This is a genomic window from Microbacterium paraoxydans, from assembly GCF_020524545.1.
Taxonomy (GTDB): Bacteria; Actinomycetota; Actinomycetes; order Actinomycetales; family Microbacteriaceae; genus Microbacterium; species Microbacterium paraoxydans_C.
The window spans coordinates 169543-226053 of sequence record NZ_JAIVLG010000001.1 but is presented as its reverse complement, the minus strand read 5'-3'; the positions used below and the strand labels follow the sequence as shown (position 1 = coordinate 226053).

The window sequence follows — 56511 nt, the reverse complement described above, 5'->3', positions numbered from 1 at the left end:
TCGCTGCAGCCCTGGACACCGACCCCGCCGTGCGCGCGGCCTTCGACGCGCTGTCCTACTCCGCGCGCAAGGAACACGCGCGCAGCGTGGCCGAGGCCAAGCAGGAGGCGACCCGCGAACGTCGTATCGCGAAGATCCTCGACGCGCTCTCCGGCTGAACGCGTTCACAACTCCGCAGAGATCGTCGTCCGCGACCGCGACGAGCGCCGTTTCCCGCGTGACGCGCTCCTTCCTGAGGAGTTGCGAACGAGCACCTAGCGGTTCTGGAAGTCCGGCGACCGCTTCTCCCGGAACGCGGCCATCCCCTCCTTCTGGTCTGCGGTGTCGAACAACGCCGCGAAGGCGTGCTTCTCGTGCGCCAGGCCGTCGGCGAGGGTCGTCTCCATCGCCGCATCCAGCGCGGCCTTCGCGGCGTACACGGACGGCAGCGACTTCGACGCGATCGTGTCGGCCAGCGTCGTGGCCTCGGCGAGGAGATCGGACGCGGGGACGACACGCGACACGAGGCCGGCGCGCTCTGCTTCCTCGGCGCCCATGAAGCGTCCGGAGAGCACCAGCTCGGCCGCCTTGTAGTAGCCGACCGCGCGGATCAGGCGCTGGGTGCCACCCATTCCGGGGATGACGCCGAGATTGATCTCCGGCTGGCCGAACTTCGCCGTGTCGGCCGCCAGGATGATGTCGCACATCATCGCGAGCTCGCACCCACCGCCCAGAGCGAAGCCGGAGACCGCCGCGATCACAGGGGTGCGCACGGCAGCGAAGTCGTGCCAGATGCCGAAGTGGTCGGTCTCGAGCATCTCCGCCGCGGACATGCCCTCCATCTCCTTGATGTCGGCCCCGGCCGCGAAGGCCTTCTCGGATCCGGTCAGCACGATGGCACCGACGCCCTCGTCCGCGTCGAAGGCCACGGCCGCGGCGGTGACCTCTTCCGCGAGCAGGCTGTTCAACGCGTTCAGAGCCTCCGGTCGGTTCAGGGTGATCCACCCCACTCGTCCACGCTGCTCGACCAGGATCGTCTCGTACTCAGTCATGTCGCCCTCTCGTTCGGATCTCCTTCAGCATTCACCCTGACCTTCGAATCGCACAAATGGATCCATCCATGCCACGGACGGAACCATTTGCGCGATTCGAAACCCCCGGGGGTCACACACGATCGTCACGAATGTCGGTGATGATGCCGGAGAAGTCCCGAGTCGCTCCGTCACCGGCGGCGAAGGCGGCATAGAGCTCCTGCGCCAGCCGACCCATCTTGGCGTCGGTCGACGTCTGCTCGATCGCCTGCAGTGCGAGTCCGAGGTCCTTCGCCATGAGCGCTCCGGCGAAGCCCGGCTGATAGTCGCGGTTGGCAGGGCTCGTGGGAACCGGGCCGGGAACCGGGCAGTTCGTCGTGATCGACCAGCACTGCCCGGATGCCTGCGACACCACGTCGAACAGCGCCTGGTGCTCGAGCCCCAGCCGCTCCCCCAGCACGAACGCTTCGGCCACCGCGATCTGCGAGACCGCGAGCACCATGTTGTTGCAGACCTTCGCCGCCTGGCCGAGCCCGGGCCCACCGCAATGCACGATCCGTTTGCCCATGACCTCCAGCAGCGGGAGCGCCGCGGCGAAGTCCTCGTCCGATCCGCCGACCATGAAGGCCAGAGTTCCGTTCTCGGCACCCACCACACCTCCCGAGACCGGGGCATCGATGTTGCGATGTCCCGCTGCGATCGCGAGCGCGTGGGCAGCCCTCGCTTCATCGACGGCGATCGTGGACGACTCGATGAAGAGGGTGCCCGGTCGCGCAGCCGCGAGCAGTTCGGTGCGATACGCCTCGATCACGTGCTTTCCGGCAGGGAACATCGTGGTGACGACGTCCGCTTCGGCCACGGCATCCGCCCCACCATCCGCGATGGGGATCCCCACAGCCTGCGCGGCCTCGACGGCAGCGGGCACGAGGTCGAAGCCGTGCACCTCATGGCCAGCCGCGACGAGGTTCCTCGCCATCGGCAGCCCCATGTGCCCGAGGCCGAGGAAGGCCACGCGGGTCATGATGCGCTCCGCGTCTGGTCTCCGCCGCCGCGCTGGAGGGAGGCCGATCCGGCTGGTCGCAGCATCTCGCGGCCGACGATCAGCCTCATGATCTCGTTCGTCCCCTCCAGGATCTGATGCACCCGCAGGTCACGGACCACCTTCTCGATGCCGTAGTCCTGCAGATACCCGTAGCCGCCGTGGAGCTGCAGTGCCCGGTTCGCGACATCGAAGCCGGCATCGGTCGCGAAGCGCTTCGCCATGGCGCAGCGCATCGTCGCATCGGGCGCCCCCTCGTCGACCGCCTGCGCGCCGTCGCGCACCATGAGACGAGCAGCATGCAGGTCGGTGCGCATGTCGGCGATCGCAAACAGGATCGACTGCTTCTCGGCAAGCGGCTCTCCGAAGGCCACCCGCTCGTGCACGTACTGCACAGCCTGGTCGAGCGCCCACTGTGCGCCGCCCAGAGAACACGCCGCGATGTTGAGCCGGCCGCCGTTGAGGGCCGACATCGCGATGGCGAATCCACGACCTTCAGCGCCGAGCACGGCGGAGGCCGGAACCCGCACGCCGTCCAGGATCACCTGGCGGGTCGGCTGCGCATGCCAGCCCATCTTCTTCTCCGGCGCCCCGAAGCTCACCCCTTCGGCATCGCCGGCCACCAGGAACGCGCTGATCCCGCGCGCGCCCGGCTCTCCGGTGCGTGCCATCACCACGTAGACGGCGGCCTCGCCCGCACCCGAGATGAACTGCTTCACCCCGGTGAGGACGAAGTCGTCGCCGTCGCGCACCGCACTCGTCGCGATGTTCGCGGCGTCCGATCCCGCGCCCGGTTCCGTCAGGCAGTATCCGCCGAACACGGACATCGAGGTGAGCTGCGGCAACCACTGCCCGCGCTGCGCATCGTCGCCATAGGTGTCGATCATCCACACGACCATGTTGTGGATGGAGATGTAGGCCGCGACCGCCGGATCACCCTTCGCGAGCTCCTCGAAGATCGCGACGGTGTCGCGGCGGCTGAGGCCGGTGCCGCCGAACTCCTCGTCCGCGTAGATGCCGCCGAGGCCGAGTTCGCCGGCACGATGCAACGATTCGCGCGGGAACAAGTGCTTCTCGTCTCGTTCCGCGGCGTACGGGGCGAGCTCGGTCTCGGCGAACTCGCGGACGGCGCCGATGATCGCCTCGCGTTCCTCGGCGGTGGTGGTGACGGTGGTCATGGTCATCGTGGTTCCTTGTGGGAGTCTCGTGCCGGGCAGTGCGGATCAGTGCATGGTCGGGATGACGAAGCTGGCGCCGTCGCGGATGCCCGCCGCGGGCCAGCGGCTCGTCACCGTCTTGGTCTTCGTGTAGAAGCGGAAGGCGTCGGTACCGTGCTGGTTGAGGTCGCCGAAGCCGCTGCGCTTCCATCCGCCGAACGTGTAGTAGGCGATCGGCACCGGGATCGGCACGTTCACGCCGACCATCCCTACCTCGACGCGAGCGGCGAAGTCCCGGGCGGCGTCGCCGTCACGGGTGAAGATCGCGACGCCGTTCCCGTACTCGTGCTCGGAGGCCATGCGCAGCGCCTCTTCGTAGTCGGCGGCACGGGCGATCACGAGCACCGGGCCGAAGATCTCCTCCCGGTAGATCGCCATGTCGGTGGTGACATGGTCGAACAGCGTCGGTCCGAGGTAGAAGCCGTCTTCATATCCGGCGACGGTGAAGCCGCGGCCGTCGGCGAGCAGGGTCGCCCCTTCGTCGACGCCCTGCTGGATGTACCCCTCGACCCGCTCCACGGCCGCGCGAGTGACCAAGGGTCCGTAGTCGACATCGGCCGCGAGAGAGGGGCCGACCCGCAGTCGGGCGACACGGTCGGTGAGTTTGGCGGCGAGAGCATCGGCTGTCTCCTGTCCGACCGGCACGGCCACCGAGATCGCCATGCAGCGCTCGCCCGCCGACCCGTAGCCCGCCCCGATGAGCGCATCGACCGCCTGGTCGAGGTCGGCATCCGGCATCACGATCATGTGGTTCTTGGCGCCGCCGAAGCATTGCGCCCGCTTGCCGTGGGCGGTCGCGGTGCCGTAGATGTACTCGGCGATCGGCGTGGACCCGACGAACCCGACGGCGCGGATGCGGTCATCGGTGAGCAGCGCGTCGACCGCCTCCTTGTCACCGTGCACGACGTTGAGCACCCCGGCGGGAAGCCCCGCTTCGAGGAAGAGCTCGGCGAGGCGCACCGGCACCGAGGGATCGCGCTCGCTGGGCTTGAGCACGACGGCGTTCCCCGCGGCGAGCGCAGGCCCCGCTTTCCACAGCGGGATCATCGCCGGGAAGTTGAAAGGGGTGATCGCGGCGACCACGCCCAGGGGCTGCCGCATCGAGTAGACGTCGATCCCGGCCCCGGCACCCGTGGAGTACTCGCCCTTGAGCAGGTGCGGAGCCCCGGCCGAGAACTCGATCACCTCGAGCCCGCGCTGGATGTCGCCCTTGGCGTCGTCGACCGTCTTGCCGTGTTCGCTGGCGAGGAGCTCGGCGAGCGGTGTCATCTCGCGCTGCACCAGGTCGAGGAAACGCAACAGCACCCGCGCACGCTTCTGCGGGTTGGTCGCGGCCCACGCGACCTGGGCCTCCTCGGCGGTCGCGATCACCCGGCGAACCTCCTCGGCCGACGCGAGCGGCACCCGCGCCTGCACGGCACCGGTGCTCGGATCGAACACATCAGCGAAGCGACCGGAGTCGGGAGTGAGAAGCGATCCGCCTATGAAATGGGCGATGGTCCGAGTCATTGTGTGACATCCCTCCGTGCCGTCGTTGGCACATTGAGGAGTTTACTCCGGCGTCCGGATATTTACTAGGACGTCCTATCAGTTTGTTCCGCGTGGATCGCCGCATCCGTCGAGGTTGTTCGCGCCGCGTTCACCGGCCGGTCATCTCCCGCGGGTACAACTGCACTTGCGCGGACAGAGACTCAGACCGGATCGGGTGTCACGTCTACCGCGCGCACGGTGAGCACTCTCGCTCCCGTCGCGGTTCCCACACCGCGAGACCCCCGCCGAATCGGGTCGGCGGGGGTCCTCTTCGTCGCGGCACCGTTTGGGGGCCGTTCGAATCGCGCAACCTGTCGCATCCGGGTCTCGTATTGGACGAATTGCGCGATTCGAACGGGGAGCGAGCCTGTGGATGACGACCACGGGGGCCGGGGGCACTGCGCCACGGTGGTGTCCATGGGACGACGACATCCACTACCTGACGGCTTCGACGACACGTTCTCCGTACGCATCGCGCGACTGCACGGGGTATGTCGGGGTCGTCTGCGCGGGTCCGACCTGCGAGCACCTTTCCACGGAGTCCGTGCGCATCGCGACGCCGCGGACGCTCTGGACGACGACGTGACGGACATCGCGGACCCTTACGAAAGACAGCGGCGAGGTCGTGTCGCCCGCGCCCGGCTGTACGCGGCGAGACTGCATCCGGGCCATTTCTTCAGTCACCGGACGGCGGCATCGATCTGGGGTGCACCTCTGCCCCTCGAACTCGACATGCGGGGCGAGATCGCCGCCGGGGAGCACCTGGGCCTGCATGTGAGCGCATCCGGAGCGATACCTTTTCCTCGTGCGCGCGGCATCATCGGCCACCGCACGCTGGCCAGCCTCACCTCCACCGAGATCCACGACGGGCTGCGAGTGACCTCGCCTGCTGCGACCTGGGTGGCGCTGGGGGACCTGCCCGTGGTCGATCTCGTCGCGCTCGGGGACTACTTCTGTCGACAGTGGAGACCCGGTCATGGACGCCCCCACGCGGGACGTCCACCCCTGTCGACCGTGGAGGAGTTGAGGAACGCACTCGAGGCCGGCCGTCGACGGGGTGCCGACCGGCTGCGCACAGCACTCGCCTCCATTCGCGAGGACTCCTGGTCACCGCGGGAGACACACGTGCGCCATGTCCTCGTCTCGGCCGGGCTGCCGGAGCCGCAGCTCAATCTCGACGTGCTCGATGAGGACGGACGGTTCCTCGCCTGCGTCGATCTGGCCTACGTGCAAGAACGAGTGGCGATCGAGTACCTCGGGATGCTCCACGACCACCGCTGGGCGCAGGACGTCGAGCGCATCGCGGCGCTGCGGGCCGCCGGATGGACCGTCATCGAAGTCACCTCACCTCTCCTGCACAAGCCGGAAGAACTGGTCCGTCGGGTCGTGGCGGCACTGCACCACTGACACCGCTTTCGAATCGCGCAACTGGTCGATTCACACCGCAGAATCCGACCAGTTGCGCGATTCGAAGGCCGGGGAGACACCGCCTAGAATCGACCGTGCGCCGCCACCCTGGCGCATCCGCTTCGACGCCCCGACCCCGAGCGTCCGTGTCCCGAGGACCGCATCATGTCCGAGCCCGTCACCGTGTCCATCCGCCGCGAAGTCGACCCCGGCCGCATCACCGAGGCGACCGCCTGGGTGCAGACGGGGGTGAACCTCGCGACGAAGTATCCGGGCTTCCTGGGGTCGGGCTGGGTGCGCGCCGGCGAGGACTCTCAGGTCTGGCACATGCTGTACCGCTTCGCGAGCGAGGAGTCGCTCGTCCAGTGGGAGCAGTCGGCCGAGCGCACGTGGTGGCTGTCGATGGGCGAGGGCTTCGTCCGAAGCGAGCGCTCCAAACGGCGCACCGGCATCGAGGGCTGGTTCGACGAGCCGACCACCGGGACGATCACGCTCCCGTCCTCCGACGGGGGCACCGCCACGGTCGCCATCGCACCCGCGCCTCCGCGGTGGAAGCAGGCGACCTCGATCTGGCTGGGCTTCTTCCCGGTGAACCTGGCCTTCACCTACGCGCTGAGTCCCGTGCCCGGATGGGAGAGCCTCCCGATCTGGCTGCGGGTACTCCTCACGACACTGGTCCTGACCCCGATCATGGCCTACTGGGTGCTGCCCTTCGTGACCCGGTCGTTGCGGAGCTGGCTCACCCGCTGACGAGTCCCCCGCTGCGCCCGCTCGAATCGCGCAAATGGTCCCGTCTCGGCATGAAACAGGACCATTTGCGCGATTCGAAGCTGGTGCGGGCGGAAGGTCAGCCCTCGACGTGCCGCTCGTCCGGGCCGTCGTAGTGCGAGAGCGGACGGATCAGCGCGTTCGAGCCGGCCTGCTCGATGACGTGCGCGGTCCACCCGGTCACCCGCGCCGCCACGAAGAGCGGCGTGAAGGTGAGGGTGTCGAAGCCGATGAGGTTGTAGGCAGGACCCGACGGATAGTCGAGGTTCGGGTAGATACCCTTGCGCGTCACGAACTCCGACTCGAGCGTGTCGTACAACTCGGCCACATCACGGCGGTCGTAGTGCTCGACGAGGGTGTCGAGGGCGGCCTTCATGGTCGGCACCCGGGAGTCGCCCTTCTTGTAGACCCGGTGCCCGAAGCCCATGATCTTGCGCTTCTCGGCGAGTGCCTTGTCGAGCCACGGCACCACGTTGTCGGCAGTGCCGATGTCGTCGAAGATGTGCAGCACGGCCTCGTTCGCCCCACCGTGCAACGGCCCCTTGAGCGCGCCGATGGCCCCGACGACGGCGGAGTAGATGTCGCTCAGGGTCGAGGTGATCACCCGGGCGGTGAACGTCGAGGCGTTGAACGAGTGCTCCGCATACAGGATCATCGAGCGGTTGAAGGCGTCCACCACGACGTCGTGCGCCTCTTCGCCGAAGGTCATCCACAGGAAGTTCGCGGAGTAGTCGAGGTCGTCCCGGGGAGCGATGAGCTCCTGCCCGCGGCGGCGACGCTGACCGTAGGCGACGATGGCCGGAAGCGCGGCGAACAGGCGGATGCTGCGCTCGAGGTTCTGCTCGGGGCTGCCGCCCGCATCGAGCACCGAGCCGCCCGCACCGGGGTCGGAGGCGCCGATCAGGCTCACCGCCGTGCGCACCTCGTCCATCGGGTGCGCGTCGAGCGGGACCAGGTCGATCGCGGCCTTGACGTTGTCGGCGAGTGCGCGGTGTCTGCGCTCCTCCACCCGGAACGCCGCCAGCTCCTCGGGCGTCGGCAGCTCGCCGTGCCAGAGCAGATACGCGACCGCTTCGAACGGCTGCGTGTCCGCCAGCTCCTGCACCGGATAGCCGCGGTACAGCAGGCTGTTCGTCTCGGGATTGACCTTCGAGATCGCGGTCGTGTCGACGACGACTCCTGCGAGGCCCTTCTTGATGTCCGGCTCGGTCATGGTCACTCCTTCGTGATGGTGAAGTTGAAGACACCGGAGTCGAAATGGTTGTACGACTCGTAGTCGATCAGGTCGTAGAGGTCGGCGCGGTGCTGCATCTCGCTGAGCTTCGAGGTCAGGTGCCCCTCTTCGTTCAGCGTATCGAGCGCACGGCCCGCGGCCCCCATCGAGATGCGCAGCAGCGACACCGGCCAGATGACGAGGTTGACCCCGGCATCGCGCAGCTGGTCCACGGAGAAGAGCTCGCTCTTGCCGAACTCCGTCATGTTCGCCAGGATCGGCACGTCGAGCGCCTCGGCCATGGCCTCGAACTCCGCGAGCGTGCGCATCGCCTCGGGGAACACGGCGTCGGCGCCCGCGTCCGCCAGAGCCTTAGCGCGGTCGATCGCCGCATCCAACCCCTCGACAGCCCGGATGTCGGTGCGGGCCATGATGAGGAAGTTCTCGTCGCGACGGGCGTCGGCGGCGGCGCGGATGCGCTTGATCGCCGTGTCCTCGTCGACCACGCTCTTGCCGTCGAGGTGACCGCAGCGCTTCGGGTTGATCTGGTCCTCGATGTGCGTGCCGGCGAGACCCGCATCCTCGAGCTCCTGGATGGTGCGGGCGACGTTCATCGGTTCGCCGAAGCCGGTGTCGGCATCGACGATCGCGGGCAGGTCGGTCATGCGAGCGATCTGCTTCGCACGAACGGCGACCTCGGTGAGCGTGGTGAGGCCGATGTCGGGGAGGCCCAGATCGGCCGAGAGCACGGCACCCGAGATGTAGACGCCGTCGAAGCCCTTCTGCTCGATCAGACGTGCACTCAGCGGGTTGAACGCGCCGGGGAAGCGCAGCAGCTCCCCGCTCGCGAGCCGCTCGCGGAACAGACGGCGCTTCTCGGACGGGGTGATGGTGGAGTACAGCATCAGAAGAGTCCCGCTGGCGCCGGAGCGTTCTCGAGCACTCCGGGCTTCGCGACGATCGACAGCTCGCCGACCTCGGCCGCGGTCAGCTCGGGCAGGCGCTGGACGAGGTTCAGGAACCGCTCGATCTCGGCGGGTTCGAGCACGGGCTCCGCCAGCAGGCGGAACTTCGCGATGTAGTTCTCGCGAGCGAATGGACGCGCCCCGAGGGGGTGGGCATCCGCGACGGCGATCTCGTCCACCACGGTCGACCCGTCGGTGAGGAGGATCTCGACGCGACCGCCGAACGCCTTCTCATCGGGGTCCTCCGAGTGGTAGCGGCGGGTCCACTCAGCGTCCTCGGCCGTGGTGATCTTGTGCCACAGCGCGACGGTGTTCGCACGGCCGGCCCGCTCCGGCGCGTAGGAGTCGACGTGGTGCCAGCCGCCATCCTGCAGCGCGACCGCGAAGATGTAGGGCACCGAGTGGTCGAGCGTCTCGCGCGAGGCGGTCGGGTCGTACTTCTGCGGGTCGTTCGCCCCGGAGCCGATCACGTTGTGGGTGTGGTGGCTGGTGTGGATGACGATCCGCTCGATGTTCGCGGGGTCACGCAGCGCCGGGTTCTCGATCCCGAGCTTGCGGGCGAGATCGATGAGCGCCTGCGCCTGGTACTCGGCCGAGTGCTCCTTCGTGTACGAGTCGAGGATCGCACGCTTCGGCTCGCCCGCAGCGGGCAGCGGCACGTCGTAGGAGGCGTCCTTGCCGTCGAGCATCCACGCGATCACCCCGTCCTCACCCTCGTAGATCGGGGCGGGGCTGGTCTGCCCGCGCATCGCCCGGTCGACCGCTTCGACGGCCATCTTGCCCGCGAAGGCCGGAGCGTGCGCCTTCCAGGTCGAGATCTCGCCCTTGCGGCTCTGGCGGGTGGCGGTCGTGGTGTGCAGGCCCTGGCCGATGGCCTGATAGATGGTTTCGACGTCGAGACCGAGCAGGGTGCCGATGCCGGCGGCTGCCGAGGGGCCGAGGTGGGCCACGTGGTCGATCTTGTGCTTGTGCAGGCAGATCGCGCGCACCAGGTCCATCTGGATCTCGTAGCCGGTGGCGATGCCGCGCACGAGAGCCCGCCCGTCCTTGCCCGCGTGCTGGGCGACCGCGAGGATCGGCGGGATGTTGTCGCCGGGGTGCGAGTACTCCGCGGCGAGGAACGTGTCGTGGTAGTCGAGCTCACGCACGGCCACGCCGTTCGCCCACGCCGCCCACTCGGGGCTGGTGTGGTGATCGAGTGCGGCGCCGAAGAGGTTCGCGCCGACACCGCCGGTCGAGACGGGATGGCTGAACGCCTGGGCCCTCGCCGCATTGATGGGCGCCCGGGTCAGGGAGGCTGCGGCGACGGAGGCGTTGTCGATGATGCGGTTGATGATCATGTCGACGACGTCCTGCTCGACCTCGACCGGGTCGGCGGCGACCTCGGCGATCCTCCAGGCGAGCTGATCCTCACGTGCGAGGTTCTCGTCGCTGCGATGCACGCGGACGTGGTGGGTGACGGTCATGAGAGTCCTTCGGTCGTGGGAGGAGACGAGACGTCTTCGGGGAGGGAGTCGAGGATGCCGGTGAGCGCGTTGTGCAGGTGCACGTGCGTGGCGTGGGCGGCGAGGTCGCCGTCGCGGGCGGCGAGGGCCTCGGCGATGGTGCGGTGCTCGCCGGCGGAAGCGGCGAGTCGAGCGGGGTTGTCCCGCGCCATCCGGCGGACCCGCACGAGGTGCGTGCGCACCGTGCGCAGCGCAGAGGCGATGTAGTCGTTCGCCACGGCCGCGTCGAGGGCGGCGTCGAAGCGGGCGATCAGCGCGTAATAGGCGTCACGGCCGGCGACGGCGTCGAGGTCGACATGGGCGAACTCGTCGGCGAGCGCGGCGAACAGGGAAGCATCTCCCCTGGCGGCGGCGAGGCGCGCCGAGCTCTCCTCGAGGGCGCGGCGGATCTCGAAGAGCGAGCGGATGTCGTCGGCGTCGAGGTCGGCGACCACCGTGACCCGCGGCGACTGCTGGACGACGAGTCCGTCGGCGGCGAGCCTGCGCAGTGCTTCGCGCATCGGCGTGCGGCTCACCCCCAGGCGCTCGGCCTGCTCGACCTCGCCGAGCACGACACCTGCGGCGAGCGTGCCCGACTGGATGTCGTCGAGAAGCGCCGCGTACGCGCGATCACCGGCCGAGGTGCGCTCCACGGGAAGGGTCATGCCCTCAGTGTATACATAAACGGGGCACCGAGGGGACCGAAGGGACAGCTGACTGCAGCGCCGTATACATTCCCGTCCAGGAAGCTCTCGGTTACGGCACCGGCTCGACGAACTCCCGAGTGACCGGCTCGCCCAACTTGACCACGATGACGCCGACGAGCACGAGCACCCCGCCAAGGACCTGCAGCAGATCGGGGAGCTGCCCGAGCAGCAACCAGCCGAACAGGAGCGCCGCAACGACCTCGGCGAGCGCGACGAAGGAGGCGAGCCGCGAACCCAGCATCCGCGTGGACGCGATGCCGAGCACATACGCGAGTGCCGTCGCGACGACACCCATCGCCAGCACGGGGACGATCCACGGCACGCTGCCGAACCGGTAGGCGACGTCATCGGTCGTCCAGGTGATCGGCAAGACCCCGATCGCCCCGGCGACGGTGAGTCCGAGCGCGCCGAGCAGCAGACCGCTTCCGGCGAGCGCAAGCGGCGGCAGCCCCGTGTCGGCCTTGGCGGACAGCACGAAGTACGCCGCCGCCCCCACCATGGCTCCGAGCGCCCACAGGATACCGCCCACATTCACCTCGGCTCCGGTGAGGATGTCGAGCATCAGCACGAGTCCGACGAAGGCGACGACCGCGCCCACGACGCTTCGACGCGTCGGTCGCTCCCCTCTGCGCAGCCAGAGCCACAGCAGCACCGCGACCGGGGCGGTGTACTCGATGAGCAGGGCGATCCCCACATCCATCACGGCGACCGCCTGGAAGTAGAACAGCTGCGTCGCGGTGACGGCGAGGAGACCGTAGGCGAGGATCATGCCGACGTTGCGCCGCAGGAGTCCCCACCGGCCCCGCATCGCGATCACCGTCGGCACGAGCAGCAGCAAGGCCGCCACCCAGATGCGCGCGGTGACCGCGGCCCCCGGGGTCCACCCGGCGTCGATGAGCCCGCGCGCCCAGGCGCCGGACATGCCGAACGAGAAAGCGGCGGCGATGGCCACGGGCAGACCGAGGCGGACGCCTCCCCGCGCCAGGCCGATCGCGTCATCTGCCACCTTGCTCATGATCGATGACGGTAGTCGCCGGCGATGTAAGGTGTCAACATGATCTTCACGGATGACACGGAAGACGCGCTGCGTGCAGCCGTCTGGCTCGTGAACTCCGCGGAGGATCCAGACACCCTGAGCGAGCTCGCCGACGAGGAGACGTTCTTCCGCGCGTTCCCCTACACGGGCCGGATCGACCGCGACGAGGACGAGCTCGCCTCGTTGAGACGCCTTCGCCGACGGCTGCGACACATGCTCCTCGCCCCGCGCGACGACATGGCCGCGCACGTGAACGACGCCCTCGCCGAAGCCCTCCTCACCCCCATGCTCGTGCGCCACGACGGCGCCGACTGGCACCTGCACGCCGTCGCCGACGAGCGTCCCCTCGCCGAGCGCATCCTGATCGAGACGGCCATGGCGCTCATCGACGTCATCCGCGCCGACGAAGGCTCGCGCCTCACCGTGTGCGACGACGACACCTGCCGGTCGATCGCCCTCGACCTCTCGCGCAACCGCTCGAAGCGGTACTGCTCCACGACCTGCGCGAACCGGAACGCGGTCGCCGCATACCGCGCGCGCCTCGCCGCCGGCTGACTCTCCGCCGCTGCTCCTGACGGTCCGTCTCGTGCCGCGCTTCACAAACGATTATCGATTAGTGTAAAGTCGCCAGCGGCCCTCCCTCATGCATCAGGAAAGGATCAACGATGATCAAGGCCCGAATCCTCCCCCTCGCCGGTGTCGCCACAGCCTCAGCGCTCGTGCTCGCCGGCTGCTCCACCGCTCCCGCCGACGGCGGCTCCTCTGAGGAGACCACCGTCCGGATGCTCGTCAACGTCACCCCCAATCTCACCGAGGAGTTCTGGAACGACCTCGTCGCCCCCTTCGAGGAGGCGAACCCCGAGATCGACGTCGTGATCCAGAACCCCGGCGCCGAGGGCGTCGAGGCCGCCGTTCCGCGTCTGCTGGCCGCGGGCGACGCCCCCGACGTGGTGCAGTCGATCGCCCCGACTACCAAGCTCGCCCCCGAGCTCGTCGACCTCTCGGAGTACGACTGGGCATCCTCCGGCCCGCTCGCCGACCAGTACTCGATCGACGGCAAGAACTACATGGCCGGCATCGGCGTGCAGCTGCAGAGCCTGTTCTTCTACAACAAGACCGCGTTCGAGGAAGCCGGCATCACCGAGCTGCCCGCCACCGTCGACGAGCTGACCGACGCGCTCGGAGCTCTGAAGGACGCCGGCTGGACTCCGATCCAGACCGGCGGCGACTGGATGACCAGCCACGCCCTCCAGGCACTCGGGCTGCCGACCATCATCAGCGACGACCCCGACTGGTTCCACCACATCTCGGCCGGCGACGTGACCTTCAGCGAGACCTACGGCGACGCGGTGAACACCTACGCCGACTGGGTCGCGGAGGGCTACATCCCCACCGACTCCCTGGGCATCAAGTACCCCGACGCCGAGCAGGCCTTCCTCTCGGGCAAGACGGCCGTCTACCCGATGGGCAGCTGGTTCGCCGGCACCCAGGCCAAGGCGGAGGCTTCGGCTGACATCGGCGTGTTCCGCGCTCCGGCCGTCGACGCCGACCAGCAGCCGGCCATGGGTGCCAACATCGCGAGCCCCTACTCGATCCTCAAGGCGAGTAAGAACCAGGATGCCGCGGCCATGCTCATCGAGTTCCTCACCACCGATCAGAAAGCGGTGAGCGACCAGCTCGCCGTCGACGGCAACTTCCGCGACGGCTACGAGTACGAGATGACCGCGCTCGGCGAGGAGCTCCTGCAGATCGTGGCCGACACGCCCGCTGCCGCCTACACGCCCACCGGCGGCGGCTACGGCGAGCGCACACTCCCCGACGGCTACCCGGGCGAGATCAACACGCAGACGCAGGCCCTGATCGGCGGCGCACCCGCAGACCAGGTGCTGCAGTCGATGGACGACTGGTTCGCCGCGAACGCCGGCTGACCTGCCGAGGTGTCCGGGACCGGCATCGTCCCGGACACCTCCCCGGCGCCGCAGCGCCACCCCCTCCCCCGCGCCACGAGAACGAGAGTGCCGCCAGCCATGACACCGCCGACCACGACAGCGCCGCCCCCGACGGCGCCCTCCGCATCGACAGGAGCATCGACCCCGATGCAGCCGCACACCGACCGCCGCCGGACCGCACTGCGGGAATGGCGCAACCGCATCCCCGGCATCCTCATGGGAGGGCCCGCCGTGGTCGTCTTCCTGGCGATGTTCGTGATCCCGATGATCCTCGCGGCCGTACTCAGCTTCACGGACTGGAACGGCTACAGCCTCGACTTCACCTTCGTCGGCTGGGAGAACTACGCCAAGGCGTTCCGCAGCCCGCGGTCGATCCAGGCGGCGATCTTCACCGGCATCATCGCCGTGGTCGGCACGATCCTGTGCAACGCGATCGGTCTCGCGATCGCCGCACTCATCTCGGGCCCCGGGCGCTCGAACACGATCCTGCGCACGATCTTCTTCTACCCCTATGTGATCAGCGCGCTCATCATCGGCTTCCTGTGGTCCGCGATGCTGTCCCCTACCGGGGCAGTCAACGGCTTCCTGTCGACGATCGGCCTGCCGTCGATGCCGTTCCTCACCGACCCGACCTTCGCGAAGGCGAGCGTGATCTTCACGATCGTGTGGTCGCATTTCGGATTCAACATGATCCTGTTCCTCGCCGGTATCAAGTCGGTTCCCGCCGAGTACTACGAGGCGGCGACCGTCGACGGCGCGTCGCGCTGGCAGCAGTTCCGCTCGATCACGCTGCCGCTGATCGCCCCGGTCTTCACCGTGAACCTGGTGCTCACCCTCGTCGGGCTGCTCAAGGCCTATGACGTGGTGCTGTCGCTGACGGACGGCGGACCGGCGGGGTCGACGCAGACGATCGTCTACCAGATCCTCAAAGACTCGTTCGCGAACTCGGCGCTCGGCTTCGGCGCAGCACAATCCATGATCCTCCTCATCGTCACCGCAGTCGTCGGCCTCGCCGTCACGCTGGTGCGACGCCGGGCAGAGCAGAAGGCGACCGACTGATGAAGCAGACCCGCGACCGCCCAGCCGTCGTCGTGAGCGCGATCCGCTGGATCGTCCTCGCCGTCGTCGCGATCACGATGCTGATCCCGATGTACACGATGCTGATCAACGCCTTCAAGCCGCAGGCCGACATCATCGAGAACCCGCTGCTGATCACACCGCAGATGTTCACGTTCGACTATCTGTGGGCGGCGATCACCAGCAGCAAGTTCAACGTGATCGCGGCCTACGGCATCACCCTGCTCTTCGTCGTGCTGGTGAACCTGTGCTGCATCGCCCTCGCCGCGCCCGTCGCGTACGTGATCGCCCGCGGACGGTCGAAGTGGCACCTCGGGCTCCTGCTGCTGTTCGTGTCGGGGCTGTTCATCCCCGGCCAGGTGACGCTCATCCCTGTGGTGTTCGTGCTCCGGGTGCTGGGATTGATCAACACGATCCCCGGGTTCATCCTGTTCGAGACAGCGGCCACCCTGCCGGTCACGATCTTCCTGTTCACCGCATACCTGCGCAGCGTTCCTCGCGACATCGACGAGGCCGCGGCCCTGGACGGCGCCGGCCCCATCCGCGCATTCTGGGCCTGCATCTTCCCTATCATGAAGCCCGTCGTCGCGACGGTCGTGGTGCTGAACTCGATCGGCGTGTGGAACGACTTCGTGAGCCCGCAGATCATCCTCGGCCCGAGCTCCGGCATCTACACCGTGACCACCGGGGTGTACGCGGCCGTCGGGCAGTTCTCCACCGACTACACGCAGGTGTTCCCGACTCTTCTGCTCGCGGTCCTTCCCGCGATGGTGTTCTTCATCATCATGCAGCGTCACATCATCGGCGGCCTCGTCGCCGGAGCCACGAAAGGATGACCGTGTCCGAGCACCCGATCACGACCCCGCTGCGGAGCATCCCGGCCTGGGCCGTGCTCCAGCGGCGACTGTTCGCCGAGATCGAGGGGGCGCGACGCGTCTTCCGCGACCGGTACACGCTCCCCGACGGACGCCTGCGCGGAGTGGCCGAGTTCGTCGACCGCGACGGCGTCGACGACCTGTACGAGCCCTTCTTCAACTGGCCGGCGTTCTATGCGCTGGGCGGACCGGACGAGGCGCTCGCCGACGCCAAACGGCACTGGGAGGGCGTCACCGTGCAGCTCACCGAGGCCGGGATGCTGACCGACGAGTACGACAACGGCTACGACTGGTTCCACCAGGGTGAATCCCTGCTGCTGCTCGCCGGCATCTGCGCGGCCGATCCGACCGACGCGGCCTTCGCCGAGAGGGCGTCACGTTTCGCGGCCCTGTTCGTCGACCCCGCGAAAGGCAACTACGACGCCGAGCGCAACATCCTGCGCGCCCCGCACAACGGCGCCCTCGGCGCGCGCATCGGCCTCGACGACCAGGTCGCTCCGTACTCGGCCGACCGCGCCGAGATGCGGCCCTACGGCCTGCCGCTGCACGGACTCGACGGCATCCGCACCTGGGACGACCTCGCGGATGACGGCAACGCCACACGGATGGCGGACGAGATGCAGCGCCGTGCCGACGGCGACATCGCCGTGAACCTCGCCGCGACCTCGCTCGCCGCGAACCGCTGGCTGTACGACGGAGACTCCGCATCGAGCGCCTGGATCGAACGCTACGTCGACGGCTGGCGCGAGCGTGCCGCCGGAGGGCTGCTGCCCGACAACGTCGGTCCTGACGGCGCGGTCGGCTCGCTGCAGGACGGCCGCTGGTGGGGCGGACACTACGGCTGGGCGTGGCCGCACGGCCTGCACTCGGTCGGCATGAGCGCGCTGATCGGAGCACTCAACAGGGCGCTCGTCACGAACGACGATGCCGCGCTCGACCTCGTGCGCACGATGCTCGACACCGTTCTCGCCGAGGGGCGGACCGCGAGCGTCGCCGACTCGACCTACAGCCTGCGCGGCGGATGGATGGCACGACTCGGCGCCGCGGCGGCCGAGCCCGGACGCCTCGTGCCGTATCGCTACGGCGCGGACGGCTGGTTCGATTTCGGCCCCCTGCAGCTCGACCTGCCGATGTGGCTGTGGTGGTGGACGCGATCTCCCGGCGATGCAGCACGGCTGGAGGACGCGATCGCCGGACTCCCGGCATCCGCCGACCTCATTGCTCCGTTCCGCGACAAGGAGGAAGCCGGACACGAGGCCGGATGGTATTCGTATCTCAGCGGCAACCTGCCCGAGTACCCGGTCGAGGCGCTGGAGATGGCACTCGGGCAGGTCGCCAGACGCACCGCCATGATGCTCGGCGACGACCGTGACCCCGACTCGGCGCACCTGCACTTCTGGCAGCGGGTGAACCCCGTCGTGACCGAGGTGCTCACGCAGCTGATCGCCGGGGCACCCCAGGTGCTCTACAACGGCGGCCTCGGCTTCACCGCTCTGCGCTACGAAGACGTCGACCGTGCGCGACCGGGGCTCCCCCCTGACGTCGCCGCGCTCGTGCACCACCTCGACGCGGACGGCATCGGCGTGCAACTCGTGAACACTTCGGCTGTGCACACGCGGACCGTGCGGCTGCGCGGCGGACGCTTCGGGCTCGATCGGATCGTCCGCGTCGCCGCCACAGCGGAAGAGGACAGCGGATGGCCCGGAGCCAGTGGCACCTACGCGGCACCGGAAGGGCCCCGCGTCACGCGGTCCTTCGAGACCGACGACGACCTCGTCGTGACGCTGCCACCCGCCCACATCGCCGACCTCGACCTGACCATCGCGTGCGCGACCGGCTCGCCGCGCCACCACATCCCCGGAGGAGCCGCATGAGCGCCGACCTGATCCGACCCGACTTCGCCCTTCCCGTGCGCGGTCCCGCCTACGACCGGCCCACGCGCGACACACTCGACTCCTTCGACGCGATCTCCTCCGCGACGGCCTGCGCGAAACTCCACGAGTTCGGTATCCGTCGCAGCTACGTCGACGGCCCGCAGCCGCTGAGCGCCGGCCAGCGCGTCGTGGGATCGGCGCTCACCCTGCAGTTCATGCCGCAGCGCGAAGACATGGCTTCGGGGGTCGGGCAGGAGTACGCCGAGCGGCACACCGCGCTCTGGCATGTGCTCGAGGCCGTGCAGCCCGGCGACGTGCTCGTGATCCAAGCGTACGGCAGTCGCTTCTCCGGCTGCATCGGCGACATCCTCGCTCGGTACTTCGCCCGCAAGGGCGGTGCCGGCATCGTGGTCGACGGGCGCATCCGCGACGCAGGGCGCATCCGCGAGCTCGGCATCCCCGTCTGGTCCACCGGCACCACGCCCCACTACGCGTCGCAGTCGGAGCTCGTGCCCTGGGCGTACGACGTGCCGGTGGCGGTCGGCGGAGCACTGTGCATGCCGGGCGACCTGGTCGTCGCCGACGACGACGGCCCGGTCGTGGTGCCGCGCGCCATGGCACCGAAAGTCGTCGAATCGGCCCGCGATCACGAAGACTGGGAGGTCTTCAGCCGTACCCGCCTCGACGAGGGCGCACGGCTGAGCGACTACTACCCCCTCACCCCCGACAGCCGCGAGGAGTACGAGGCATGGCGTTCCGTCCAGAGCTCCGTCCGCTGAGTCCCTCGGTCGTCGCGCGGGCGGACGCCGGCCTCGGATGCGCGCCGATCGGCAACCTGTTCACTCCGGTGAGCGACGCCGACGCGGTCGCGACCGTGCAGGCCGCCCTGGCGCGTGACGTGCGTTTCTTCGACACGGCGCCCCTGTACGGGTCGGGCGAGAGCGAGCGCAAGCTCGGCCTCGCCCTGCGCGGCCTCTCCCGCGACGAGTACGTCATCGCGACGAAGGTGGGTCGCGTGGTCGTCGACGCCGACGGGATACCGGTGCGCGGCGCGGCACGGGGCCACGACTCCGTGGCGGACCTGTCCCGCGACGGAGTGCTGCGCAGCCTGGAGGGGAGCCTCGCACGGCTCGACGTCGACCGGGTGGACGTGCTGCACCTCCACGACCCGCTCGACGTCGCCACCGCCCTCGACATCTCGATCCCCGCTCTCGTCGAGCTCCGGGAGCAGGGCGTGGTGCGGGCCATCAGCGTGGGCCTCGGACGCCTCGATCCGCTTGAGCGCTACGTCGCCGAAGCCCCGCTCGACGTGGTGATGGAGGCCGGAAGACTCACGCTCCTCGACCGGACGGCGCTCGACCGTCTGATGCCGACCGCCAGGACGCGCGGCATCGGCGTGCTCGCCGCCGCGGTGTTCAACTCCGGCATCCTGGTGGATCCGACAGGCTCCCCGTTCTTCGAGTACAGGCCCGCACCAGACGAGGTACGCGAGCATGCTCTGCGACTGCAGCGGATCTGCGCCGACCACGGGGTGCGGCTCGCGGATGCCGCCGTGCAGTTCCCGCTCCGCCACGGCGCCGACGCCGTGGTGGTCGGGGCCCGCACCCCGGCGGAGGTCGACGCCTTCGTCGACGGCCTCGACGCCCGGCTGCCCGCGGGGCTGTGGGACGACCTCGACGCGGAGACGCTCGGAAGGTGAGGATCGTCGACGCGCACGTGCATCTGTGGGATGTGGATGCCGTGCCGCTGCCGTGGTTCCGCGACGACCTCGGGCTGCCGCGGCGCGCCGGTACGGACGACCTGGGGATCGAGCTCGCCGCTGCCGGAGTCACGTCGGCCATCGCGGTGCAGGCCGCGGACTCCGTCGCGGAAGCACGGATGCTCGTGGCCACCGCTGCCTCCGACCCGCGCGTGCGGCGCGCGGTGCTGCAGTATGCGCCCGCACCGGGATACGCGGGCGGGGCGACCTCGGTCGCCTTCACTCCCGCGGTCGTCGGAGTGCGTGCCGCGGTGCCGCAGTTCGCCGCGGATCTGTCGGATGTGGACGGCCTCGACGCCCTCGCCGATCACCTGGGCACGACTTCGCGCACCCTGGAACTGCTGATCCGCCCGGAGCAGCTCCCCGCGGCCGCGACGCTGTCACGACGGCATCCGCACACCGCGATCGTCGTCTGCCACCTCGGGCTGGGAGCGCGGGCGGCCGATGCCGCGTGGCTGGACGCTCTCGCCGAGGCCGCATCGGCGCCCGGAGTCTCGGCAAAGGTCTCCGGTCTCGACCTCGGTGCACGACCGTCCGATGTCGCGCGGGGCGTGCTGCGTGCCGCGTTCGACGTGTTCGGCGCCGAACGACTGATGTTCGGCAGCGACTGGCCGATGTCGACGAAGTCGTCGACCTACGCCGCCGTGCTGGCCGCGACCCGCACGGCGGTGCCTGCGCTGTCGGATGCCGCCGCCCGCGCGTTCTGGTCCGCCACGGCCGACCGCCTCTACGCCTTCGCGGGCTGAGTGCTCAGCCAGACCCCTCAGTCGAGGAGAGTGCCGGCGGCGTGGCGTCGGAACAGCGCGGATGCCGCCTCCGCATCACCGGCGTCGAGCACATCGAGGAGCCCCTCATGCCAGTCGGCGACCTCGTGCCAGTCACCGGTGAACGTGGGGTCACCCAGCACGTGCATGACCCGCAGGCTCGGCTCGAGCAGATCCCACATGCGCGGGAGGTACGTGTTGCCGCTCGCCTCGATCACGGCGCGGTGGAAGGCGAAGTCGAGCTCGCGGAACCGCGCGAGATCCGCGACCTCCGCTGCCTCGTGCATCTGCGCGATCATCGTCACGAGCTCCGCGCGACGATAGGCCGGAAGCGCCCCGCACGCGAGGCGCCCGGCCAGGCCTTCGAGTTCGACCCGGGCGACCTTGGCCTGCTCCGCCTCCTCGGCCGAGTAACTCGCCACGAAGTTGCCCTGATGACGCACGTGCGACACGAGCCCCTCGTGCGCGAGACGCTTGAGGGCATCACGTACGGGAGCCTGACTGACCTGCAGCTGCCTGGCGAGCTGCGACTCGACCAGCTGCTCGCCGGGGGCGAGCGTCGAGTCCTTGATCATCGCCTTGATCATCGCGTAGATCTGATCCGAGAGCAGTCCTCGCTGCAGCCCGGCCGTGCCCAGAGCATCCGTCATGACCACTAGTCTACGTCCATTATCGACTATCGCTAATGGACGCGGCGGCGCGCCAGGCATCCGCGATCAGACGGGAGCCGAGCGGTGTCGGGTGCACGCCGTCCGGAGCCAGATCGGCGACCGGATGCTCGGCGGCAGCCGCCGTGAACACCTCGTGCAGCGGCACCAACGCGGCCCCGTGCGCTGAGGCGAGCGCCCGCACCGCACGGCGCTTGCCGTCGAGGTCGTCGAGCCACCCGTGCTGCTCCTCGTCGACGGGCAGGAAGAACGGCTCCATCAGGATCAGACGCGGCCCGTGCTCCTCGACCACCCGGTCGATCAGGGGGCCGAGGGTCGCGGCGAACTCCCCGGCACTCGTGGGGTCGTCGCTGTCGAACCGGCGCCACATGTCGTTGACGCCCACGTACACCGTGAGCAGCTCGGGCTCGGTCGGCAGCAGCTCCGACTCCCACCGCGCGGCGAGGTCTCTCGCCCTGTCGCCCGCGATACCGAGGTTGCGCACGGTGGCACCGCCGGCGATCAGCTCCGGCGCGAGCAGCGACACGTATCCGTCTCCGTACGAACCTGCGTCGGCGCGGTCGCGACCGGCATCCGTGATCGAGTCCCCGATGAACGTCACGCGCATCTCGGCACCTCCACTTCATCGTCTTTGATCTTGGGCCGCACAGAGATCTGCAGTTCGACGCTCGCCCCGTCGTGGGTGACGGTCAGCGTCTGATGCGGGTGCACCTTGCTGCTGTCGAACCCGCTCACCATATCGGCCATGACCTGCTGGGTGGTCGTGGTGCCGTCGCTCCACTGCACCCCGAGGATCATGCCGGTCACGTCGAGCTCCTCGCCGCGCACGTACCGGGTCTTCGGGTCGGCCTCCTGCGCCCAGCAGATACCGGTCACGGATGCCGTCGGCGGTGTCGGGCGCACGGCCAGGGTGTTCGTCTTGCCGTAGTGGTACACGTTGAAGAATCCGTCGGCGCCGATCGGCAGCCCGCGCCTGGCGTCGACCGTGCTCCACACGGTCACGTCGTCGACGCGCAGCACCACACGCGTGGCGTCGCCTTCCGCCACGGCACCGAACTCGATGCGGTGCGTGGAGTTCGGCGCGATCACGGTGTTGGGGATCGTGTCGAGCATGGTCTGCCCCGGCGTCCAGCTCTGGAACTCGATGACGTCTTCCTTGATCACCGCGAGGTAGCCGGTGTTGGAGTTCTGCCACGCGGGGAGTCCGGTCTGGTCGGAGCGCGCCTGGAAGCCGTACCAGCCGCCGTCGAACGCCCCGAAGTCGGCGTCGAACTGCAGCAGCGCGTCGCCGAATCTCTCGGCCTCATAGCCGTGCACACCCTGTCCGCTGATCACGACGCCCGAGTCGTCGACGGCGATCACGCTCGACTGGCTCCAGTTCGCGGCGTCCTTCAACTGCGCATCCAGACGCACGACCGGGTACTCGGCGTCGGCGACCGTGACGGTCACGGTATCGCTGAGACCGGGGTCGGCGACCGAGGTCGCGGTGATCGTGGCGGTGCCCTCCCCCACCCCGGTGATCCGACCGCCCGACACGGTCGCGACGCTCGGAGTGTCACTGTTCCAGGTGAGCCTGGCGTCGCTCGCATCCTCGGGGGCTACGGTCGCCGCCACCGGGCGCCGCTCGCCCACGTTCAGCGACACGGTCTCCGCGTCGATGCTGACGCCTTCGACCGGTACCCCCGACAGCGAGAAGCCGATGTCGTCGAGGTCGAGCGACGGATAGTTCTCGACGTAGAAGCCGACGCGGCCTGCGGCACCGGGGGCGGGGTCGTCGCCCTCGAGGGCGACGACGCCGTTGACCGAGATGCGGATCAGCCCGTCCTGCACGGCGATGCGCACGTGCGAGGTCGCACCGGGCACCAGGGCCTGCTCCGCGGGGACGACCTGCTCGGCGACGACCTGCCAGCCGTCGTCGAAGATGGTCCAGGTGGGGCCGGCCGCGGCCTGACGGAAGCGGATGTAGCCACCGCCGTTGCCGTTGCGGTCGTAGACGATCAGCCCCGCATCGGTCGGGGTGCTCGCCGGTGCCGTCACGTCGACGTCCAGGATGAACTCGGTGAAATCGCGCGGCAGGAGGCTGTTCGCGCCCTTGAGGATGCGGTACACCCGGTCGCCCGTCCCGTCGATCTGGATGCTGCGGTTGGGGTCGGTGGGCCAGCCGTTCGCTCCCGACTCGAAGTCGGTGAAGTGCAGCACCCCGTCGCCCTCTTCGACCACGACCTCGATGGTCGCCGTCTTGGTGGCGTCGGCCGTTGCCGTCGCGGTGATCGTTGTCTCCCCCGGCCCCATGCCGAGCACCACACCGGCAGACGAGACCGTGGCGACGGCGGCATCCGCCGAGGCGTAGGTCACCGCGGCGTCGTCGGCATTCCAGGGCAGCGGCACCGCCCGAACGCGCACCTCGTCACCGGCATCCATCGTCAGGATCGAGCTCTCGAAGGCGATGTCCTCCAGCGGCACGTTCTGCGGCTGCTGCGTCTGGCCGATCGCCCCGTCCACGCCGATCTCGTCGAACGCGATGTCCTCGAATCCGGGGATCTCGTCGAACACGGCCGCGTCGGTCGTGAGCGTATAGTCGCCGTTCGCGGCATCGACGAAGCCGGGATCGGCGTCGGCGACCCAATTGTCCTCGTAGTTCAGCAGGTTCTTGCCGTCCTTCGCTCCGTGCTCGTTGATGCCGGCGATCGGGGTGCGATTCGGGTTCCACACGACGTTCTGGGCAAACGTGCTGTTGTTGGGGAAGTGGTGGTCGTCCTCGAAGAAGTGCGCGAGCTCGGGGTACTTGGTCAGATACGGGGTTCCCACGAAGTCGTCGTTGTCGGCGAACACCTGCTGCCAGGCCGGCATGTAGTCGCGGTCGACCACGTTGCCCTCCTGGTCGCCCATCCACTGCTCGTAATTGTCGTAGGGCGCGAACGAGTCGACGAAGATGTTGTTCCGCGCCTCGATGTAGTCGGCCGACCCGCTCTTGATGGCGGCGTTGCCCATGTCGACGAAGATGTTCTTCTCGATCTGGAGGTCCCACGTGAAGTTGTCGGCGTAGATGCCCTCGACGCCGGCCATGCCCACCCCGATGTCGTGGAAGTAGTTCTCGCGGAAGACGTGGCCGCGCTGCTGCGGAGTCTTGCCGGAGTTCATGTAGATCGCTCCGAGATCGTGGAACTGCTTGCAGACGTCGTACACCTCGTTGCGTTCGAACAGGTGGTCGTTGCCGTGCACGATGATGCCCGGATGCGGCGCATCGTGGATCTCGTTGTCCTTGGCGATGTTGCCGACGCCGTCGAACATCACGCCGGGGTTGTAGGCCTTGTGATAGTAGGCGAAGTCGGCGATCTCGGAGTTCTCGACGCGATTGCGTCCCGGTTCCAGCGTGGTCTTGTCTCCCCCCTGGAGCACCACGCCGACACCGCCGACGTGCGTGAGGCGGCTGTCGGTGACGGCGTGGTCGCGTCCGCCCCGGTTCACCGGGATGCCGTCGTAGGTGTAGCGGCCGGGCGAGTTGATGAGCACGCCGCCGTCGGTGAAGTTGCGGATGTCGCTGTGCGAGATCGTCACGTGCGATCCCCCGAGGATGACGGCGGCGGTGGCGCGGCCGTACTCCATGACGAGGTCGTCGAAGGTCACGTACGACGCCCCGTCGGCGCGCAGCATCGGCTCGTCGAGCGTGGTGACGGTGACGTCGCCGCGTCCGGAGGTGAACGCCGCGTTGGGGATGAGGTAGAGCGTCCCTGCGTCGCGGTCGATGTAGTACTCACCGGGGGCGTCGAGCTCTTCCAGCAGGTTCTGCGCGAAGTGGAAGTCGGGGAACCAGCTCTTCATGATCCCGGACATCTCGCCGTAGCGCAGGGTGATCGTCTTGGCGTCGGTGTCGATGCTCTCGATCTTGTTGTACGACCACTCCCAGCTGTAGCCGAAGATGCCGTCGAGCCAGACGTCCTCGGCCTGCGTCCAGTACTGGGGGCGGTCGTAGCCGTACGCGAACGTGCCGCCGCGGTCCTGCAGGTCGGCGTCGTTGCGGTCGGGGCCGGCGTCGATGATGTCGCCCATCTGCACGGTCGGGGTGGCCGCATCGGCGTTGGGCCATCGCGCGAGGGTCATGCCCTGGCCGTCGATGAACAGCTCCATGGGCGGGGTGGTGCTGACGTCGTTCGCCTTCCAGTAGCCGTGCCTGCTCAGCTGCCCGTACTCGGTGATGCCGAGGTCGGCGAGGTCGACCGCGACGACCCTGTCGCGCGCGGCGGGGTCGATGATGCGGTCGGTGATGGCGGCGTCGTCGACCGCCGCGAAGGCGTCGCGGGGAAGCTCCGTCCCCCCGGTGAGGGTCGCCGTCTCACCCGGGTAGGAACGGTAGGTGATCGGCGCATCGGCCGTGCCGGAGTCGGCCTCGCCGATCTCGAACGATGAGCTGCGGGGGTACTCCCCCTCACGGAGGTAGACGGTGAGGCCGTCGGCGGGAAGCCCTGCGCCGTCCTTCAGGTCGCGGATGCGGTCGCGAGCCCCCTCGAGGGTGGCCAGCGGATCGCCGACGGTGCCTGCAGCGTCGTCGTCACCGCCCGGCGCGATGTAGAGGGCGTCGTCTTCCACCGCGGCCGCAGCCATCGGTGCCTGCGCACCCAGCGCAGATCCGAACACGGCCGCCACGGCCAGGCCTGCCAGCACACGCTTCATTGCGTCTCCGAACTCTCGATCCACGCGCGAGGAGCTCGCGCGTCGCCGCGACAGCGGCTCCCCAGGACCTTACCCAATCGATAATCGACTATCAAGGATCGATATTTGTAGACTGATCTAGATGCACAGAAGTAACAGAATCACACAGTTGTTAACGATCCTGCTTGTCGGTTGACTTCGTGGCATAGCCCTGTGAATACTGGGGAAGCCCGAAATGTACAGCGACTGTGCGTACTGATCACCCCAGGCCAAGGATGACCTAGATGACAGAACAGACCATTTCCTCACACATAGGAACAGGGCGGCGCCCCCGACGCCTCTCCGACGGGATGTTCGCGCTGCTCCTCACGGCACCGGGCCTCGCGCTCCTCGCCGCCGTCGTGGTGTACCCGCTGATCACCGCGCTGATCACCGCCTTCTTCAAGCAGAGCCTCGTCGAACCGGGGCGGGAGTTCGTCGGCTTCCAGAACATCGCCGACGTGCTCACCGGTGAGTTCTTCCCACTGCTCACCCAGACCCTGGTGTTCACGATCGGCACCACGATCGCGCCGTTCGTGATCGGCTTCGGACTCGCGCTCGCCCTCAACACGCGTATCCGCGGAGCGAAGGTGATGCGCGGGCTGATGCTCATCCCCTGGCTGATCCCCGGCGTGGTCGTGTCGTTCCTGTGGATGTGGATCTTCAACGCGAACTACGGCGTGCTCAACGCGGTGCTCGAGAGCGTCGGCCTGATCGATGAGCCGCAGGCGTGGCTGGCCAACCCCACCAGCGCCATGGTGGCCGTGATCGTGGCGAAGACGTGGCAGTCCTTCCCCTGGATGATGGTCATGCTCCTCGCCGGGCTCCAGACCGTGCCCGTCGAGTTGCACGAGGCCGCCGAGATCGACGGAGCCGGCACCATCCGCCGCTTCTTCTCGATCACGGTCCCGCAGATGCAGGGCATCATCGGGCTCGTCCTGCTGCTGGAGTTCATCTGGAACTTCCAGCACTTCGACATCATCTACGTGCTCACCGGCGGAGGTCCCGCCGGTTCCACCCAGACCTTCGCCACCGCGGTGTACGAGACCGCGTTCGACGGCTTCGACCTCGGCCACGCCGGCGCGCTCGGTCTGCTGTGGATGGTCCTGCTGATGGCGCTCGTCGTCGTCTACGTGCGCGTATCCGAGAAGGGAGAGAAGCGATGACCGCCGTGCTGACCGAGGAGACGGTGACCGCCGTCACCACCCCGTCGTCCGCCCCGCCTCGCCGCCGTCGGCACCGGGCCGACCGGCGCGCGTCGACGGTGAGCGCGTGGATCGCCGTCGTCGTGTTCGGCGGATTCGCGCTCCTGCCGGTCTACTGGCTGCTGGCGACGTCTCTCACCCCTCGCACCGAGGTCTTCGCCTATCCGCCCAAGCTGTTCCCCACCGAGATCACCTTCGAGGCCTACGCCGCGCTCGCGAACAACCCGGCACTGTTCGGCTACCTCCGCAACAGCATCGTGGTGTCGGTCATCACGGCCATCCTCTCGGTGATCGTCTCGGCCTACATGGGGTACGCGTTCTCGAAGTTCCGCTACCGCGGCAGGCGCAGCCTCATGTACTTCGTGCTCGCCTCGCAGATGTTCCCGCAGGCGCTGCTGCTGATCACGCTGTACGCGGTCTTCTCCGCCTACGGCCTGCTCAACACCTACACGGCGCTGGTGCTGTCCTTCACGACGTTCACGCTGCCGCTGTGCGTCTGGATGCTGAAGGGCTTCTTCGACACCATCCCCGACGAGCTCATCGAAGCCGCGCGCGTCGACGGAGCCTCGCGCATGCGAATCATCCACTCGATCGTGATGCCGCTGGCTGCCCCCGGCCTCATCGCGGCCGGGCTGTTCGCCTTCGTGCGCGGCTGGAACGACTTCATCTTCGCCCTCACCCTGGCCGGACCCGACAAGCAGACCCTGCCTCCGGGCCTGGTCAACACGTTCATCGGCGAGGCGTCCACGGCCTGGCCCGAGCTCATGGCGGCCTCGCTCGTGGTCTCGCTCCCCGTAGCGATCGCCTTCATCGCCCTGCAACGCTTCCTCGTCGGCGGGCTGACCGCCGGCGCGGTCAAGGGCTGATCGCCGCGAATCCCGCACCTCCACCGCAGTTCCTCGAAAAGACCGCAGTCCCTCGAAGAAGAGAGAACACCCATGTCCGAAAAGACCATCGTCTCCCGCCGTCAGCTGCTGCAGTTCGCCGGCCTCGGCGCCGCCGGCGTGCTCCTCGCCGGGTGCATGCCCACCGGCGGGAGCACCGGCAACCCCTCCTCCAGCCCCGGCGCCGGATTCGGCACCGGAGACTTCACCGCCACTGACTTCTCGTTCTCGAGCTGGTCGCTGACCGAAGAGGCCGCGGCCCCCGCGATCACGGCGCTGCTCGAGGGGTACAAGAGCGCGGAGGGCGTCGGCATCACCGAGGTCTCATTCCCCTACAACGAGTACTTCAAGCAGCTGATGCTGCAGGTGCGCGGCGGGCAGTTCACCGGTGCGGCGCACGTCGACGTGGCCTGGCTCGCCTCGCTGGCCGCCCTCGGCAAGCTCGAAGACGTGTCTGCGCTCACGAAGGACCGCGGCTACACGGCATCCAGTCTCGACGCGACCCAGCTCGACGGCGTGCAGTACGCGTTCCCGTGGACGATCGGCGCCATCGGGCTGATCACCAACTCGGAGATCCTCGACAGGGCGGGCATCTCGACCTTCCCCACCACGGTCGACGACTTCGAGGGCTCGCTCAAGAAGCTCAAGAACCTCGGCGGCGGACTCATCCCCTACGCAGCCTCCACGAAGGCCGCCCAGTTGAAGGACATCCTCATCTGGATGCAGACCTTCGGCTGCGAGCTCGTGAGGGGCGGAGAGGTCACGATCGGCGACGACGCGAGCGTCGAAGCCGTCACCTGGTACAAGTCGCTGTACGACCAGGGCCTCATCGCTGCGGACGTCGACCGCTTCGACGCCCGTTCGCTGTTCGCCCAGGGCCGCGCCGCCATCTACGACGACGCTCCCGTCGGCCGCGGCTCGGTCACGAAGGACTCCCCCGACCCCGACCTCGCGTCGAAGCTCGTGCCGGAGTCGCGCCCGGTGCTCAAGAAGGGCGACACCCCGCGGGCACTCGTGTGGGGCGGCGCTATCGCCGTGGTGGGCGGCGGAGACGCCGACAGCACCCGCACGGCGGCCGACTTCGGCCAGTGGGCGACGAGCGACCTCGACGCCGTGATCGGCGACTACGAGCTGCGCGGCCTGCCGCCGGTGACCGAAGAGGCGCAGGCCTCCGAGGTGGTGTCGTCGGATGCGTTCGGCGCGCGCTTCGCCGAGAAGATCACCGCCACCGCGACCACGAACCCGTTCTGGCAGTACCCGCAGTACGCGCAGATCGAGACGAAGATCGCCGACCGGGTGCAGGCCGTGCTCGTCGGACAGCAGAGCGCGAAGGACGCCATGGCCCAGGCCGGAGCCGAAGCGCAGAAGCTGGTCGGCTGAGGACGCCATGATGACCCTCCGCTCGCACATCGGCGCCACCGCGGCCGCCACCCTCACCGTGCTCGCCCTCTCCGTGCCCGCGTCGGCCGGTGCTGCGACCCCCGAGGTCGAGAACGTACCGGTCACGGTCGACAGCTCCAACCAGTCGGGCTGGTGGAACCCGCTCGTCGTCGACGGCGACGAGACGTACTTCGCCTACAACGTTCCCGGCTCCACGGCGGCGAAGCATCAGGTGAACCTGGCTGTCCGCGCTGCCGACGGCACCTGGACCTCGGGCTGCCTGCGCCTGGCCACCGGAGCGTGCGCCGAGTACCTCGACGACAACGGTCACAACCAGCCGTCGATCGCGATCGACGGCGACGGCTACATCCACGCGTTCGTGTCGATGCACCACGAGCCGTGGAAGTACTTCCGCTCCACCGTCCCTTACGACGCGACCTCGCTCGTCGACGTGAGCGCGGAGATGCCGGATGCCGGTGCCGCGATCTCGTATCCGGTCACGGCGCAGGGCGCGGACGGCGACCTGTGGCTCATGGTGCGCGTCGGCGCCGACCCGCAGGCCCGCCGCGACGGGGTGCTGTACCACTACGATCCCGCCACCGGCGCGTGGAGCCGGGAGACGACCATCGCGGCCGCCGTGAACCACTCCTTCTACCCCGACGATCTCGAGGTCGATGCGGACGGCAGGGTGCACGTGCTGTGGGAGTGGGGGCCGTGGCCCGCAGACCCGTACCGGCACCTCGGCTCCTACGCGGTCTACGACCCGGCATCGGGAGGATTCGACGACGTCGCGGGGCAGGCGCTGCCCACCCCGATCCGCCCCGACACCCCCGGGGCTGTCGTGTGGCGCGGCTACGAACCCGGCGAGACCATCGGCGACGCCGTGCCCGCCGTGCAGACCGCGAAGATGGCGATCGCCGCCGGGGAGCTCGTCGGCTTGGCCTATCGCTACGCCGATACGACGGAGAACTCGTTCGACGTGCGATGGGCGACCTGGAGCGGCACCGCCTGGACCAGCCAGACCCTCGTCGACACCGACGCCCTCGGCGGCGGCGTGCAGACCATCGCTGCGCTCGACACCACGACCGCGGGCGGCGAGACCCGCGTGTACGCCGTCGTGAGTGCACAGGACTGCGGCATCACCCGCAGCCAGACCGTTCAGCTGACCTCCGGGGCCACTGGTTGGAGCACCGACGCGGTGGGCGAACCGGTGCAGGGCCAGCAGCGCCTGCGCGCCGCGACCCGCACCGACGGCACCGACGTCGTCTATCTGAGCGCCCCAGCGGTGCCCGGCGGCGGCACGCTGCGGCACGCGGAGATCCCCCGCGACGGGCAATCCGGCAGCACGACCCTCGCGGCCGTCGTCTCCTCCCTCCGCGGCGTCTCCGGCGGAGAGAACCTCGCGATCGGCGGCACCGCGACGGCCTCCTCGCAGCTGCGGACCGACACCGGGCCGGAGAAGGCGATCGACGGCGGATGCGCCGACGCGAGCCGCTGGATCTCCGCGGCGGACGACGCGGAGCCGACCATCACGGTCGAGTGGACGGACGCGGCACCACTCGATGTCGTGCGCGTGCGCAGCGGATACTCCGTCGGCCCGCCGCAGTCGTCGGTGCTGCGCGACTTCACGGTCGAGCTGCGCACCGCGAGCGGCTGGGTCCCGGTCGGCACGATCACGGGCAACACGAGCACCACGGTCGTCGTCGACGCCCAGGGGCTCACGGCGGATGCCGTGCGGCTGCTCATCACCGATCCCTCCGACTCCGCCACCGACGTCGCCCGCGTCTACGAGATCGAAGCGATCGCCGCGCTCTAGCGGCACCCCACCCCTCCCCTCCCCGAAAGGACACCCATGCGCACCCAGACCGTCGAAGCCGACATCATCGTCGTCGGCGGCGGCCTCGCCGGGGTGAGCGCCGCCGTCGCGGCCGCTCGCCTCGGCCGACGCACCGTGCTGATCAACAACAGGCCGGTGCTCGGCGGCAACTCGTCGTCGGAGGTGAGGGTCTGGGTGTGCGGGGCGACCGCGCACGGCAATCAGCGCTGGGCGCGTGAGACCGGGATCATCGGCGAGATGTACCGCGAGAACCAGTACCGCAATCCGGAGGGGAACCCGGTCTACTGGGACGACGTCGTGCTCGACATCGTGCGCCGGGAACCGAATCTGACCCTGTTCCTCAACACCGAGGTGCTCGAAGCGGAGGCCACCGGCCCCGATGACGCCCGCCGCGTACGCTCGGTGACCGGATGGACCATGGGGTCGGAGATCCGCACCGTGTTCCGCGGCCCGCTGTTCCTGGACTGCACGGGCGACGGGTTGGTCGGGCGCCTGGTCGGTGCCAGGCACCGGCTCGGCAAGGAGAGCCGCGAGGAGTTCGACGAGGAGTGGGCGCCGCCGGAGCCGGTGCGCGAGTTCCTCGGCTCGACGCTGCTCTTCTACACCAAGGACCTCGGTCACCCCGTGAAGTACGTGGCACCCGAGAGCGCGAAGGACATCTCGACCACCCCCATCCCCTTCACCCGCATCATCCGCAGCGGTGACAGCGGGGCGCACTACTGGTGGATCGAGTGGGGCGGCACGCTCGACATCGTCGACGACAACGAGCAGATCCGCGACGAGCTGCGATCGGTGATCCTCGGCATCTGGGACCACATCAAGAACTCCGGCGAGTTCGACGCCGACAACCTGACCCTGGAGTGGATCGGCAACCTTCCCGGGAAGCGCGAATACCGGCGTTTCATCGGCGACTACACACTGCGTCAGCAGGACATCCTGGAGCAGACCCCGTTCGACGACGGCATCGCCTTCGGCGGCTGGTCGATCGATCTCCACCCGGCCGAGGGGATGTACGCGACCGGCGCCGGCGCCGTGCAGCGATTCTCCGACGGCGTGTTCGAGATCCCGTTCCGCTCGCTCTACTCGGTGAACGTCGAGAACCTGCTCATGGCAGGCCGCGACATATCGGCCACTCACATCGCCTTCGGCGCCGCTCGTGTCATGGCCACCTGCGCCGCGATGGGCGAGGCCGCCGGAACGGCTGCCGCCCTCTGCCACCAGCACGACGCGACGCCGCGGGACCTGTACACGCACCACCGTGCGGAGCTGCGGCAGGCGCTGCTGCGGGCCGATGCGACCCTCATCGGCGTCGCGAACGAGGATGACGACGACCACGCCCGCGCGGCGACCGTCTCGGCCTCGAGCACCATGCGCACGATCGGCGTGGCCGACACGCGCGTCGCGGATGCGGAGCCGCTGCGCCTCGCCGACGACCTCGGCATCGTCGTGCCCGTCCATCCGCGGCTCGATACGACCGATCTGCTGCTCTCGGCCGATGAGGATGCGCAGATCACGGTCGAGGTGTGGTCGACCGGTCGTCCGCAGAACGTCGTTCCGGCGCACCGCGAGCACGGTACCGTCGTCGACGTGCCGGCCGGCGGTCCGCGGTGGGTGCGCATCGACACGCCCTTCGCCCCGACCGAGCCGCAGAACGCGATCGTCGTGCTGCGCGCCGACCCGCGCGTGCAGGTGCACGTGTCGTCGGCACTGCCGCCGGGGGTGCTGACCCTCGTGCACCGCGTCGACAACGACGACCGCAACGTCGAGGTGGACCGCGACGGACTGCTCGTGCAGTGGCCGACCAAGCCGCTGCGCGGACGCAGCGTCGTCTTCCGCACCAGCCCTGCCTCCGCGGCACTGGCCCCGGAGCGGGCGACCTCGGGATACAACCGGCCCTTCGGTGGACCGCACATGTGGGCGTCCGACCCCGAAGCCGAGGGCGCGCAGTGGCTGCGGCTGGACTGGGACCGACCGGTGTCGGGCTCCGAGATCCGCCTGGTGTTCGACGACGACGTCGACCTCGAGCTCAACACGCTGCACCACCACCGCAGCCCCGACGAGGTGCTGCCCCAGCTCGTCCGCGACTACCGGGTCGAGGTGCTGCCCGTCGGAGGCGACGAATGGCGCCTCGTAGCCGAGGAGCGCGACAACCGGCACCGATTGCGCGTGCATCCGGTGCCCTCCGATCTGGGCGCGTTCACGGCGGCGCGTCTCGTGGTCGAGCGCACCAACGGCGTCGCCGAGGCCCGTGTGATCGCGTTCCGGGTGCAATCGTGACGGAGAGCGCTAACGTGAAGGACAGCCGCCGCGTCGTCGGCGACCGTCGTCCCCCAAGGAGGCCGCAGGTGACCACGCCGACGAGCGGTCGCGCCGCACCCCTCGCGCGCGCGACGCGCACGGGGCTCATCGCCCTCGCCGTGCCGCACCTGGAGGAGCCGTACTTCGCCGAGTTGTCGTCGCGCATCGTGCGCGGTGCCGATGACCGCGGTCTCGCCGTGCTGATCGTCCAGACCGAGGGCGAGCATGCGCGCGAGATCGATGTCGCCAACGGCGTGGGCCTGCCACCGATCGACGGGCTCATCCACATCCCGCGGTCGCTCACGGTGGCCGACCTCACCCGCCGCACGTCTCCCGGGCCTCTCGTGCTGCTGGGAGAGCACATCCAGGTGAGCCCGTTCACGCACATCACGATCGACAACCGCGCGGCGGCCGCCACCGCGACCGCGCATCTGATCGCCGCCGGCTGCCGACGCATCGGGTTCGTCGGTCGTCGCGACTCCCGCCCGTCTGATGCCGCCGACCGACGCCACACCGGCTACCTCGAAGCCCTGGCCGCGGCGGGCATCTCCCCCGATCCGCTGCTGACCGCGCAAGTGGATGCGTTCACGGCGGAAGAGGGTGAGCGCGTGGCGGGAAAGATGACCGCCGCCATCGCCGACCTCGACGGCATCGTGTGCGCGAACGACTCGGTGGCGCTGGGCGCGCTGGCCGCCCTGCAGACGCACGGGCGCCGCGTGCCCCAGGATGTCGCGGTGATCGGCATCGATGACATCCGCGCCGCACGGTTCTCGGTGCCGACGCTCAGCACGATCGCGCCGGACCATCAGCAACTGGTGGATGCCGCCTTCACCGAGCTGGAGCGTCAGCTTGCCGCGCGGCCCGGTGCCGACCTGCCGGTGCGGCACGTGACGGTGCCGGCGACACTGGTGCCGCGGGCGAGCACGGCACGCCGATGACGCGGGCGGGCCTAGTCCGCGAGCCCCGCCGCGAGTCCGCGATCGTCTCCGGAGCGCCGCGCGGCGATGTGCACGGCGCCGACATGAGCGGCAAGCGTCTCCCTGGCCGCGTCGTCGAGTCCGTCATCGGTCACGAGGCGATCGATGTCGGCGAGATCGGCGACGGTCGTGAGACCGACCGTGCCCCAGCGGCTGTGATCGGCGAGCACGACGACATCACGTGTCGCTGCCATGAACGCCCTGTTGGTCTCGGCCTCCAGCAGGTTCATGGTCGTCATGCCGGCCTGCACGTCGAGACCATGCGCGTCGAGGAAGACCAGGTCGCAGTGCAGGTGCTCCAGCGCGCGCACGGCGACCGGCCCGACGAGCGCCTGCGTCGGGGTGCGTACACCACCGGTGAGAACGACGTTCTGCGTGTACGGTGCGTCGGCGCGCTCGGGCGGCGAGAACAGGTCGGAGACCGGGAGGGCGTTCGTCACGACCGTGAGCTCCGGCACACGCACGAGCTCCCGGGCGAGGGCGAGGGCGGTGGCTCCGCCGGAGATGCCCACCGCCATCCCCGGCTCGACGAAACCGGCGGCCAGGGCGGCAATCGCACGCCGCTCCGCCGACACCGCCGGCACCGGAGCGAGCCTGTGACCACCGCGTACCCGCACACCGCCGCGGACGCGTTCGACCGCGCCCTCCTCGGCGAGCTGGTCGATGTCACGGCGGACGGTCATCTCGCTCACGTCGAGCTGCGCCGCGAGCTCGGCGATGGACGCCGTCCCGCGATCGCGCACCACCGCGAGGATGCGCTCACGTCGTTCCGTGACCAGCACGCGGTCTCCTTCCGATGGGAGCTCCAGTCTGCCACGCCGCCCCTCGCCGCATCCCTGTCGACGCGCACCCGCCCGCCTCTCTCCCGGAACAGGATCCCCTTTCCCGCATGACTCTTCCCGAGCCCTTCTCCACCTGGTTCCCAGATGCCGCGTTCGACGGCAGCTACGGCCGCAGCGAGGCCGAACTGCGCTCCGTGCGCCCGGTACCGGCACCCGCCGGATTCGACGAGCGCTGGCGGCGGTGGCGCGCGGAGGCCGCAGCGGTGGACGCGGCTCCCGTCGTGGTGTCGTCTGCGCCGCAGCGCGGTCACCGGGTGTCGGTGATCGAGCACTCCGGCTCCGACGGGGTACGACTACGCGCCTGGGTCGTCGAGCCGCTGCACGCTCCCGCGCGGGTCGGAGTCGTCCACGGACACGGCTACGGCGGCCGTGACGCGATCGATCTGGCGCGGGTGCCGGCCGATGCCGCGGCGATCTTCCCCGTCGCCCGCGGTCTGCCGTCCCTGAACGCCGGGGTCGGTGCGCCGGAGCCGCGCGACCGGCACGTGCTCGGGGGCATCGACGATCCGGAGCGCTACGTGCTCGGTCTGTGCGCACGCGATCTGTGGCTCGCCGCCGACGCGCTGACCGCGCTGGTCGGCGACCTGCCGCTGTACTACGTGGGCGAGAGCTTCGGCGGCGGCATCGGCGCCCTGGCCCTGCCCTGGGACGGACGCTACGTGGGGGCGACGCTGATCGTGCCCAGCTTCGGGCAGTACGACGAGCGACTGGCGGTGCCGTGCCTCGGCAGCGGCGAGACGGTGCGCCGGCATGTGCTCGCGCACCCGTCCGCACGGGAGGGCTTGCGCTGGTTCGACGCATCGACGGGCATCGGTTTCGCCCGCGTGCCGGTGCGGGTCGAGGCAGCGCTGTGGGATCAGTACGTGCCGCCGCAGGGACAGTTCGCGGTCGCCGCGGGAGCGCGGGATGTCGAGCTGGCGGTGCTCCCGGCGGGACACACCGAGTACCCGGGATCGCTGCGGGTGGTGGCGGACGCCGTGCGGGGCGGGCGTGCACACCTCGAGCGCGCCCTTGCGAGCCGTGCGCTCCGCACGGCGGCGCGGTCGCCCCTGCGCAGGTGAGCACTGGACGCAACCTGTCATAACAGGTACAGTAAGCCTGTCATTACAGGTTGCGCAGCGCTGCAGCGTCCGTTACGAGGAGCACCGATGCCCGAGTTCCACACCCCGCCGATCTCTCCCCTGGCGATCGCCTTCGACGCCGAGAAGCTGACGCTCTCGCCCGAGGGCCCGACCCTGACGCGGCGGATGTCCGACCTCGAGGGACTGTTCCGCGACCACGACGCGTGGGCCGCCGCTGCGGCGGGCGAGAACCCCGTCGTCTACACGGTCGTCAGCTCCCCCGTTCCCGAGGTCGACCGCGAGCTGCCCCAGTCGATCACCACGATCATGCCCGGCGATACGGCCGGCGAGCTCTGGATGACCAAGGGGCACCAGCACCCGAACCACCAGGGCGAGATCTACCTCGCCCTGAAGGGCCGCGGCGGGCTGCTCATGTTCGACGGCGAGCGCACCGAGTGGCTGGACATGCTCCCGGGCACGATCGGCTACATCCCGCCGGGCTGGGCGCACCGCTCGGTCAACACCGGCGGCGAGCCGTACTCCTTCCTCGCGGTCTACCCGGGAGGAGCAGGGCACGACTACGGCTGGGTGCTGGAGCACGGCATGGGCTCGCGCGCCTATCGCGCAGCCTCCGGCGTCGACCTGCGTCCCTACGCGGAATAGGCTCCGGCCATGATCATCGCGCACGATCTGGGCACCACCGGCAACAAGGCGTCCCTGCATCACGACGACGGCCGTCTCCTCGCCTCGGTCACCGTCCCCTACCCCGCGCACTTCGCCGCGGGCGGCGTCGCCGAGCAGAATCCCGCCGACTGGTGGAACGCGGTCGTCGCCGCGACCCGTGACCTGATCACCCGCACCGGCACGGCTCCGACCGACATCGCCGGGCTCGTGGTGAGCGGGCAGATGATGGGAGCCGTGCTGCTCGACGCCGACGGCGAACCCGCACGCCCGGCGATCATCTGGGCCGACACCAGGGCCGGCGCCCAGCAGCGCGAGCTCGACGCCGCGCTGGGCGCGGAACACGCCTACGGCATCCTCGGCCACCGCCTCAACCCCACCTACTCGGTCGAGAAGATCATGTGGGTGCGCGACAACGAGCCCGACGTGTGGGCGCGCGTGCGCCGGGTCTGCGTCGCGAAGGACTTCATCGTCCTGCGCCTGACCGGTCGCCTCGCCACCGACCGGTCAGACGCCTCCGGCACGAACGCCTACGACCAGGCAGCGGGAACCTGGTCGGAGGAGGTCCTGCGGGCCGCACGCCTCGACCCGGCGCTCTTCCCCGAGATCCTCGACTCGACCCAGATCGCGGGGACGCTGGCGGATTCCGCCGCCGAGGCTCTCGGTCTGCCCGCGAGCGTCCGCGTGGTGATGGGAGGCGGTGATGGCCCGATGGCCGCCGTCGGCTCCGGTGTCGTCGCGCCCGAGGACGGCGCGTACGTGTGCCTGGGCACCTCGTCGTGGATCTCGTTCGCGGCCGGCTCTCCGCTGCACGACCCCGCGATGCGCACCTTCACGTTCGACAACGTCGTACCCGGATCGTTCGTGCCCACGGCGACCATGCAGGCCGGTGGCGCCTCGGTGCAGTGGATCGCCGAGGCCCTCTCCCCCGACCCCGCGCACCCCGAGACCGGACGACTGACCGCCGAAGCGTCTGCGGACGTCGACACCGACGATCTCTTCTTCCTCCCCTACCTCCTCGGCGAGCGCTCCCCGATGTGGGACCCGGATGCCCGCGGTGCCTTCGTCGGTCTCGCCCGCCACCACGGCCGAGCGCACCTCGTGCGGGCCGTGCTGGAGGGCACCGCGTTCAACCTGCTCAGCTGCATCCACGCATTCCGCGACTCCGGTGCGGTGATCGACCGCATCGATGCCGTGGGCGGCGGGGCGCAGAGCGACGTGTACCTCTCGGTGCTCGCGGATGTGTGGGGTGTGCCGGTGCGCCGCCGGACGATCGTGGAGGAGGCGAACAGCCTCGGAGCAGCGGTCACCGCCGCGGTCGGACTCGGACTCACGGACTTCTCGGCAGCCCGCGCCCTGAGCGAGGTCACCGCCGAGTTCACCCCGGATGCCGAGCGTCACGCCGTCTACGCCGAGCGGCATGCCCGCTTCGCCGACGCCTACACGACCCTGGCGCCATGGTTCGCCGGACGGCCACGCTGATGGGCGTGATCCTCGTCACCAGCCGCTCCTTCTCGGACGGCGACCTCGACCTGGTGGAACGCGCTGCCCGGGCAGGTCATCGCATCCTCCGCGGTCCGGCGCATCACGACCTCGAGGAGTTGCGAGCGCTGCTGCACGGCGCCGACGCCTGGATCGCGGGCACCGGAGCGGTCACGGACGCGCACCTCGCCGCAGCTCCGAAGCTCAAGGTCGTCGCCCGCTACGGCGTCGGCACCGAAGCAGTCGACCTCGTCGCCGCGCGCGACCGGGGCATCCCCGTGACCAACACTCCCGGCGCGAACGCCGACGCGGTGGCCGACCACGCGGTCGGGCTCATGCTCGCCGCGCTGCGGTTCCTCCCCGACGGCGACCGCCGCGTGCGCGCGGGCGACTGGGGCGTGCGCCGCGGTCGCGAACTCGGTGCGGCCACGGTCGGCATCGTGGGCTTCGGTCGCATCGGCCAGGGCGTCGCCGCGCGGCTGAGCGGCTTCGGGCCGCGCGTGCTGGCCGCCGACCCGTTCCTTTCCGACGAGGTCGTGCGGGGTCGCGGCGCGGAGCCCGCCTCGCTCGACGATCTGTTCCGCACCGCCGACGTCATCACACTGCATGCCCCGGGAGGGCAGCGGCTCGTCGACACCGAGCGTCTCGCCGACATGCGACCGGGCACCGTGCTGGTCAACACCGCCCGCGGTGACCTGATCGACGAGGCAGCCGTCGCGCAGGCGCTCCGTGACGGAACCCTCGCCGGCTACGCGGCCGACACCCTCGACGGCGACACGGCCGCGCACGACAGTCCACTCCTCGCCCCGGACCTCGCCGACCGTGTGATCGTGACCCCGCACCTCGGCGCGCAGACCACCCAGGCCGTCGACAACATGGGCTCCCTGTCATTGGCCGATGTGATCGGCGTCCTCGCCGGCGCAGCACCTGCCCATCCCGTCCCCGTCCCGCTCTCCGAGGAGACCCGATGACCACCACCACCGACGCCGTCAGTACCGCACCTGCCACGGGATCCGCCGACTACATGGGCTTCGTCGGGGTGACCACCGCGTCGTCGTCGATCATGAAGGTCTTCCCGCTCTGGGCCGACATCCTCGACCTGCCGACCCGGACCCTGGTCGGTCACGACCTGCCGATGGACGCCGACCCCGCGCAGTACCGCGCGCTGGTCGAGCAGATCCGCGACGACCCGCATCACCGTGGAGCTCTCGTGACCACGCACAAGATGAACGTGTTCGCCGCGGCCTCCGACCTGTTCGACGAGCTCGACCCGTTCGCGGTGTCCTGCTCCGAGGTCTCCAGCATCTCCAAGCGCGGACCGATGCTGTCCGGACGGGCCAAGGATCCGATCACGGTCGATCTCGCCCTGAACGACTTCCTCCCGCCCGACCACTTCGCCCGCACGGGTGCCGCGGTCGTGATCCTGGGCGCCGGCGGTTCGGGCACCGCACTGAGCTGGGCTCTGGCCGAGCGCGAGGACGCCCCCTCGAAGATCACGGTGACGGCCCGCACCCAGGACAAGCTCGACCACCTGCGCGAGGTGCACCGCCAGCACGGCACCCGCGACGGGCTGATCGACTACGTCGTGACCGCCTCTCCCGCAGAAGCCGATGCGCTGGTGGCCGCTGCCCCGGCCGGCTCCGTCATCGCCAACGCCACCGGTCTCGGCAAGGACCGCCCCGGCTCGCCTCTGAGCGACGCCGCGGCGTTCCCCGAAGGCGCGTACGCGTGGGAGTTCAACTACCGCGGCTCACTCGAGTTCCTGCACCAGGCCGAGGCGCAAGCGGCAGCGCGTGGCGTGCACGTCGTCGACGGCTGGCGGTACTTCATCCACGGCTGGTCCCAGGTGGTCGCCGACGTGTTCGACCTCGATCTGACCCCCGAGGTCGTCGAGCGGCTCGCTGAGGCCGCGGAGTCGGTGCGCTGATGTCCGCCGTCGTCCGGACGGTGCTCGGCGACATCGATCCGACGCTGCTGGGACGAGCGGACTACCACGAGCATCTGTTCCAGGTGTCGCCCCTGCTGCCGGGCGATGAGCTCGACGATGAGGCCGCGTCGGGGGAAGAGGCGGCGCTGCTGCGGGCGAGCGGGTTCGAGGGGATGGTGGATGCCACGCCGTTCGGACTCGCCCGGGACCCGAGCGCCCTGGCACGGATCAGCGCGACGACCGGACTGCACATCGTCGCGACGACCGGCCGACACCGTGAAGCCCACTACGGGGCGGACCATCCGATGCAGGTGTGGGCCTCCGACCGCCTTGCCGCTCTCTTCATCGCCGACATCACACGCGGCATGCCCGTGGACGACAGCGAGATCTTCGAGGCCCCCGACGTACCCCTCGCACGCACTCCGCGCGGCGCTCCCGTGCGTGCAGGGCTGCTCAAGGGCGGCACCGACTACTGGCGCATCAGCCCGTTCGAGCGCACCACCCTGATCGCCGTGGCCGCGGCGCACCGCGCGACGGGGGCCCCGGTCATGGTGCATCTGGAGTTCGGCACGGCGGCCCATGAAGTGCTCGACCTGCTCGCCGCCGAGGGCGTGCCGGCGAACCGTGTCGTGCTCGCGCACGCCGACCGCGATCCCGACCCCGGGCTGCACGTGTCCCTCGCCGAACGCGGGGCCCACCTCGGCTACGACGGCTTCGCCCGTCCGCGTACCCGCTCCGACGCCGAGCTGCTCGCCCTGACCGTCGCCGTGGTCGAGCGCGGCGCCGGCGACCGGATCCTGCTCGGCGGCGACGTCGCCCGGCGCACGCGGTACATCGCCTACGGCGGCATGCCCGGGCTCGCCTACCTCGGCGACCGCTACCTCCCCCGCCTCCGTGACGCCATCGGCGAAGAGGCCGTGCACCGGATGCTCGTGACCACCCCCGCACGGTTTCTGGCGCTCACGCCCTGACGACGGGATGCCCCTGGTCACCTGTCGGGAGAATGCACGCATGTCGGAGGGATCGCCGGCATCCGCTCCTGCATCCGGGAAACCTCCCGACATCCGGCACATGCGCACGGCCCCACACACCCACCCGGACGCGAAGAAGCCCCCCGCCCGAAGGCGAGGGGCTTGTTCCGTCAGCGCGGTGTCACTCGTAGAGGACGGCCGCGATCTTCGGGTCATCGATGTTCGTGCTGTCGTACCAGTACGAACCCGTGTCGTAGAACTCCTCGACGTCCTTGCCGTTCGCGGCGTCGTAGGCCGCCTGCACGACCTGGGCGCCGATGCCGATCGGGTCCTGCGTGATGGCGCCGGCCATGGTGCCGTCCTTGATGGCGTTGATCTGCGCGGCGCCGGAGTCGAAGCCGACGATGGTGATCTTGCCCTTCTCGAGGCCGAGCTCGTTGACCGCGTTCACGACACCGATCGCGGAACCCTCGTTGGTGCCGTAGATGCCCTTGAGGTCGGGGTGTGCGGCGATCATCGTCTTGGCGATGTCGGCCGACTTCAGGTGGTCGCCGTCACCGTACTGGATGTCGACGATCTCGATGTCGGGGTAGTCCGCCTCCATCTTCTCGACGAACCCGTCGCGACGCTCGACACCCGTCGAGTTGATCTGCGAGTGGCCCACGATCGCGACCTGGCCCTCGCCGCCGATCAGCTCGGCCATGTTCTCGGCCGCGAGCGCACCGGCGACCTTGCTGTCGGTGGCGGACAGGCTCAGGCCCACGTCGCCGTTGCAGGGAGCGTCGAAGTAGACGACCGGAATGTCCTTCGACTTCGCCTGCTCGAGCGGAGCGACGCACGCCTCGGGGTCGAGCGCGGCGTAGGCGATGGCGTCGGGGTTCTTGTCGATCGCGGCGGTCAGCATCTCGAGCTGCTGGGCGATCTCGGTCTCCGCCGCCGGTCCCTCGAAGGTGATCCGGACGCCGAGCTCGTCGGCCTTCTCCTCGGCGCCCTTCTTGACGGCCTGCCAGAACTGGTGCTGGAAGCCCTTCGAGACGAGCGCGATGTACATCTCGCCGTCGCCGCTGCCGCTGTCTCCGCCGGAGCCCTCGTCGATGACGTCGCCGCCGCCGGCACAGCCGGCGAACACCAGGGCGGATGCGGCCACGAGTGCTGCGAATGCGGTCTTCTTCCCGAATTTCATGAAAACTCCGTTGTTCGTGGGTGGGTGGGTGGTGCAGGGATGGAGGTCAGGTGCGCTGGCGGTTGCGCAGCGAGTCCAGGAACACGGCCAGCAGCACGACGATGCCGACGACGATGTTCTGCCACTCGGTCTGGATCGACATGATGCGCAGACCGTTGACGAGCACGCTCATGATCAGGGCACCGATGACGGTGCCGAGGATCGAGCCGCGTCCGCCGAGCAGCGAGGTACCGCCGATGATCACGGCCGCGATGGCCTGCAGCTCGTATCCCATGCCGATCTGCGGCTGGGCCGAGTCGAGGCGCGAGGCGATCACGATGCCGGCGACCCCGGTGAAGGCGCCGGCGAACATGTAGATGAGGATGGTCCAGCGGCGGGTGTTCACACCGCTCAGGCGCGTGGCTTCCTCGTTCGAGCCGATCGCGAACGTGTAGCGGCCGAGCAGGGTCTTCGACAGCACGAGCCAGGCGACGATCGCCAGCGCTGCGGTGATGAGCACCGCGTTGGGGATGCCGGGGATGATCACGCCGAGCGCGATCTTCTTGAAGTCCGGCGCCGAGGTCGAGAAGTAGATCGGGGCGACGTTCGAGATCACCAGGGCGAGACCGCCCGCGATCATCATCATCGCGAGGGTGGCGATGAAGGGAGGCAGGCGAAGGAAGGTGATGTTCACACCGTTGACGAGTCCCATCAGGACCCCTGTCGCGACGCCGCCGATCACTCCGACCCAGACCGGAAGGCCCATGTTGGTGATGAGGACGCCGGTCATCACGGCGCACAGCGCCATACCGGTGCCGATGGACAGGTCGATGCCGCCGGTGATGATGACGAAGGTCGTACCGAGGGCGAGGATGCCGATGACCGCGGTCGACAGCAGCACCGTGGCGATGTTGCTGAAGGTGAAGAAGTTCGGGCTGGCGATCGAGAAGAACACGACCAGCACGATCAGGGTGCCGAAGGCCAGCGACTGCTGGACCTGCCTCTTGACGAACCCGACGACGTCCCGTTTGTCGGTGTTCTCGTTCACGGCGGTCTGGATGATCGTCGTCGTCGACGATCCGGGCTGCTGCGGGGTGCTCATCAGTCTTCCTCCCCATGGGCTGCGAGTTGCATGATCTTCTCCTGGCTTGCTTCCTCGTTGCGGAGAGTCCCCGTGATCCGTCCGTTCGCGAACACGGCGATCCGGTTCGCGACCCGGAGGATCTCGGGGAGCTCCGACGAGATGACGATGATGGACTTGCCCGCGTCGGCGAGCTGCTGCATGAGGCGGTAGATCTCCTCTTTCGCGCCGACGTCGATGCCTCGGGTCGGCTCGTCGAAGATGAGGATGTCGCAGTCGCGCATGAGCCAGCGGGCGATGACGACCTTCTGCTGGTTCCCGCCGGAGAGGAGCTTGACGACCTGGTTGACCGACGGTGTCTTCACCCGCAGCTGCTGCACGTACTCCTTGGTGCGGTTCTTGGCCTTGCCGTCGCCCATCCAGCCGATGCCGTTGGCGTAGGAGCCGAGCGAAGCGAGCACGGTGTTGAAGGTGACGTCCTGTTCGAGCATCAGCCCGAGGAGCTTCCGGTCTTCGGAGAGATACCCCACGCCGTGCCGGACGGCATCGGCGGGTTGCGTGATCCTGGCCTGCCGTCCGCCGATGGCGATCGTGCCCCCGTCGCGGTGGTCGGCGCCGATCACGGCCCGAGCGGTCTCGGTGCGCCCCGCTCCCATGAGGCCGGCGAAGCCGAGGATCTCACCTTTGTGCAGCTGGAACGAGACGTCTCTCAGCAGATTCCGGGTCGACAGGCCCTGCACATCCAGCACGATCGGGTCGTTCGCGTGCTCGCGGGCCTGCGGGCGGGTGCCCTCGTCGATCGCGCGCCCCACCATCATCTCGATGATCGTCGGGATGGTGATCTCGGACTTGTCGAGTGATCCGATGTATGTTCCATCGCGGAGGACGGTCACACGGTCAGCCAGGCGCCGCAGCTCGTCCATGCGGTGCGAGATGTAGACGATCCCGGTGCCGCGCGCCTTGAGCTGCTCGATCAGCACGAAGAGCGTCTCGACCTCACTGTCGGTGAGCGCCGAAGTCGGCTCGTCCATGATGAGGACCTTGGCGTTGAACGAGAGCGCCTTGGCGATCTCGACCATCTGCTGCTCGGCCACCGTGAGTTCGCCGACGAGCTGTCGCGGGTTGAGGTGGATGTCGAGCCGCTGCAGCAGATCGGCGGTCTGCGCGTTCAGCTTGCGCTCCGACAGGAACGGCCCCGTGGTGGGCTCCCTCCCCACGTAGATGTTCTGCGCCACGGTCAGGTCGGGCATCAGGTTGAGCTCCTGATGGATGATCGTGATGCCGAGCTCCTGCGCCTGGAGCGGGCTCGTGAGCTCGACCTCCTGACCCTCGAATGTGATCGTGCCCTCGTCCTTGCTGTAGATCCCCGAGAGGATCTTCATCAGGGTCGACTTGCCCGCGCCGTTCTCGCCCACGAGCACGAGCACCTCGCCTGCGTGCACCTCGAGGTGCACGTCTTTCAGCGCCTGCACTCCGGGGAATCCTTTGCTGATCCCCTCGACCCGGAGGATGGGTCCACTCATGCGCTCACCTGCTTCCTTGAAGGTTCTGCTTCGATGTCGACGGATCATTCCGCCGCAAACATCGGATCAATTCTGCGTCCAACGCTACGAGTAGCGCAAGTTGTATCTAAATGTATCTAAAGTCGGCCGGATACGGAAGACCTGTAATGACATCTTGATCTTCCACCCCGCGTCGCGGCCGGATTGCGGCTCAGTGGAGCCGGATGGACTCGACGGCCACGAGCTTGTCGCGGATGTACGCATTGGCATGGGCACCGAGTTCGACGTTGTCGTTCCAGAGGTTGCGCCAGATGCCGAGCATGCGGCTGAGGTCGGGCGCGACGACCGCCGAGGAGAAGGACTCGAAGACGATCGGACCGTCGTAGCCGATGCGGCCGAGAGCCTTGAAGAACGTGTCGAAGTCGACCGTGCCGGTGCCGAGGTAGCCGCGGTGGCTCTCGCCGATGTGGACGTAGCGCAGGGCGGGAGCGGCGTCGAGGACCGGCGCGAACATATCCGACTCCTCGATGTTCATGTGATACGTGTCGAGGTGGATGCCGAGGTTCGGCCGATCGACCTCGTCGAGGTAGGCCAGAGCCTGCCTCGCGGTGTTGAGCACGTTCGTCTCGTAGCGGTTGACGACCTCGAGCGACACCGAGACCCCACGCTCGGCGGCATGGTCGGCCACCCGCCCGATCGCGGCCTGGCTCCTCGCGAGCCCCTCAGCGGTCACCGGCTCCATGTACTTCTTCATGGCGCTGTAGATCACCCCGCAGAAGTGCCGTCCCCCGAGGTCTGCGAGCACGTCGACGGCCTTGAGCAGCAGGGCTTCGCCGGCCGCGACGATCGCGGGGTCGGAGCTCGTGACGTCGGTGGCTTCGGAGAGTCCGAGCGACGCGCTGACGGCGAGGTCGTACTCCTCCAGCGCATCCTTCGCGACGGCGACGTCGAACGAGAACGGATCCATCAGCGGGAACTCGATCAGGTCGAAGCCCGCTTGCGTGGTCTTGCGCACCGCCAGACGGATGCCCTCGGCATCGAAGTTCCCCGTCCAGACGAGCCCGTGGCAGCCGATGTTCATGAGACCTCTCACAGCGGGTGTGCGGCACCGTCGCCGTCGCGGAATTGGCACGTGCCAACCCTGCGTTCGTGTCACGCTACGTCGCGCCCCGAACGCTGTCAAGAACTTTTTGGCACGTTGCAAACGCCTCGGCTATCCTGAGGCGACCGACGCAGTCGCCGCTCCCGAGCGACGCGGTCCGACGAAGGAGCCCCATGTCCGCGAGCGTCAAGGACGTCGCCGCACTCGCCGGGGTCTCCTCCTCCACCGTCTCGAACTACCTCAACCACCCGCACGTGCTCGGAGCAGCGAGCCGGGAGCGGGTGCGGGCCGCGATCGAACAGCTCGGCTACGTGCCCAACGAGTCTGCGCGGCAGCTGCGCGCCGGGTCGAGCAAGACTCTCGCGCTGATCCTGCTCGACGCCTGGCTGCCTTATTTCCACGACCTCTCGCGCGGGGTCGAGGACGTGGCGCGCGAGGGGGGATGGTCGCTGTTCTTCAGCAACAGCGACCGCGACGACGCGCAGGAGCGGCGCAACCTCGACATGTTCGAGGCACACCGGGTGCAGGGCATCGTCATCTATCCGCTCGGAGACGTCGTGCCGCGGCTGGAGGGACTGGCCGACCGTGGCATCCGGTCGGTCGTGGTGGGTCCGATCCGCGAATCGTCGAAGGTCGCGTCGGTGCTGTTCGACGACCGTGGCGGCGGTCGCCTCGCGGGAGAGCACCTCCTCGGGCTCGGCCGACGGCGCATCCTGTTCCTCGGCAACCCGTCGGTCAGTCAGTCGAACGACCGCCTGGCAGGGCTCCGCGTCGCCGCCTCGGGAAGCGATGCGGTCGTATCGACCCTCGACGTGCCGCACCTGGCGATCGAGGACGGACTGCAGGCGGGTGAGCGGATCATCGCCATGCCAGCCGCCGAACGCCCGGACGCGGTGTTCGCGGCGAACGACATGGTGGCACTCGGGGTGCTCACCCAACTACTGCGTCACGGCATCCGGGTCCCGGAGGAGATCGCCCTGATCGGCTTCGACGACGTCGCCCAGGCGCACCAGGGAGTCGTGCCGCTCACCAGCGTGCGGCAGCCCGGGTACGAGATCGGCCGCGCGGCCGGAACCGCCCTCCTGCAGCAGCTCGCCGACCCCGCGGCACCGCCGCCCGCGACCACGCCGTTCCCCGCTGAACTCATCGTCCGGGAATCCACGGTCGGACGCTGAGCCTCGCCCGACGTCGGTCACAACTCCTCAGATTCTCACCGCAAACAGGGCCTCAGCGCTCGAAACGACTCGAAGTGCGCGTTCGTTGCGGAGTTGTGCACACGATGCACCTCAGTCAGATCAGGCCCCCGGGATGAGCCCCTCCGCCGCGAGGCTCGCCCACAGCGCGGCCGGGATGTCCAGTGCGGCGTACTCCGCGTTCTGCTGCAGCTGCGCAGGGCGGCTGCCGCCCACCACCACGGAGCGCACGACGTCGGACTGCAGGGGGAACTGGATCGCGGCCGCGGGCAGCGGCACCCCATGATCCGCGCAGACGGCGGCGATGCGCACCAGCCGGTCCCACAGCTCGTCCGGAAGCTGCCCGTACTCGTAGCGCCCATCACGGCGAGGCTCGTTCGACGCGAGCAGTCCGGAGTTGAACACGGACGCCGCCACGATCCCGGTCCCGGTCTCGCGGCACGCGGGGAGCACGTCGACCGCGGCGGGCTGTTCCAGCAGCGTGTACCGGCCGGCCACCATGATCAGGTCGAGGTCAGCGGAGCGGACGGCTGCGGCGAGCGCCTCCGACACCATCGAGCCGATGCCGATCGCGGCCACCTCGCCGTCGGCGCGCAGCCGCTCCATCGCGGGCAGGGCTTCCGCGAGCGCGAGGTCGAGATCGTGCCGCTCGGGGTCGTGCAGGTACAGCAGGTCGATGCGGTCGATGCCGAGCCGCTCGCGGGACTCGTCGACGCTCGCACGGACCCCCTCTTCCGAGAAGTCCCACACCCGCTGCAGGTCGTCGGGCACATGGAAGTCGTTCGCGAGGTCGAGGCCGCCGGCGTGGTCGGGGTTCGGCCGGAGCAGACGCCCGGCCTTGGTGGAGAGCACGTACTCGTCCCGCGGCTTGGTCCGCAGGAAGGCACCGAGACGGCGCTCCGACAGCCCGAGACCGTAGTGCGGTGCGGTGTCGTAGAAACGGATGCCGCTTTCCCACGCCGCATCGAGCACGGCCCAGGCTTCGTCGTCGCTGAGCGGGCGGAACAGGTTGCCGACGTTCGCGGCCCCGTAGCCGAGGGCGGGGACGGTGAGGCGGTCAGGCGTGCGGCCGTGCCCCCCGTCGTCGGCCGACACGCCAGATGTCGGACCGCCCGCGACGCCGCGTCCGACATCTGGCGTGTCGGCGGGCACACGGGCAACCGGAGGATTCGTCAGGGAGTCAGGCGTGGACATGTGCACCCGTCCACGCGTAGGTCGCGATGCTGTCGGCCTTCATCTCCATGCCCGTCCCCGGCGCGGTCGGCGCCATGTAGGAGCCGCCCCGGATGTCGGTGGGCACGACGAAGTGCTCGTGCAGGTGGTCGACGAACTCGATCATGCGGCCCTCGCGGGTGCCGGTGACCGCGACGAAGTCGAACATGGACAGGTGCTGCACTGCTTCGCACAGGCCGACTCCGCCGGCATGGGGACAGACGGGCACGCCGAACTTCGCGGCGAGCAGCAGGTTCGCGATGTTCTCGTTCACCCCGGCCACCCGCACGGCGTCGATCTGCATGACGGAGATGGCGTCGGCCTGCAGGAGCTGCTTGAAGATCACGCGGTTCTGCGCGTGCTCCCCGGTGGCGACGCGGATGGGGGCGACGCCCCGGGCGATCTCGGCGTGGCCCAGCACGTCGTCAGGACTCGTGGGCTCCTCGATCCAGGCGGGGCGGAACTCGGCGAGCGCGTTCACCCACTCGATGGCTTCGGACACCTCCCAGCGCTGGTTGGCGTCGATCGCGATCGGGAAGTCGGGCCCGCATACCTCGCGAGCCTTGCGGAAGCGGCGGATGTCGTCGTCGAGGTCGGCGCCGACCTTCAGCTTGATCTGGGTGAAGCCGTCGGCCATGGCCTCGCGGGCGAGGCGCTCGAGCTTCTCGTCGGAGTAGCCGAGCCATCCGGGGCTCGTGGTGTAGCCCGGGTACCCGCTGGCGAGCAGTTGCTGCTCCCGCTCGGCGCGACCGGGTTCGGCGGCGCGCAGGATCTCGAGCGCGTCCTCGCGCGTGAGCGCGTTGGTGAGGTACCGGAAGTCGACGAGGTCGACGAGCTCCTCCGGCGTCATGCGGGCCAGCAGCTGCCAGAGCGGAAGCCCCGCACGCTTGGCCTTGATGTCCCACAGCGCGTTGACGACCGCGCCGATGGCCATGTGCATGACCCCCTTCTCCGGGCCCAGCCAGCGCAGTTGCGAGTCGCCGATGATGTCGCGGAACGTGCCGCCCATGTCGTCGAGCAGCGGCTCGATCTCACGCCCTACGAGGTGCCCGGCGAGCGCGTCGATGGCTGCGACCTGCACGTCGTTGCCGCGGCCGATCGTGAAGACGAACGCGTGACCGTCGATGTCGTCGTCGGCATCGGTGCGTACGATGACGTACGCCGCCGAGTAGTCCGGGTCAGGGTTCATCGCATCCGACCCGTCCAGGCTCAGGGACGTGGGAAAGCGGATGTCGGTGGTGTCGAGGGCGACGATACGGCTCACGGGATTCCTCTCCATGCGCGGCTGATTTCTTCCGCGCGGATCTCTTGGAGTGTAAACATCCGATGTCTATACTGTCAACGAGACCAGCCGCGTTGTCGCGGCTCACCGACCGATCAGGAGAAACATGAAGTTCGCGCGGCTCGGCACCCCCGGCACTGAGATCCCCGTCCTGGTGGAGGGTGACCGATACCTCGACCTCCGCTCCGTAACATCCGATGTGGACGGAGCGTTCCTCGAGAGCGACTTCGTCTCCCGCGTCGCGTCCGCTCGCGAAGCCGGCGAGCTCCCCGAACTCGCGGACGCCGCGTCCATGCGCATCGGCGCCCCGATCGCCCGCCCGAGCGCCGTGATCTGCATCGGCATGAACTACGCCGCCCACGCGGCCGAGTCGGGGTCGGAACCCCCCGCCATCCCGATCCTCTTCCTCAAGACCCCGAACACCGTCGTCGGCCCGAATGACACGGTCACGATCCCCCGTGGCAGCGTGAAGACCGACTGGGAGGTCGAGCTCGGCATCGTGATCGGCACCCGCACGGCCTACCTCGACAGCCCTGAGGAGTCCATGGCGCACGTCGCCGGCTTCGTCGCCGCCAACGACGTCTCCGAACGCGACTTCCAGATGGCCGTCTCCGGGGGACAGTGGTCCAAGGGCAAGATCGCCGCGGGCTTCAACCCCACCGGCCCGTGGCTGGTCACCCCCGACGAGGTCGACCATCAAGGGCTCGGCCTGCGCAGCTTCGTGAACGGCGAGCCTCGACAGGACTCGAACACGAGCGACATGATCTTCACGGTCGAGCACATCGTGCACCATCTGTCGCAGTATGTGACGCTCGAGCCCGGTGACCTCATCCTCACCGGCACCCCTCAGGGCGTCGCCCTCTCGGGGAAGTACCCCTACCTCGCCGCGGGTGACGTGGTCGAGATCGAGATCGACGGCCTCGGCCGCCAACGGCAGGAGTTCGTCGCATGGGAGGCACAGAAGTGAGTGCACTGAACGGACTGGTGGCGATCGTCACCGGCGGAGCATCCGGAATCGGCGCGGCGATCGCGCAGCGCCTGCACGCCGACGGCGCGACCGTCGCGGTCCTCGACCGTGACACCGCGGCGGCCGACCCCGAGTTCACCGCCTTCACGGCGGATGTCTCCGATCGGGCGAGCGTCGACGCCGCGGTGGCCGCCGTGGCCGAGGAGTTCGGGCGCATCGACATCGTGGTCAACAACGCCGGGATCGGCGCACAGGGCGACATCGCCGCGAACGACGACGACGAGTGGGCCCGCGTGCTCTCGGTCAACGTCACCGGCATCGCCCGCGTCACCGCGGCCGCACTCCCCTGGCTGCGGAAATCCCCATCGGCGGCGGTGTGCAACACGGCATCCATCGCCTCGACCACCGGACTGCCCCAGCGCGCTCTCTACAGCGCCTCGAAGGGCGCCGTCTCCGCCCTCACCCGCGCGATGGCCGCAGACCACCTGCGCGAGGGCATCCGCGTGAACGCGGTGAACCCCGGCACCGCCGACACCCCGTGGGTCGGACGCCTGCTCGACGCGGCGGTCGATCCCGCGGCCGAGCGCGCAGCATTGGAAGCTCGCCAGCCCCACGGGCGCCTGGTCAGCCCCGAAGAGGTCGCCGCCGCCGTCGCCTATCTCGTGAGTCCCGCGGCGGGTTCGACCACCGGCACCTTCATCGAGGTCGACGGCGGCATGGCCCAGCTCCGCCTCCGCCCCGAGTAGCCCCCGCGTCCCGCGTCCCCCGCGTCCCCGCGTCCCCCGCGCGGACACGGGATCAAAAACGCGCCCAAACACGCCCACGGAGGAGCGATTTCGATCCCGCACCCCCGTCCAGCCCCGGCACCCCCGTCCAGCCCCCGCGCACGCCGGTGCGGGATCGAAAAGGGACCGCGTACGCGTGTGGCAGGTGACATATTGCGCTTGCAACGCGCGGGGGGGCGCGGGGCTAGAGGGAGTAGAAGGTGGTGGCGGTGGCGTGGAAGAGGGCGGGCTGGTCGATGCCGCGAGAATGCGCCCACGCGGCGACCGCGTCGAACCACTGGGCGCGAGACGACGATCCGTAGACCGCGCCGCTGATGGAGGAGACCGGCCAGTCGCTTCCCCACATCAGCCGTTCCGGCCCGAAGACGTCGGCGGCCACGTCCAGGAACGGGATCAGCTGCTCAGCGCTCCACTCTCCATCGGCTTCGGCGGGCAGACCCGAGATCTTGCAGAACGCGAGGGGATGCCGCGCGAGTTCGGACAGATCCCTCTCCCATTCCACCGACGGCGCGAGCGGAGCCGACGCCGTGCCGACCGCAGGCTTGCCGAGGTGATCGAGCACGATTCGCAGCTCCGGGATCGCCCCGGCGAGACGCGCCACATCCGGAAGCTGGGACTGCCGCACGCACGCATCGAAGGTCCACCCCCGAGCGGCGACCTCGCGAGCGCCCATCACGAAGGCCGTGGACAAGGCCGTGCCGTCGGGCTCATCCTGCAGGAGGTGGCGCACGCCGACCACGAGGGGTTCCGACGAGAGCTCCTCCAGGTGCACGGTCGTGTCCGTGCCGGCATCCAGTCGCACGCCGGCCACGATGCCGACGACCCCGAGCTCTCCCGCCTGCCCCGCGACCCAGCGCACCTCGTCGAGGAACTCATCCTCCTGCGTCCCGGCCTGCACGAAAACGGCGGTCTCCTCGGCGGCGACCTCGATCCGCGCTCGTTCGAGTTCGCCTCGCCCGAACCTTCGGGCGAGCGGACCGTCGAGCCAGGTGTAGGTCAGAGCCTCCGGGTCCCAGAGGTGCAGATGTGCATCGAGAACACGCATGACTCCATCCTGCCGGAGACATCCGATCAATCGCTAGGATGACGCTCATGGCAGTCACCGACGAGGCGATCGAGAAGATCAAGGCGATGATCGTGGCGGGCGAGCTCGCCCCCGGTGATCGGCTTCCCCCCGAGAAGGAGCTCTCCGAGCGCCTTGGCCTCTCCCGGAACTCGATGCGCGAAGCGGTCAAGGCGCTCGAGGTCATCCGCGTTCTCGACGTGCGTCGAGGCGACGGCACCTACGTGACGAGTCTCGAACCCCACCTGCTGCTGGAGGCCATTTCGTTCGTCGTCGACATGCACGACGACGACTCGATGCTCGAGATCTTCGCGGTGCGCCGGATGCTGGAGTCGCAGGCGACCGGACTGGCAGCGACCCTCGGCACCGACGAGAAGATCTCCGAACTGCAAGATGAGGTGGCATCCGTCGATGCGGCGGTCACGATCGAAGCGCTGGTCGACCACGACATCCGGTTCCATCGGGAGATCGTCGCGATGTCCGGCAACGCCTATCTCGCCAGCCTGATCGAGCACCTGAGCAGCCAGACCGTGCGTGCACGCGTGTGGCGCGGCCTCACCGAGGGGGGCGCCGTCGAGCGCACCCTGTCGGAGCACCGGGCCATCGCCGATGCGATCGCCCAGCACGACTCCGCCCTCGCGACCTCGCTGGCCACGGCGCACATCGCGGGCGTCGAGCGCTGGCTGCGTCAGGCCGCGGCGAGCTGACGGCGGGCGCGGTTCAGGCCCCCAGGCGCACCATCGCGGCGTCGAACTCCGCTGCCGAGCTGTCGCTGACCTCATGGGAGAGCACGCGGTCGAGCACGTCCGGAGCCGCGGTGAAGTAGGGGACTCCGGCAAGACGCAAGCCCGTGATGTCGTCCGGGGAGCGCAGCGACGCGGCGAGCACGTTCGAGTCGCTGCCCGCGCACACCTCCTGCATCCGCGCGATCGTCGCGTCCCCGTCGAGACCCGCGTCGCGCATCCGCCCGAGGTACGGCGCGATGTACTGCGCCCCGATCGAGGCGCACGCGAGCGCCTGAGCGACCGAGTACACCGCGGTCACGAGCACGGTCGCGCCGTCGCGCACGAGAGCTGATGCCGCGGCGAACCCTGCAGACGTGGCTGGCACCTTCACGGCGACCCGGTCGCCCAGCGCGCGGATGCCTTCGGCATTGCGGAGGAAGGACGCGGTGTCGCCGCCCCAGGTCTGGAAGAAGATCTCCCGTGCCCCCTCCGACTCCCAGCGGGCGTAGAGCTCGGGGATCTCGCGGGCGGTGCGACCGCCGCGTTCGAGGATGGTCGGATTCGTCGTGACGCCGTGCACCACGCCCGTGGCGAGCAGTCGGGAGACGCGGTCGACATCGGCGCTGTCGACGTACAGGCGTGGCGCGATCGGGGTCATCGGGGTCTCCTCGCGGACAACCTGTCGTTACAGGTGGGGATTCGGCTAATGTAATGACAGCCACCGCGATCTGTCAAAGCGTCGGCTACACCTGCCGTCGAGGAAGATCAGGAGCACGATGACCCCCGCACATGCCGAAGACCGTTCCGGTGTCGTCATCGTCGGCAGCGTCACCGCCGACGTCACCACGTTCTCCCGGCGCTTGCCCGCGCGGGGCGAGACGATCCTGGGAGACGAGTTCACCCTCATGCTGGGCGGCAAGGGCGCGAACCAGGCCGTCGCGGCCGGGCGCTCGGGCGCGCGCACGAGCTTCGTCGGCTGCGTGGGCGACGACCTGTTCCACGACCTCGTGGTCGACGGGCTCACCGCGGCCGGGGTCGACCTCACGCACCTGCGTACGGTTCCCGGCCCCACCGGCATCGCGCACATCCGCGTCGACTCCTCGGCGCAGAACGACATCGTGATGGTGCCGCTCGCCAACGCCGCGCTGAGCGCCTCGCAGATCGATGAGGCGCTCGCGACACTCGCCCCCACGGCCTCGGTGCTGCTCACCCAGCTCGAGACTCCCTCCGCGCTCACCGCGCACATCACCGCGCGCGGACGCGAACACGGCATGACCGTGATCCTCGATCCGGCCCCGGCCGCCGAGCTGGACGCCGAGATCTGGCGGAGCATCGACATCGTCACCCCCAACGAGACCGAGGCGACGCTGATCAGCGGCATCGAGGTGACGGATGCCGCGTCGGCCGAGCGCGCCGGACGCTGGTTCCTCGCGCAGGGGGTCGGCGCGGCGGTGATCACCCTCGCGGGCCAGGGATCGTGTGTCGTCACCGCGGAAGGCGCAACCGTGATCCCGCCGTTCCCGGTGGAGCCGGTGGACACGACCGCGGCAGGAGATGCCTACGCGGGCTACCTCGGTGCGGCGCTCGCGAACGGCAGCACCCTCGCAGATGCCGTGCGCCTTGCCACGGCGGCCGGCGCTCTGACGGTCACGAAGCAGGGCGCATCGCCCAGCCTTCCGCAGCGCGCCGAGGTCGACGCGTTCCTGACCGCCCGCACGGCCGCGCCCGTCGCGAACTGAATTCCCGAACCGGACCTGCGGAGAATCGAGGACACACATGCGCAAGACGGCCACCACCATCAACCCCGCACTCTCCCGTGTGATCAGCGAGACCGGGCACACCGACCTCCTCGTGGTCACCGACGCCGGGCTGCCCATCCCTCCCGGCTCCGAGCGCATCGACCTGGCGTATCGCCCAGGCGCTCCGGCCTTCCTCGATGTCCTCGACACCGTGCTCGCCGAGCTGGTGGTGGAGGGAGCGACGGTCTCGGCCGAGGTCGCCGAGAAGAGCCCGGAGGTGCTGGCCGCACTGCGCGAGCGGTTCGCGGGCATGGGGTTCGAGATCGAACTGATCCCGCACGTCGAGTTCAAGAAGCTCAGCCACGGCGCTCGCGCGTTCGTGCGCTCCGGGGAGTTCACCCCCTACGCCAACGTGATCCTGCACGCGGGGGTGGCGTACTGATGGTCACCGTCGATGACGCGATCGACCGCCACTCCGCCGCACCCATGTACGACCAGCTGCGGCAGCTGATCATCGACGGCATCGCCCGGGACGGCCTGCAGCCCGGCGATCCGCTCCCCGGCGAGCACCGGCTGTGCGAACGGTACGGCATCTCACGCACCGTGGTGCGCCAAGCGCTCGCCCAGCTCGAACACGAGGGGCTCGTCGAGCGCGTGAAGGGCAAGGGCACGTTCGTCTCCCGTCCTCGTACGAGCGAGAGCCTCGTGCACACGCTCGTGGGTCTGTACGACGACGTGGAGCGCCGTGGCGGACACGTGCACAGCGACGTCCTGCGGCACGAGCGGACCACCGCAGACGAAGAGGTCGCGCTCGCCCTCGAGCTGCCCGTCGACTCCCCCGTCGTCGTCCTCGAGCGTCTGCGTCATGTCGACGGCGAGCCGTGGTCGCTGTCGACGACCTGGATGCCGGAGGCCACGGGCGCCGTGACGCTCGGCGCCGACCTGACCGAGGCTTCGCTCTACCGGCTCCTCGCCGAGCACGACATCGTCGCCACGCACGGCGTGCGCTCGGCGGAGGCGACGGTGGCGACGCACGAGCAGGCGCAGCACCTGGGCGTCAGCGCCGGCTCGGCCCTGCTGCGACTGCGCAGCATCAGCCGCAGCTCAGACGGGGCACCGATC

The 56511-nt window shown here is 69.2% G+C and carries 51 protein-coding genes (2 of these 51 cut by a window edge); 30 read left to right on the top strand and 21 right to left on the bottom strand.

The features are described 5' to 3' along the window. A protein-coding gene (locus LC041_RS01065) for a YdeI/OmpD-associated family protein (protein ID WP_226531123.1) crosses the window boundary here: on the top strand, positions 1-158 show its end. It extends 286 nt beyond the left edge of the window; 158 of the gene's 444 nt are visible here — the last part of the coding sequence; its start codon lies beyond the left edge, outside the window; the stop codon is at positions 156-158. A 96-nt stretch (positions 159-254) separates the two neighbouring features. On the opposite strand, the gene LC041_RS01060 is transcribed toward LC041_RS01065, so the two are convergent. The 4 genes from LC041_RS01060 to LC041_RS01045 form a co-directional block, all read right to left on the bottom strand. After that, a complete protein-coding gene (locus LC041_RS01060) occupies positions 255-1031 on the bottom strand; it encodes an enoyl-CoA hydratase-related protein (RefSeq protein ID WP_226531122.1) in 777 nt (258 codons plus the stop codon). A 112-nt stretch (positions 1032-1143) separates the two neighbouring features. Further along, positions 1144-2031 carry a 3-hydroxyisobutyrate dehydrogenase gene (gene mmsB / locus LC041_RS01055; protein WP_226531121.1) on the bottom strand — a complete coding sequence of 296 codons (888 nt, stop codon included), beginning with the start codon at positions 2029-2031 and terminating at the stop codon, positions 1144-1146. Then, a complete protein-coding gene (locus LC041_RS01050; RefSeq protein ID WP_226531120.1) occupies positions 2028-3233 on the bottom strand; it encodes an acyl-CoA dehydrogenase family protein in 1206 nt (401 codons plus the stop codon). Before LC041_RS01050 ends, mmsB begins: the two co-directional genes overlap by 4 nt. Positions 3234-3272: 39 nt before the next feature. Then, positions 3273-4775, bottom strand: a complete 1503-nt coding sequence (locus tag LC041_RS01045; protein ID WP_226531119.1) for a CoA-acylating methylmalonate-semialdehyde dehydrogenase — start codon at positions 4773-4775, stop codon at positions 3273-3275. A 438-nt stretch (positions 4776-5213) separates the two neighbouring features. Between LC041_RS01045 and LC041_RS01040 the strand changes: the two genes are divergently transcribed. Both LC041_RS01040 and LC041_RS01035 read left to right on the top strand, forming a co-directional pair. Then, entirely contained in the window at positions 5214-6203 is a 990-nt protein-coding gene (locus LC041_RS01040; protein WP_226531118.1) for a DUF559 domain-containing protein, read from the top strand. A 165-nt stretch (positions 6204-6368) separates the two neighbouring features. After that, positions 6369-6953, top strand: coding sequence for an antibiotic biosynthesis monooxygenase (locus LC041_RS01035; protein ID WP_226531117.1), 585 nt, complete (start codon positions 6369-6371; stop codon positions 6951-6953). 97 nt (positions 6954-7050) lie between these two features. Here the strand turns inward: LC041_RS01035 and LC041_RS01030 are convergent, their stop codons facing one another. The 5 genes from LC041_RS01030 to LC041_RS01010 all read right to left on the bottom strand — a co-directional run bounded on the left by LC041_RS01030 (position 7051) and on the right by LC041_RS01010 (position 12355). Beyond that, positions 7051-8184 (bottom strand): bifunctional 2-methylcitrate synthase/citrate synthase, encoded by a 1134-nt coding sequence (locus LC041_RS01030; RefSeq protein WP_226531116.1) that lies wholly within the window; start codon positions 8182-8184, stop codon positions 7051-7053. A gap of 2 nt (positions 8185-8186) precedes the next feature. Then, on the bottom strand, positions 8187-9089 hold the full coding sequence (prpB, locus tag LC041_RS01025; protein ID WP_226531115.1) for a methylisocitrate lyase: 903 nt from the start codon (positions 9087-9089) through the stop codon (positions 8187-8189). Beyond that, the gene (locus tag LC041_RS01020) at positions 9089-10615 is read right to left on the bottom strand and encodes an MmgE/PrpD family protein (protein ID WP_226531114.1); all 1527 of its coding nucleotides are present in this window, start codon (positions 10613-10615) and stop codon (positions 9089-9091) included. Before LC041_RS01020 ends, prpB begins: the two co-directional genes overlap by 1 nt. Further along, complete coding sequence (locus LC041_RS01015) at positions 10612-11298, bottom strand: GntR family transcriptional regulator (protein WP_226531113.1); 687 nt, start codon at positions 11296-11298, stop codon at positions 10612-10614. Before LC041_RS01015 ends, LC041_RS01020 begins: the two co-directional genes overlap by 4 nt. Positions 11299-11389: 91 nt before the next feature. Further along, a complete protein-coding gene (locus LC041_RS01010; RefSeq protein ID WP_226531112.1) occupies positions 11390-12355 on the bottom strand; it encodes an EamA family transporter in 966 nt (321 codons plus the stop codon). A 39-nt stretch (positions 12356-12394) separates the two neighbouring features. Between LC041_RS01010 and LC041_RS01005 the strand changes: the two genes are divergently transcribed. From LC041_RS01005 to LC041_RS00970, 8 genes are all read left to right on the top strand, one after another. Beyond that, positions 12395-12931, top strand: a complete 537-nt coding sequence (locus tag LC041_RS01005) for a CGNR zinc finger domain-containing protein (protein WP_226531111.1) — start codon at positions 12395-12397, stop codon at positions 12929-12931. A 110-nt stretch (positions 12932-13041) separates the two neighbouring features. Further along, entirely contained in the window at positions 13042-14304 is a 1263-nt protein-coding gene (locus LC041_RS01000) for an ABC transporter substrate-binding protein (protein ID WP_226531110.1), read from the top strand. 99 nt (positions 14305-14403) lie between these two features. Further along, entirely contained in the window at positions 14404-15384 is a 981-nt protein-coding gene (locus tag LC041_RS00995) for a carbohydrate ABC transporter permease (protein ID WP_226531109.1), read from the top strand. Continuing rightward, on the top strand, positions 15384-16238 hold the full coding sequence (locus LC041_RS00990) for a carbohydrate ABC transporter permease (protein WP_226531108.1): 855 nt from the start codon (positions 15384-15386) through the stop codon (positions 16236-16238). The genes LC041_RS00995 and LC041_RS00990 overlap by 1 nt, the downstream gene beginning before the upstream one ends. Further along, complete coding sequence (locus LC041_RS00985) at positions 16235-18151, top strand: hypothetical protein (RefSeq protein ID WP_226531107.1); 1917 nt, start codon at positions 16235-16237, stop codon at positions 18149-18151. Before LC041_RS00990 ends, LC041_RS00985 begins: the two co-directional genes overlap by 4 nt. Then, entirely contained in the window at positions 18148-18930 is a 783-nt protein-coding gene (locus LC041_RS00980; RefSeq protein ID WP_226531106.1) for a ribonuclease activity regulator RraA, read from the top strand. Before LC041_RS00985 ends, LC041_RS00980 begins: the two co-directional genes overlap by 4 nt. Further along, entirely contained in the window at positions 18900-19850 is a 951-nt protein-coding gene (locus tag LC041_RS00975) for an aldo/keto reductase (protein ID WP_226531105.1), read from the top strand. The genes LC041_RS00980 and LC041_RS00975 overlap by 31 nt, the downstream gene beginning before the upstream one ends. Then, on the top strand, positions 19847-20656 hold the full coding sequence (locus LC041_RS00970) for an amidohydrolase family protein (RefSeq protein ID WP_226531104.1): 810 nt from the start codon (positions 19847-19849) through the stop codon (positions 20654-20656). The genes LC041_RS00975 and LC041_RS00970 overlap by 4 nt, the downstream gene beginning before the upstream one ends. A gap of 17 nt (positions 20657-20673) precedes the next feature. On the opposite strand, the gene LC041_RS00965 is transcribed toward LC041_RS00970, so the two are convergent. From LC041_RS00965 to LC041_RS00955, 3 genes are read right to left on the bottom strand one after another with little or no spacing between them, the layout of a single operon-like run. After that, positions 20674-21324 (bottom strand): GntR family transcriptional regulator, encoded by a 651-nt coding sequence (locus LC041_RS00965; RefSeq protein WP_226531103.1) that lies wholly within the window; start codon positions 21322-21324, stop codon positions 20674-20676. 19 nt (positions 21325-21343) lie between these two features. Further along, complete coding sequence (locus LC041_RS00960) at positions 21344-21949, bottom strand: SGNH/GDSL hydrolase family protein (protein ID WP_226531102.1); 606 nt, start codon at positions 21947-21949, stop codon at positions 21344-21346. Next, on the bottom strand, positions 21940-26013 hold the full coding sequence (locus tag LC041_RS00955) for an Ig-like domain-containing protein (RefSeq protein ID WP_226531101.1): 4074 nt from the start codon (positions 26011-26013) through the stop codon (positions 21940-21942). The genes LC041_RS00960 and LC041_RS00955 overlap by 10 nt, the downstream gene beginning before the upstream one ends. A 263-nt stretch (positions 26014-26276) precedes the next feature. Between LC041_RS00955 and LC041_RS00950 the strand changes: the two genes are divergently transcribed. From LC041_RS00950 to LC041_RS00925, 6 genes are all read left to right on the top strand, one after another. Next, the gene (locus tag LC041_RS00950; RefSeq protein WP_226531100.1) at positions 26277-27197 is read left to right on the top strand and encodes a carbohydrate ABC transporter permease; all 921 of its coding nucleotides are present in this window, start codon (positions 26277-26279) and stop codon (positions 27195-27197) included. Continuing rightward, positions 27194-28102 carry a carbohydrate ABC transporter permease gene (locus tag LC041_RS00945; RefSeq protein ID WP_226531099.1) on the top strand — a complete coding sequence of 303 codons (909 nt, stop codon included), beginning with the start codon at positions 27194-27196 and terminating at the stop codon, positions 28100-28102. The genes LC041_RS00950 and LC041_RS00945 overlap by 4 nt, the downstream gene beginning before the upstream one ends. Before the next feature lie 72 nt (positions 28103-28174). Beyond that, positions 28175-29500 carry an extracellular solute-binding protein gene (locus LC041_RS00940; RefSeq protein ID WP_226531098.1) on the top strand — a complete coding sequence of 442 codons (1326 nt, stop codon included), beginning with the start codon at positions 28175-28177 and terminating at the stop codon, positions 29498-29500. Between the two features lie 10 nt (positions 29501-29510). After that, on the top strand, positions 29511-31316 hold the full coding sequence (locus tag LC041_RS00935) for a BNR-4 repeat-containing protein (RefSeq protein ID WP_226531097.1): 1806 nt from the start codon (positions 29511-29513) through the stop codon (positions 31314-31316). 36 nt (positions 31317-31352) lie between these two features. Next, positions 31353-33614 (top strand): FAD-dependent oxidoreductase, encoded by a 2262-nt coding sequence (locus LC041_RS00930; protein ID WP_226531096.1) that lies wholly within the window; start codon positions 31353-31355, stop codon positions 33612-33614. 68 nt (positions 33615-33682) lie between these two features. After that, positions 33683-34573 carry a LacI family DNA-binding transcriptional regulator gene (locus tag LC041_RS00925; protein WP_226531095.1) on the top strand — a complete coding sequence of 297 codons (891 nt, stop codon included), beginning with the start codon at positions 33683-33685 and terminating at the stop codon, positions 34571-34573. Between the two features lie 11 nt (positions 34574-34584). Here the strand turns inward: LC041_RS00925 and LC041_RS00920 are convergent, their stop codons facing one another. Then, positions 34585-35394: a DeoR/GlpR family DNA-binding transcription regulator gene (locus LC041_RS00920; RefSeq protein WP_226531094.1), complete on the bottom strand. Its 810-nt coding sequence runs from the start codon at positions 35392-35394 to the stop codon at positions 34585-34587. A gap of 107 nt (positions 35395-35501) precedes the next feature. On the opposite strand from LC041_RS00920, the gene LC041_RS00915 reads away from it, so the two are divergent. The 6 genes from LC041_RS00915 (at position 35502) to LC041_RS00890 (ending at position 41576) form a co-directional block, all read left to right on the top strand. Further along, positions 35502-36515 (top strand): acetylxylan esterase, encoded by a 1014-nt coding sequence (locus tag LC041_RS00915; RefSeq protein WP_226531093.1) that lies wholly within the window; start codon positions 35502-35504, stop codon positions 36513-36515. Positions 36516-36602: 87 nt separating this feature from the next. Beyond that, positions 36603-37178 carry a glucose-6-phosphate isomerase family protein gene (locus LC041_RS00910; RefSeq protein WP_226531092.1) on the top strand — a complete coding sequence of 192 codons (576 nt, stop codon included), beginning with the start codon at positions 36603-36605 and terminating at the stop codon, positions 37176-37178. Between the two features lie 9 nt (positions 37179-37187). Continuing rightward, positions 37188-38678 (top strand): xylulokinase, encoded by a 1491-nt coding sequence (xylB, locus tag LC041_RS00905; protein WP_226531091.1) that lies wholly within the window; start codon positions 37188-37190, stop codon positions 38676-38678. Then, complete coding sequence (locus LC041_RS00900) at positions 38654-39649, top strand: phosphoglycerate dehydrogenase (protein ID WP_226531090.1); 996 nt, start codon at positions 38654-38656, stop codon at positions 39647-39649. Before xylB ends, LC041_RS00900 begins: the two co-directional genes overlap by 25 nt. Continuing rightward, the gene (locus tag LC041_RS00895) at positions 39646-40605 is read left to right on the top strand and encodes a shikimate dehydrogenase family protein (protein ID WP_226531089.1); all 960 of its coding nucleotides are present in this window, start codon (positions 39646-39648) and stop codon (positions 40603-40605) included. Before LC041_RS00900 ends, LC041_RS00895 begins: the two co-directional genes overlap by 4 nt. Further along, positions 40605-41576, top strand: coding sequence for a phosphotriesterase family protein (locus tag LC041_RS00890; protein WP_226531088.1), 972 nt, complete (start codon positions 40605-40607; stop codon positions 41574-41576). The genes LC041_RS00895 and LC041_RS00890 overlap by 1 nt, the downstream gene beginning before the upstream one ends. Before the next feature lie 181 nt (positions 41577-41757). On the opposite strand, the gene LC041_RS00885 is transcribed toward LC041_RS00890, so the two are convergent. The 4 genes from LC041_RS00885 to LC041_RS00870 form a co-directional block, all read right to left on the bottom strand. Continuing rightward, complete coding sequence (locus LC041_RS00885) at positions 41758-42759, bottom strand: ABC transporter substrate-binding protein (RefSeq protein ID WP_226531087.1); 1002 nt, start codon at positions 42757-42759, stop codon at positions 41758-41760. A gap of 46 nt (positions 42760-42805) precedes the next feature. Next, positions 42806-43840 carry an ABC transporter permease gene (locus tag LC041_RS00880; RefSeq protein WP_226531086.1) on the bottom strand — a complete coding sequence of 345 codons (1035 nt, stop codon included), beginning with the start codon at positions 43838-43840 and terminating at the stop codon, positions 42806-42808. Further along, on the bottom strand, positions 43840-45342 hold the full coding sequence (locus tag LC041_RS00875; RefSeq protein ID WP_226531085.1) for a sugar ABC transporter ATP-binding protein: 1503 nt from the start codon (positions 45340-45342) through the stop codon (positions 43840-43842). The genes LC041_RS00880 and LC041_RS00875 overlap by 1 nt, the downstream gene beginning before the upstream one ends. Positions 45343-45532: 190 nt before the next feature. Then, positions 45533-46402, bottom strand: a complete 870-nt coding sequence (locus tag LC041_RS00870) for a sugar phosphate isomerase/epimerase family protein (RefSeq protein WP_226531084.1) — start codon at positions 46400-46402, stop codon at positions 45533-45535. A 194-nt stretch (positions 46403-46596) separates the two neighbouring features. Here LC041_RS00870 and LC041_RS00865 point away from each other — a divergent pair, with 194 nt between their 5' ends. Further along, the gene (locus LC041_RS00865; RefSeq protein WP_226531083.1) at positions 46597-47598 is read left to right on the top strand and encodes a LacI family DNA-binding transcriptional regulator; all 1002 of its coding nucleotides are present in this window, start codon (positions 46597-46599) and stop codon (positions 47596-47598) included. Between the two features lie 120 nt (positions 47599-47718). Here the strand turns inward: LC041_RS00865 and LC041_RS00860 are convergent, their stop codons facing one another. Next, complete coding sequence (locus tag LC041_RS00860) at positions 47719-48810, bottom strand: aldo/keto reductase (RefSeq protein ID WP_226531082.1); 1092 nt, start codon at positions 48808-48810, stop codon at positions 47719-47721. After that, positions 48797-50092: an L-fuconate dehydratase gene (locus LC041_RS00855; RefSeq protein WP_226531081.1), complete on the bottom strand. Its 1296-nt coding sequence runs from the start codon at positions 50090-50092 to the stop codon at positions 48797-48799. Before LC041_RS00855 ends, LC041_RS00860 begins: the two co-directional genes overlap by 14 nt. Positions 50093-50216: 124 nt before the next feature. Between LC041_RS00855 and LC041_RS00850 the strand changes: the two genes are divergently transcribed. Next, positions 50217-51077, top strand: coding sequence for a fumarylacetoacetate hydrolase family protein (locus tag LC041_RS00850; RefSeq protein ID WP_226531080.1), 861 nt, complete (start codon positions 50217-50219; stop codon positions 51075-51077). Continuing rightward, positions 51059-51823 carry an SDR family NAD(P)-dependent oxidoreductase gene (locus LC041_RS00845; RefSeq protein ID WP_226531079.1) on the top strand — a complete coding sequence of 255 codons (765 nt, stop codon included), beginning with the start codon at positions 51059-51061 and terminating at the stop codon, positions 51821-51823. The genes LC041_RS00850 and LC041_RS00845 overlap by 19 nt, the downstream gene beginning before the upstream one ends. 223 nt (positions 51824-52046) lie before the next feature. On the opposite strand, the gene LC041_RS00840 is transcribed toward LC041_RS00845, so the two are convergent. Further along, the gene (locus LC041_RS00840; RefSeq protein WP_226531078.1) at positions 52047-52907 is read right to left on the bottom strand and encodes an amidohydrolase family protein; all 861 of its coding nucleotides are present in this window, start codon (positions 52905-52907) and stop codon (positions 52047-52049) included. A gap of 47 nt (positions 52908-52954) precedes the next feature. Here LC041_RS00840 and LC041_RS00835 point away from each other — a divergent pair, with 47 nt between their 5' ends. Continuing rightward, a complete protein-coding gene (locus LC041_RS00835) occupies positions 52955-53632 on the top strand; it encodes a FadR/GntR family transcriptional regulator (protein WP_226531077.1) in 678 nt (225 codons plus the stop codon). A gap of 13 nt (positions 53633-53645) precedes the next feature. On the opposite strand, the gene LC041_RS00830 is transcribed toward LC041_RS00835, so the two are convergent. Continuing rightward, the gene (locus tag LC041_RS00830) at positions 53646-54308 is read right to left on the bottom strand and encodes a transaldolase family protein (protein WP_226531076.1); all 663 of its coding nucleotides are present in this window, start codon (positions 54306-54308) and stop codon (positions 53646-53648) included. Positions 54309-54426: 118 nt separating this feature from the next. On the opposite strand from LC041_RS00830, the gene LC041_RS00825 reads away from it, so the two are divergent. The 3 genes in view from LC041_RS00825 to LC041_RS00815 are tightly spaced (at most 37 nt apart) and all read left to right on the top strand, a layout consistent with a single transcriptional unit that may run on beyond the window. Continuing rightward, entirely contained in the window at positions 54427-55389 is a 963-nt protein-coding gene (locus tag LC041_RS00825) for a ribokinase (protein WP_226531075.1), read from the top strand. Between the two features lie 37 nt (positions 55390-55426). Beyond that, the gene (gene rbsD / locus LC041_RS00820; protein WP_226531074.1) at positions 55427-55831 is read left to right on the top strand and encodes a D-ribose pyranase; all 405 of its coding nucleotides are present in this window, start codon (positions 55427-55429) and stop codon (positions 55829-55831) included. Continuing rightward, on the top strand, positions 55831-56511 hold the 5' portion of the coding sequence (locus tag LC041_RS00815) for a GntR family transcriptional regulator (RefSeq protein WP_226531073.1). 132 nt of this gene lie beyond the right edge of the window; only the first 681 of its 813 coding nucleotides appear in the window; it begins with the start codon at positions 55831-55833; the stop codon falls past the right edge of the window. Before rbsD ends, LC041_RS00815 begins: the two co-directional genes overlap by 1 nt.

Coding starts and splice junctions, on each gene's coding strand:
- LC041_RS01060 (WP_226531122.1), bottom strand. CDS start 1,031: ATGACTGAGTACGAGACGATCCTGGTCGAGCAGCGTGGACGAGTGGGG.
- mmsB (WP_226531121.1), bottom strand. CDS start 2,031: ATGACCCGCGTGGCCTTCCTCGGCCTCGGGCACATGGGGCTGCCGATG.
- LC041_RS01050 (WP_226531120.1), bottom strand. CDS start 3,233: ATGACCATGACCACCGTCACCACCACCGCCGAGGAACGCGAGGCGATC.
- LC041_RS01045 (WP_226531119.1), bottom strand. CDS start 4,775: ATGACTCGGACCATCGCCCATTTCATAGGCGGATCGCTTCTCACTCCC.
- LC041_RS01040 (WP_226531118.1), top strand. CDS start 5,214: ATGGGACGACGACATCCACTACCTGACGGCTTCGACGACACGTTCTCC.
- LC041_RS01035 (WP_226531117.1), top strand. CDS start 6,369: ATGTCCGAGCCCGTCACCGTGTCCATCCGCCGCGAAGTCGACCCCGGC.
- LC041_RS01030 (WP_226531116.1), bottom strand. CDS start 8,184: ATGACCGAGCCGGACATCAAGAAGGGCCTCGCAGGAGTCGTCGTCGAC.
- prpB (WP_226531115.1), bottom strand. CDS start 9,089: ATGCTGTACTCCACCATCACCCCGTCCGAGAAGCGCCGTCTGTTCCGC.
- LC041_RS01020 (WP_226531114.1), bottom strand. CDS start 10,615: ATGACCGTCACCCACCACGTCCGCGTGCATCGCAGCGACGAGAACCTC.
- LC041_RS01015 (WP_226531113.1), bottom strand. CDS start 11,298: ATGACCCTTCCCGTGGAGCGCACCTCGGCCGGTGATCGCGCGTACGCG.
- LC041_RS01010 (WP_226531112.1), bottom strand. CDS start 12,355: ATGAGCAAGGTGGCAGATGACGCGATCGGCCTGGCGCGGGGAGGCGTC.
- LC041_RS01005 (WP_226531111.1), top strand. CDS start 12,395: ATGATCTTCACGGATGACACGGAAGACGCGCTGCGTGCAGCCGTCTGG.
- LC041_RS01000 (WP_226531110.1), top strand. CDS start 13,042: ATGATCAAGGCCCGAATCCTCCCCCTCGCCGGTGTCGCCACAGCCTCA.
- LC041_RS00995 (WP_226531109.1), top strand. CDS start 14,404: ATGACACCGCCGACCACGACAGCGCCGCCCCCGACGGCGCCCTCCGCA.
- LC041_RS00990 (WP_226531108.1), top strand. CDS start 15,384: ATGAAGCAGACCCGCGACCGCCCAGCCGTCGTCGTGAGCGCGATCCGC.
- LC041_RS00985 (WP_226531107.1), top strand. CDS start 16,235: ATGACCGTGTCCGAGCACCCGATCACGACCCCGCTGCGGAGCATCCCG.
- LC041_RS00980 (WP_226531106.1), top strand. CDS start 18,148: ATGAGCGCCGACCTGATCCGACCCGACTTCGCCCTTCCCGTGCGCGGT.
- LC041_RS00975 (WP_226531105.1), top strand. CDS start 18,900: ATGGCGTTCCGTCCAGAGCTCCGTCCGCTGAGTCCCTCGGTCGTCGCG.
- LC041_RS00965 (WP_226531103.1), bottom strand. CDS start 21,324: ATGACGGATGCTCTGGGCACGGCCGGGCTGCAGCGAGGACTGCTCTCG.
- LC041_RS00960 (WP_226531102.1), bottom strand. CDS start 21,949: ATGCGCGTGACGTTCATCGGGGACTCGATCACGGATGCCGGTCGCGAC.
- LC041_RS00955 (WP_226531101.1), bottom strand. CDS start 26,013: ATGAAGCGTGTGCTGGCAGGCCTGGCCGTGGCGGCCGTGTTCGGATCT.
- LC041_RS00950 (WP_226531100.1), top strand. CDS start 26,277: ATGACAGAACAGACCATTTCCTCACACATAGGAACAGGGCGGCGCCCC.
- LC041_RS00945 (WP_226531099.1), top strand. CDS start 27,194: ATGACCGCCGTGCTGACCGAGGAGACGGTGACCGCCGTCACCACCCCG.
- LC041_RS00940 (WP_226531098.1), top strand. CDS start 28,175: ATGTCCGAAAAGACCATCGTCTCCCGCCGTCAGCTGCTGCAGTTCGCC.
- LC041_RS00935 (WP_226531097.1), top strand. CDS start 29,511: ATGACCCTCCGCTCGCACATCGGCGCCACCGCGGCCGCCACCCTCACC.
- LC041_RS00930 (WP_226531096.1), top strand. CDS start 31,353: ATGCGCACCCAGACCGTCGAAGCCGACATCATCGTCGTCGGCGGCGGC.
- LC041_RS00915 (WP_226531093.1), top strand. CDS start 35,502: ATGACTCTTCCCGAGCCCTTCTCCACCTGGTTCCCAGATGCCGCGTTC.
- LC041_RS00910 (WP_226531092.1), top strand. CDS start 36,603: ATGCCCGAGTTCCACACCCCGCCGATCTCTCCCCTGGCGATCGCCTTC.
- xylB (WP_226531091.1), top strand. CDS start 37,188: ATGATCATCGCGCACGATCTGGGCACCACCGGCAACAAGGCGTCCCTG.
- LC041_RS00900 (WP_226531090.1), top strand. CDS start 38,654: ATGGTTCGCCGGACGGCCACGCTGATGGGCGTGATCCTCGTCACCAGC.
- LC041_RS00895 (WP_226531089.1), top strand. CDS start 39,646: ATGACCACCACCACCGACGCCGTCAGTACCGCACCTGCCACGGGATCC.
- LC041_RS00890 (WP_226531088.1), top strand. CDS start 40,605: ATGTCCGCCGTCGTCCGGACGGTGCTCGGCGACATCGATCCGACGCTG.
- LC041_RS00885 (WP_226531087.1), bottom strand. CDS start 42,759: ATGAAATTCGGGAAGAAGACCGCATTCGCAGCACTCGTGGCCGCATCC.
- LC041_RS00880 (WP_226531086.1), bottom strand. CDS start 43,840: ATGAGCACCCCGCAGCAGCCCGGATCGTCGACGACGACGATCATCCAG.
- LC041_RS00875 (WP_226531085.1), bottom strand. CDS start 45,342: ATGAGTGGACCCATCCTCCGGGTCGAGGGGATCAGCAAAGGATTCCCC.
- LC041_RS00870 (WP_226531084.1), bottom strand. CDS start 46,402: ATGAACATCGGCTGCCACGGGCTCGTCTGGACGGGGAACTTCGATGCC.
- LC041_RS00865 (WP_226531083.1), top strand. CDS start 46,597: ATGTCCGCGAGCGTCAAGGACGTCGCCGCACTCGCCGGGGTCTCCTCC.
- LC041_RS00860 (WP_226531082.1), bottom strand. CDS start 48,810: ATGTCCACGCCTGACTCCCTGACGAATCCTCCGGTTGCCCGTGTGCCC.
- LC041_RS00850 (WP_226531080.1), top strand. CDS start 50,217: ATGAAGTTCGCGCGGCTCGGCACCCCCGGCACTGAGATCCCCGTCCTG.
- LC041_RS00845 (WP_226531079.1), top strand. CDS start 51,059: ATGGGAGGCACAGAAGTGAGTGCACTGAACGGACTGGTGGCGATCGTC.
- LC041_RS00840 (WP_226531078.1), bottom strand. CDS start 52,907: ATGCGTGTTCTCGATGCACATCTGCACCTCTGGGACCCGGAGGCTCTG.
- LC041_RS00835 (WP_226531077.1), top strand. CDS start 52,955: ATGGCAGTCACCGACGAGGCGATCGAGAAGATCAAGGCGATGATCGTG.
- LC041_RS00830 (WP_226531076.1), bottom strand. CDS start 54,308: ATGACCCCGATCGCGCCACGCCTGTACGTCGACAGCGCCGATGTCGAC.
- LC041_RS00825 (WP_226531075.1), top strand. CDS start 54,427: ATGACCCCCGCACATGCCGAAGACCGTTCCGGTGTCGTCATCGTCGGC.
- rbsD (WP_226531074.1), top strand. CDS start 55,427: ATGCGCAAGACGGCCACCACCATCAACCCCGCACTCTCCCGTGTGATC.